Source organism: Mucilaginibacter sp. L3T2-6, from assembly GCF_030519355.1.
Lineage (GTDB): Bacteria > Bacteroidota > Bacteroidia > Sphingobacteriales > Sphingobacteriaceae > Mucilaginibacter.
This window is the reverse complement of record NZ_JAUMKC010000019.1, coordinates 1-57,671: the sequence shown is the minus strand read 5'-3', so window position 1 is coordinate 57,671 and position 57,671 is coordinate 1. Positions and strand designations below refer to the sequence as shown.

50 protein-coding genes, 1 tRNA gene and 1 other RNA gene (1 of these 52 running past the window's edge) are annotated in these 57,671 nt (G+C 43.4%); 30 read left to right on the top strand and 22 right to left on the bottom strand.

Annotation, left to right across the window (positions count from 1 at the left end; genetic code table 11):
- The 15 genes from Q3W13_RS19065 to Q3W13_RS18995 all read left to right on the top strand — a co-directional run.
- Positions 1-306, top strand: partial view of a sugar phosphate isomerase/epimerase gene (locus tag Q3W13_RS19065; protein ID WP_302866509.1) — the 3' portion only. 615 nt of this gene lie to the left of the window's left edge; 306 of the gene's 921 nt are visible here — the last part of the coding sequence; the start codon falls outside the window, past its left edge; it ends in the stop codon at positions 304-306.
- A 180-nt stretch (positions 307-486) separates the two neighbouring features.
- Positions 487-1,050, top strand: a complete 564-nt coding sequence (locus Q3W13_RS19060; protein WP_302866507.1) for a gluconate 2-dehydrogenase subunit 3 family protein — start codon at positions 487-489, stop codon at positions 1,048-1,050.
- A 1-nt stretch (position 1,051) separates the two neighbouring features.
- The gene (locus Q3W13_RS19055) at positions 1,052-2,767 is read left to right on the top strand and encodes a GMC oxidoreductase (RefSeq protein ID WP_302866505.1); all 1,716 of its coding nucleotides are present in this window, start codon (positions 1,052-1,054) and stop codon (positions 2,765-2,767) included.
- Between the two features lie 194 nt (positions 2,768-2,961).
- Positions 2,962-4,641 (top strand): GMC oxidoreductase, encoded by a 1,680-nt coding sequence (locus Q3W13_RS19050; protein WP_302866503.1) that lies wholly within the window; start codon positions 2,962-2,964, stop codon positions 4,639-4,641.
- A gap of 33 nt (positions 4,642-4,674) precedes the next feature.
- Entirely contained in the window at positions 4,675-6,102 is a 1,428-nt protein-coding gene (locus Q3W13_RS19045; RefSeq protein ID WP_302866502.1) for a Gfo/Idh/MocA family protein, read from the top strand.
- 112 nt (positions 6,103-6,214) lie between these two features.
- Positions 6,215-6,841 carry a gluconate 2-dehydrogenase subunit 3 family protein gene (locus Q3W13_RS19040; protein ID WP_302866500.1) on the top strand — a complete coding sequence of 209 codons (627 nt, stop codon included), beginning with the start codon at positions 6,215-6,217 and terminating at the stop codon, positions 6,839-6,841.
- Between the two features lie 141 nt (positions 6,842-6,982).
- Positions 6,983-8,152 carry a Gfo/Idh/MocA family protein gene (locus tag Q3W13_RS19035; protein ID WP_302866498.1) on the top strand — a complete coding sequence of 390 codons (1,170 nt, stop codon included), beginning with the start codon at positions 6,983-6,985 and terminating at the stop codon, positions 8,150-8,152.
- Between the two features lie 84 nt (positions 8,153-8,236).
- Entirely contained in the window at positions 8,237-9,289 is a 1,053-nt protein-coding gene (locus Q3W13_RS19030; protein ID WP_302866496.1) for a sugar phosphate isomerase/epimerase, read from the top strand.
- Between the two features lie 48 nt (positions 9,290-9,337).
- Positions 9,338-10,570, top strand: coding sequence for a sugar MFS transporter (locus tag Q3W13_RS19025; protein WP_302866494.1), 1,233 nt, complete (start codon positions 9,338-9,340; stop codon positions 10,568-10,570).
- 67 nt (positions 10,571-10,637) lie between these two features.
- Positions 10,638-11,075 (top strand): c-type cytochrome, encoded by a 438-nt coding sequence (locus Q3W13_RS19020; RefSeq protein ID WP_302866492.1) that lies wholly within the window; start codon positions 10,638-10,640, stop codon positions 11,073-11,075.
- 10 nt (positions 11,076-11,085) lie between these two features.
- On the top strand, positions 11,086-12,333 hold the full coding sequence (locus tag Q3W13_RS19015) for a nucleoside permease (RefSeq protein ID WP_302866491.1): 1,248 nt from the start codon (positions 11,086-11,088) through the stop codon (positions 12,331-12,333).
- 12 nt (positions 12,334-12,345) lie between these two features.
- Entirely contained in the window at positions 12,346-13,233 is an 888-nt protein-coding gene (locus tag Q3W13_RS19010; protein ID WP_302866489.1) for a hydroxypyruvate isomerase family protein, read from the top strand.
- 90 nt (positions 13,234-13,323) lie between these two features.
- Positions 13,324-14,202 (top strand): sugar phosphate isomerase/epimerase, encoded by an 879-nt coding sequence (locus Q3W13_RS19005; protein WP_302866487.1) that lies wholly within the window; start codon positions 13,324-13,326, stop codon positions 14,200-14,202.
- A gap of 98 nt (positions 14,203-14,300) precedes the next feature.
- Positions 14,301-15,065: a DUF1080 domain-containing protein gene (locus tag Q3W13_RS19000; RefSeq protein WP_302866485.1), complete on the top strand. Its 765-nt coding sequence runs from the start codon at positions 14,301-14,303 to the stop codon at positions 15,063-15,065.
- Positions 15,066-15,277: 212 nt separating this feature from the next.
- Complete coding sequence (locus Q3W13_RS18995; protein ID WP_302866483.1) at positions 15,278-17,728, top strand: glutaminase family protein; 2,451 nt, start codon at positions 15,278-15,280, stop codon at positions 17,726-17,728.
- Positions 17,729-17,831: 103 nt separating this feature from the next.
- On the opposite strand, the gene Q3W13_RS18990 is transcribed toward Q3W13_RS18995, so the two are convergent.
- The 3 genes from Q3W13_RS18990 to Q3W13_RS18980 form a co-directional block, all read right to left on the bottom strand.
- Entirely contained in the window at positions 17,832-18,341 is a 510-nt protein-coding gene (locus Q3W13_RS18990; RefSeq protein ID WP_302866482.1) for a hypothetical protein, read from the bottom strand.
- 36 nt (positions 18,342-18,377) lie between these two features.
- Entirely contained in the window at positions 18,378-19,772 is a 1,395-nt protein-coding gene (locus tag Q3W13_RS18985) for a dicarboxylate/amino acid:cation symporter (protein WP_302866481.1), read from the bottom strand.
- Between the two features lie 106 nt (positions 19,773-19,878).
- A complete protein-coding gene (locus tag Q3W13_RS18980; RefSeq protein WP_302866479.1) occupies positions 19,879-20,448 on the bottom strand; it encodes an NADPH-dependent FMN reductase in 570 nt (189 codons plus the stop codon).
- Between the two features lie 228 nt (positions 20,449-20,676).
- Here Q3W13_RS18980 and Q3W13_RS18975 point away from each other — a divergent pair, with 228 nt between their 5' ends.
- Together Q3W13_RS18975 and Q3W13_RS18970 are read left to right on the top strand one after the other, a co-directional pair.
- Entirely contained in the window at positions 20,677-22,350 is a 1,674-nt protein-coding gene (locus tag Q3W13_RS18975; protein ID WP_302866478.1) for a hypothetical protein, read from the top strand.
- Positions 22,351-22,436: 86 nt separating this feature from the next.
- On the top strand, positions 22,437-22,733 hold the full coding sequence (locus Q3W13_RS18970) for a hypothetical protein (protein WP_302866476.1): 297 nt from the start codon (positions 22,437-22,439) through the stop codon (positions 22,731-22,733).
- Between the two features lie 255 nt (positions 22,734-22,988).
- Here Q3W13_RS18970 and Q3W13_RS18965 read toward each other — a convergent pair whose 3' ends face one another.
- Positions 22,989-23,852: a fructosamine kinase family protein gene (locus tag Q3W13_RS18965; RefSeq protein WP_302866474.1), complete on the bottom strand. Its 864-nt coding sequence runs from the start codon at positions 23,850-23,852 to the stop codon at positions 22,989-22,991.
- Positions 23,853-23,937: 85 nt separating this feature from the next.
- Here Q3W13_RS18965 and lepA point away from each other — a divergent pair, with 85 nt between their 5' ends.
- Entirely contained in the window at positions 23,938-25,725 is a 1,788-nt protein-coding gene (gene lepA / locus Q3W13_RS18960) for a translation elongation factor 4 (protein WP_302866473.1), read from the top strand.
- 78 nt (positions 25,726-25,803) lie between these two features.
- Positions 25,804-26,685, top strand: coding sequence for a bifunctional 5,10-methylenetetrahydrofolate dehydrogenase/5,10-methenyltetrahydrofolate cyclohydrolase (locus Q3W13_RS18955; protein ID WP_302866471.1), 882 nt, complete (start codon positions 25,804-25,806; stop codon positions 26,683-26,685).
- Between the two features lie 106 nt (positions 26,686-26,791).
- On the opposite strand, the gene Q3W13_RS18950 is transcribed toward Q3W13_RS18955, so the two are convergent.
- The 3 genes from Q3W13_RS18950 to Q3W13_RS18940 are packed head-to-tail and all read right to left on the bottom strand — an operon-like array spanning position 26,792 to position 28,107.
- Positions 26,792-27,229 (bottom strand): DUF3052 family protein, encoded by a 438-nt coding sequence (locus Q3W13_RS18950; RefSeq protein ID WP_302866469.1) that lies wholly within the window; start codon positions 27,227-27,229, stop codon positions 26,792-26,794.
- The gene (locus Q3W13_RS18945) at positions 27,208-27,663 is read right to left on the bottom strand and encodes a DinB family protein (RefSeq protein WP_302866467.1); all 456 of its coding nucleotides are present in this window, start codon (positions 27,661-27,663) and stop codon (positions 27,208-27,210) included. Before Q3W13_RS18945 ends, Q3W13_RS18950 begins: the two co-directional genes overlap by 22 nt.
- 6 nt (positions 27,664-27,669) lie before the next feature.
- Complete coding sequence (locus Q3W13_RS18940) at positions 27,670-28,107, bottom strand: DinB family protein (RefSeq protein ID WP_302866465.1); 438 nt, start codon at positions 28,105-28,107, stop codon at positions 27,670-27,672.
- Positions 28,108-28,263: 156 nt separating this feature from the next.
- On the opposite strand from Q3W13_RS18940, the gene Q3W13_RS18935 reads away from it, so the two are divergent.
- The gene (locus tag Q3W13_RS18935; RefSeq protein ID WP_302866462.1) at positions 28,264-29,502 is read left to right on the top strand and encodes a nucleoside recognition domain-containing protein; all 1,239 of its coding nucleotides are present in this window, start codon (positions 28,264-28,266) and stop codon (positions 29,500-29,502) included.
- Between the two features lie 589 nt (positions 29,503-30,091).
- Here the strand turns inward: Q3W13_RS18935 and ffs are convergent.
- The 4 genes from ffs to dnaB form a co-directional block, all read right to left on the bottom strand.
- Positions 30,092-30,190, bottom strand: an RNA gene (ffs, locus tag Q3W13_RS18930) — signal recognition particle sRNA small type.
- Between the two features lie 130 nt (positions 30,191-30,320).
- The gene (locus tag Q3W13_RS18925) at positions 30,321-30,947 is read right to left on the bottom strand and encodes a 2'-5' RNA ligase family protein (protein WP_302866461.1); all 627 of its coding nucleotides are present in this window, start codon (positions 30,945-30,947) and stop codon (positions 30,321-30,323) included.
- Positions 30,948-31,096: 149 nt separating this feature from the next.
- Entirely contained in the window at positions 31,097-31,654 is a 558-nt protein-coding gene (locus Q3W13_RS18920) for a 2'-5' RNA ligase family protein (RefSeq protein ID WP_302866459.1), read from the bottom strand.
- An 83-nt stretch (positions 31,655-31,737) separates the two neighbouring features.
- Entirely contained in the window at positions 31,738-33,306 is a 1,569-nt protein-coding gene (dnaB, locus tag Q3W13_RS18915) for a replicative DNA helicase (RefSeq protein ID WP_302866458.1), read from the bottom strand.
- A 300-nt stretch (positions 33,307-33,606) separates the two neighbouring features.
- Between dnaB and rlmB the strand changes: the two genes are divergently transcribed.
- Complete coding sequence (gene rlmB, locus Q3W13_RS18910; RefSeq protein WP_302866456.1) at positions 33,607-34,368, top strand: 23S rRNA (guanosine(2251)-2'-O)-methyltransferase RlmB; 762 nt, start codon at positions 33,607-33,609, stop codon at positions 34,366-34,368.
- 71 nt (positions 34,369-34,439) lie between these two features.
- Here the strand turns inward: rlmB and Q3W13_RS18905 are convergent, their stop codons facing one another.
- Positions 34,440-35,525 carry a mannose-1-phosphate guanylyltransferase gene (locus tag Q3W13_RS18905; protein WP_302866454.1) on the bottom strand — a complete coding sequence of 362 codons (1,086 nt, stop codon included), beginning with the start codon at positions 35,523-35,525 and terminating at the stop codon, positions 34,440-34,442.
- 329 nt (positions 35,526-35,854) lie between these two features.
- On the opposite strand from Q3W13_RS18905, the gene recQ reads away from it, so the two are divergent.
- Entirely contained in the window at positions 35,855-38,047 is a 2,193-nt protein-coding gene (gene recQ, locus Q3W13_RS18900; protein ID WP_302866576.1) for a DNA helicase RecQ, read from the top strand.
- A gap of 132 nt (positions 38,048-38,179) precedes the next feature.
- Here the strand turns inward: recQ and Q3W13_RS18895 are convergent, their stop codons facing one another.
- Together Q3W13_RS18895 and Q3W13_RS18890 are read right to left on the bottom strand one after the other, a co-directional pair.
- The gene (locus Q3W13_RS18895) at positions 38,180-40,081 is read right to left on the bottom strand and encodes an OmpA family protein (RefSeq protein ID WP_302866453.1); all 1,902 of its coding nucleotides are present in this window, start codon (positions 40,079-40,081) and stop codon (positions 38,180-38,182) included.
- A 136-nt stretch (positions 40,082-40,217) separates the two neighbouring features.
- The gene (locus tag Q3W13_RS18890) at positions 40,218-40,841 is read right to left on the bottom strand and encodes a 7-carboxy-7-deazaguanine synthase QueE (RefSeq protein WP_302866452.1); all 624 of its coding nucleotides are present in this window, start codon (positions 40,839-40,841) and stop codon (positions 40,218-40,220) included.
- A gap of 333 nt (positions 40,842-41,174) precedes the next feature.
- Here Q3W13_RS18890 and Q3W13_RS18885 point away from each other — a divergent pair, with 333 nt between their 5' ends.
- Positions 41,175-41,909: a hypothetical protein gene (locus tag Q3W13_RS18885; protein ID WP_302866449.1), complete on the top strand. Its 735-nt coding sequence runs from the start codon at positions 41,175-41,177 to the stop codon at positions 41,907-41,909.
- A 70-nt stretch (positions 41,910-41,979) separates the two neighbouring features.
- Here the strand turns inward: Q3W13_RS18885 and Q3W13_RS18880 are convergent, their stop codons facing one another.
- Positions 41,980-42,936, bottom strand: a complete 957-nt coding sequence (locus Q3W13_RS18880) for an aldo/keto reductase (protein ID WP_302866448.1) — start codon at positions 42,934-42,936, stop codon at positions 41,980-41,982.
- Between the two features lie 12 nt (positions 42,937-42,948).
- Positions 42,949-43,176: a hypothetical protein gene (locus Q3W13_RS18875; protein ID WP_302866445.1), complete on the bottom strand. Its 228-nt coding sequence runs from the start codon at positions 43,174-43,176 to the stop codon at positions 42,949-42,951.
- A 131-nt stretch (positions 43,177-43,307) separates the two neighbouring features.
- Here Q3W13_RS18875 and Q3W13_RS18870 point away from each other — a divergent pair, with 131 nt between their 5' ends.
- Together Q3W13_RS18870 and msrA are read left to right on the top strand one after the other, a co-directional pair.
- Positions 43,308-43,544: a DUF3820 family protein gene (locus tag Q3W13_RS18870; protein ID WP_302866443.1), complete on the top strand. Its 237-nt coding sequence runs from the start codon at positions 43,308-43,310 to the stop codon at positions 43,542-43,544.
- 142 nt (positions 43,545-43,686) lie between these two features.
- The gene (gene msrA / locus Q3W13_RS18865) at positions 43,687-44,340 is read left to right on the top strand and encodes a peptide-methionine (S)-S-oxide reductase MsrA (protein ID WP_302866440.1); all 654 of its coding nucleotides are present in this window, start codon (positions 43,687-43,689) and stop codon (positions 44,338-44,340) included.
- Between the two features lie 65 nt (positions 44,341-44,405).
- Here the strand turns inward: msrA and Q3W13_RS18860 are convergent, their stop codons facing one another.
- From Q3W13_RS18860 to Q3W13_RS18835, 6 genes are all read right to left on the bottom strand, one after another.
- Complete coding sequence (locus Q3W13_RS18860) at positions 44,406-45,659, bottom strand: sulfate adenylyltransferase subunit 1 (RefSeq protein ID WP_302866436.1); 1,254 nt, start codon at positions 45,657-45,659, stop codon at positions 44,406-44,408.
- 129 nt (positions 45,660-45,788) lie between these two features.
- Positions 45,789-46,694 carry a sulfate adenylyltransferase subunit CysD gene (gene cysD, locus Q3W13_RS18855; RefSeq protein WP_302866434.1) on the bottom strand — a complete coding sequence of 302 codons (906 nt, stop codon included), beginning with the start codon at positions 46,692-46,694 and terminating at the stop codon, positions 45,789-45,791.
- Positions 46,691-47,410, bottom strand: a complete 720-nt coding sequence (locus Q3W13_RS18850; protein WP_302866431.1) for a phosphoadenylyl-sulfate reductase — start codon at positions 47,408-47,410, stop codon at positions 46,691-46,693. The genes cysD and Q3W13_RS18850 overlap by 4 nt, the downstream gene beginning before the upstream one ends.
- A 1-nt stretch (position 47,411) precedes the next feature.
- Complete coding sequence (locus Q3W13_RS18845; protein ID WP_302866429.1) at positions 47,412-48,917, bottom strand: TSUP family transporter; 1,506 nt, start codon at positions 48,915-48,917, stop codon at positions 47,412-47,414.
- The gene (gene cobA, locus Q3W13_RS18840; RefSeq protein WP_302866427.1) at positions 48,895-49,683 is read right to left on the bottom strand and encodes a uroporphyrinogen-III C-methyltransferase; all 789 of its coding nucleotides are present in this window, start codon (positions 49,681-49,683) and stop codon (positions 48,895-48,897) included. Before cobA ends, Q3W13_RS18845 begins: the two co-directional genes overlap by 23 nt.
- Positions 49,680-51,776: a nitrite reductase gene (locus tag Q3W13_RS18835; RefSeq protein WP_302866425.1), complete on the bottom strand. Its 2,097-nt coding sequence runs from the start codon at positions 51,774-51,776 to the stop codon at positions 49,680-49,682. The genes cobA and Q3W13_RS18835 overlap by 4 nt, the downstream gene beginning before the upstream one ends.
- Before the next feature lie 580 nt (positions 51,777-52,356).
- On the opposite strand from Q3W13_RS18835, the gene Q3W13_RS18830 reads away from it, so the two are divergent.
- From Q3W13_RS18830 to Q3W13_RS18810, 5 genes are all read left to right on the top strand, one after another.
- Complete coding sequence (locus Q3W13_RS18830; RefSeq protein WP_302866421.1) at positions 52,357-54,270, top strand: nucleoside-diphosphate sugar epimerase/dehydratase; 1,914 nt, start codon at positions 52,357-52,359, stop codon at positions 54,268-54,270.
- A 172-nt stretch (positions 54,271-54,442) separates the two neighbouring features.
- A complete protein-coding gene (locus Q3W13_RS18825; protein WP_302866419.1) occupies positions 54,443-54,796 on the top strand; it encodes a YciI family protein in 354 nt (117 codons plus the stop codon).
- A gap of 58 nt (positions 54,797-54,854) precedes the next feature.
- Positions 54,855-56,087, top strand: coding sequence for an RNA polymerase sigma factor (locus Q3W13_RS18820; protein WP_302866417.1), 1,233 nt, complete (start codon positions 54,855-54,857; stop codon positions 56,085-56,087).
- A 468-nt stretch (positions 56,088-56,555) separates the two neighbouring features.
- A tRNA-Pro gene (locus Q3W13_RS18815) sits at positions 56,556-56,629 on the top strand.
- A gap of 310 nt (positions 56,630-56,939) precedes the next feature.
- Positions 56,940-57,671, top strand: a 732-nt coding sequence (locus Q3W13_RS18810; RefSeq protein WP_302866415.1) for a phage integrase SAM-like domain and Arm DNA-binding domain-containing protein, incomplete at its 3' end; no start/stop codon positions are given.

Here is a 57,671-nt window from a genome sequence, read left to right as displayed (position 1 = left end):
GATACCGGCAACATGGCAGGTGTACCTGGTGGCGATCCTCTTGAGCTGCTTGCCAAATACCCCGGCCGTTTTGAGCTTATGCACGTAAAGGATGAAATTAAGGCTACGGGCAACGGCGAAATGGGCCACGGTTACGAGAGTACCATTATTGGGCAAGGGATAATGCCTATGAAAGAAATATTGAAAACTGCCCGCAAAACCGGCGGAACCTCGCAATTTATCATAGAGCAGGAGTCGTACCAGGGTAAAGACCCGGTGGATTGTGTAATAATTGATTTACAAACGATGAAAAAGTGGGGATATTAACTTTTGATTTATATCTTCCCCATTCATTTAGACAAAAATATACAAGATAATGATAAAAGCTTCGTTTTAAATTTAACCAATAGGCAACCCTGGGTTAAATTTAAAGCGAAGTTATTTTGCATTTGACAGGAATAAATGTTAATTATACAGGATTTTTTTGCGCAACCAATTTTAGCTTAAATGAACAGGCGTACCATACTCAAAAATCTGGCTTTGGTAATAGGTGGCTCAGTGTTATTGCCTTCGTGCCTGCATAGCGATGGTACTAGCTATGTGCAGCTAAAACACGTGCAGATTAATGAAGATCAGCAAAAACTCATGGCCGATGTTGCGGAGACCATCATCCCAAAAACAAATACACCCGGTGCGAAGGAATTAGGCCTGCCTGCTTTTACCTTAAAAATGATTGATGACTGCTTTAATAAAAAGGAGCAGGAGGCTTTTGTTGCAGGTTTAGTAGCTTTTCAAAACAAAATTAAAAAGGAACACGGCAAGGATTTTGGCTGGTTGGACGTCAAACAGCGTGAAGCAATATTACTAGCTATTGAAAAGGCTGCGCAGAATGCAAAGCCAGGCGCCCATCCCGACCCAGTAACTAATTTTTTCTCGATTATTAAGGGACAGACCACATTTGGCTATACTACTTCGCAGTATTTCATGACGAAGGAGATTCCTTACGAATTAGTTCCCGGAAGATATATCGTTCATCATCCCGTTAGCAAACTAAAACTGAAGACTGCATAGCATGGCTAACTTAAATACCGACAGCGTTAAACAATGTACTTTTGATGCCATAGTTATCGGCTCGGGCATAAGCGGGGGATGGGCAGCTAAGGAATTGACTGGTCATGGTTTAAAGACACTGGTATTGGAGCGCGGCCGTGATGTGAAACACGTTAAAGACTATCCAACCACCAACATGATGCCCTGGGAATTTGAGCATCATGGACAATTGCCATCGTCAGTTATGGAGGCAAATCCGATAGTGGGGCGATGCTATGCCTTCGGCGAAGATTCCCAGCATTTTTTTGTTAAGGATAAGGAGCATCCATATATCCAGAAAAAACCTTTTGACTGGATAAGGGGATACCAGGTTGGAGGTAAATCGTTACTTTGGGCCAGGCAAACCCAGCGATGGAGCGACTTTGATTTTGAAGGTCCTGCACGAGACGGTTTTGCTGTAGACTGGCCTATCCGCTACAAAGATATAGCGCCATGGTATAGCTATGTAGAAAAGTTCGCAGGTATCGCCGGTAATAAAGATGGTATCCCGCAATTGCCTGACGGCGAATTTTTGCCTGGCTTCCCGTTAAACGATGTTGAGCGATATTTTAGCGACCACCTGAAGAAAAACTACAAAGATCGCCATGTAATAAGTGCCCGCTGTGCACATCTGTCAAAGCCCAATCAAATACATATAGACCAGGGCCGCACCCAATGTCAGAACCGTGACCTTTGCCAGCGGGGCTGTCCGTTCGGTGGCTATTTCAGCAGTAATGCATCCACTATTCCATGGGCGGAAAAATCGGGCAACATGACATTGAGGCCGCATTCGGTAGTGCAGTCTATCATTTACGACGAAAATAAGGGTAAGGCTACTGGTGTGCGCATAGTTGATACCAATACTAAGGAAAGCAAAGAATATTTTGCAAAAATCATATTCGTAAACGCCTCTGCGTTAAATACTAGCCTGGTTTTATTGAACTCCACTTCGCACCGCTTCCCCAACGGATTTGGTAATGACAGTGGCGTGCTGGGCAAGTTTGTAGCTTTCCATAATTATTCAGCCAACATTGGCGCTGAATATGATGGTTTCAAAGAATGGACTACCGATGGCCGTTCGCCTACAAGCGGCTATATACCACGTTTCAGAAACCTGTATAAACAGGAAACCGACTTTTTGCGCGGGTATGCCTGTACTTTTGGTGGCTACCGGTATCAGCAGCATAAATATGAGGGTGTCGGCGCAAGTCTTAAAGAAGGTTTGGTAAAGGGCGACCTTAGTCCATGGTACGTAGGTGCACAGTTTATGGGCGAAACCATACCGAAGGCTACTAATCAGGTAAGCCTTGACACTAAATTGAAAGACGATTGGGGTGTGCCACTGTTAAATGTCTCGGTAGATTATGACGATAACGATAATAAAATGCGAAAGGATTTTATAGAGCAGCTGACGGAAATGCTTACTTCGGCGGGCTTTAAAAATATTCGTCCCTCAACCGATCACCGTGCACCGGGGCTCGACATACATGAAATGGGTGGCGCCCGTATGGGTAAAGATCCCAAAACGTCGATACTTAATGAATGGAATCAGGTACATGCCTGTAAGAACGTTTTTGTTACAGATGGAGCGTGCATGACATCGACATCGTGTCAGAATCCGTCGCTTACTTACATGGCTATAACCGCCCGTGCGGCAAACCATGCGGTTGATGAATTAAAGAGAGGAAATTTAGGCTGATTTGACGAGTTTTCAGGCTGTTTTTGTTATCCAAACGCTTAAACAAATTCGCTGAAAAACGGCTTTTTTGATGGGTTTTACCCATTATTGTGTTAAAAAAACACATTGAAATATTTGTAAGGCCATATTTTGTTTATACATTTAGCCATTGACCAATTTAAACGAATTTATTTCACCTTTTATTAACTAAATATATGTCTGAAAACACTTATGACGCCATTGTCATTGGTTCGGGAATCTCGGGCGGATGGGCTGCTAAGGAACTAACTGAAAAAGGCCTTAAGACCATCATGCTTGAGCGTGGACGCGACATTGTGCATGTGAAGGATTATGTGAACGCGAATAAGGACCCATGGGATTTCCCGCACAGGGGCGGCCGTACACAGCAAATGATTAAGGATTACCCCGTTTTAAAACGTGATTATCCGCTTAACGAAACGAACCTCGACTACTGGGCGAGCGATAAGGATAGTCCGTACACGGAAATAAAACGATTTGACTGGTTCAGAGGATACCACGTGGGGGGGCGTTCTCTTATGTGGGGCAGGCAATCATACCGGTGGGCAGACGTGGATTTTGAAGCTAATTTAAAAGACGGTATCGCCGTTGACTGGCCGATCCGTTATAAAGATATAGCGCCGTGGTATAGTTATGTAGAGAAGTTCGCAGGTATATCAGGCAACAGAGATCATTTAGCCATACTGCCCGACGGCGAATTTATGCCTCCGATGCAGATGAATGTTGTTGAAAAGGATGTGGCTAAACGCATGATGGAACATTATAAAAATCAGCGTGCAATGATTATCGGGCGTACTGCGAATATAACCGAGCCTTTGCAGGCGCGCACCAATTGCCAATACCGCAATAAATGCTGGTTAGGCTGTCCGTTTGGAGCGTATTTCAGCACGCAGTCTTCTACTTTGCCTGCCGCGACAGCTACCGGAAACCTAACGGTAAGACCGTGGTCGATTGTGACACGCATTCTTTATGATAAAGACACCAAAAAGGCCAAAGGAGTAGAAGTGCTCGACGCACAGAATATGAAGACTTACGAGTATTACGCCAAGATAATCTTCCTGAATGCATCTGCATTAAACAGTGCCTGGATTTTGATGAACTCGGCAACAGATATTTGGCCTGACGGCTTAGGCAGCAGCAGTGGTGAATTGGGTCATAACGTGATGGACCATCATCTTGGCGTTGGTGCAGGCGGAACGGTTGAAGGCTACGAGGATAAATACTACTTCGGCCGCAGGGCTAACGGTATTTATATACCACGCTATCGCAATCTTAATGGTGAAAAACGCGATTATATCCGTGGCTTTGGCTACCAGGGCGCAGCTGGTCGCGAAAACTGGAGCCGTGATATTGCAGAGATGAATATCGGCGGTGCATTTAAGGATGCGCTGACGGAACCCGGCGCATGGACCATGGGTATTGGCGGTTTCGGTGAGACATTGCCTTATCATGAAAACAAGATCACTCTTGACAAGACACGCAAAGACAAGTGGGGATTGAACATATTGGCATTTGACGTTGAGGTAAAAGATAACGAAAGAAAAATGCGCAAAGATATGGCTGAAGATGCGAAGGAAATGCTGGAAGCTGCCGGTGTGAAAAATGTACATACCTTCGACAGTGAACCGGTACTTGGTCGCGGCATTCACGAGATGGGAACTGCTCGTATGGGACGCGACCCTAAGACTTCAGTATTGAACGAGTGGAACCAGGTTTGGGATGCTAAGAACGTATTTGTAACTGATGGAGCCTGCATGACCTCGACTGCATGTCAGAACCCGTCATTAACTTATATGGCATTGACTGCACGTGCGGCAAATCACGCTGTAGAGGAACTGAAAAAAGGTAATGTATAACGTCTATTTTTAATTTATAAAGAACAAAACAAAATGGCTGAAGAAAAACAAACCGGGCAGAAAAATAATACTTCCAGAAGAGATTTTCTGAAAACGGGAACTATGGCTGCTGCAAGCTTTATGATTGTGCCAAGACACGTACTTGGCGGGAAAGGCTTTTTAGCGCCAAGCGATACGCTGTTGGTTGCCGGATGCGGCGCAGGTGGCAAAGGTCAGAGCGATATTGCCATGTTTGCCAAGAGCGGCAAAGCAGAAATTGCATTTTTATGCGATGTTGACGACAGAAGATCGGCTACTACAAGAAAGAACTTTCCTAAAGCAAAATATTATAAGGACTGGCGCGAGTTATTGGATAAAGAACACAAGCATTTTGATGCAATGTCGGTATCCACCCCTGACCACAACCACGCCATCATAGCTTACCACGGAATGCAATTGGGCAAGCACGTTTATGTACAAAAACCGATGACGCATGATTTGTACGAAGCCCGGTTGCTTACCGAAGCAGCAAAGAAATATAAAGTGGTTACGCAAATGGGGAACCAGGGCGCATCAAACGACGGTACACGTTTACTTTCAGAATGGTATGACGCCGGCCTGATTGGCGACGTGCATACTGTTTACTGCTGGACAAACCGCCCTGTTTGGCCGCAGGGTATTGCATGGCCTCCGCCACAACCTAACATCCCGAAAGAACTGGACTGGGATCTGTGGTTGGGTACTGCGCCTAAAAAAGACTATGTAGATAAACTGGTGCCATTTAACTGGCGCGGCTGGTGGGATTACGGCACAGGCGCCCTGGGAGATATGGGATGCCACCTGGTGGAAGCGCCGTTCCGTGTGCTGGACATCCGCTACGCAAAAGACGTACAGGCAAGCGTGGGTAGTGTTTATGTTGATGAGTTTAAAGAGGGACACTTCCCTGAAAGCTGCCCTCCGTCAAGTCACATTACTTTAACGTTCCCTAAAACTGCAAAAACACAGGGTGATGTAACCTTACACTGGATGGATGGTGGTATACAGCCCGAAAGACCGGTTGAGTTAGGTCCGAACGAAGATTGGGGTGGCGAACAAGGTAACGGTACGCTGTTTATCGGTACTAAAGGCAAGATGTTTGCCAGCACTTATTCCGACGCGCCAACCTTGCTGCCAAAATCACTTACAAAAGATGCAAAGGCGCCTCAAAAATGGGCACGTGTACCGGGCGGCGCCGAAGGCCATTATGCACAATGGGTTGAAGGCTGTATTGCTGGTTACGGTAAGACAGAACTGAGCTCGTCTTTTGATAAAGCTGGTCCGCTTACGGAAGCGCTGCTGATGGCTAACCTTGCGGTACGTGGCCATTCATTACGTGGCGGCAGGATTAAATATCTTTGGGATAACGAAAACCAGAAGGTTACCAACTTTGATGCTGCCAACCAGTTTGTTAAGCGCCAGTACCGCGAAGGATGGACATTATAGTTGAGTGAATGTAGAGGAGGAGAGTGGTGATTGTTAAAAAATAACCACTTTCCACCCGTCATTATCCACTCACAATTTACTAATTTAACCAATCAATAAATCATTAAATAAGATGAATAGAAGAGACGCCATAGGAAGAGTAGCCCTGCTGATGGGCGGCGCTGTTATTGGGGCTGAGTTCTTTGTTTCGGGCTGTAAGTCTGGTGGGAGTGCGCCAAAAGTGGCGGACTTATTTCTGCCCGACAATGTTGCCTTTCTGGATGAGGTAGCCGATACTATTTTGCCTACTACCAGCTCACCAGGTGCAAAAGCTGCACAGGTTGGCCATTTTATGGCCGTAATGGTGCAGGATTGCTATACTACCGGTGACCAGGAAACATTTTTGGAAGGCATTGGTAAACTGAATGATGCATCTGATAAAAAATTCAGCAAGAAGTTCATGGAACTTACGCCACAGCAGCGGACAGACTTGCTGGTTGACCTGGACAAAGAGCAAAAAGAATACACTGCTAAAAAGAATAAGGATGCGGAAGCTGACGCTGCTAAGCACAAAGGCGAAAAGGATTATAAGGCGCCGGAAGTACCCAACCATTATTTTAAGATGATGAAGGAGCTTACATTATTAGGCTACTTTACGTCAGAGATCGGCGCGACCAAGGCACTGCGTTATATCGCTGTTCCGGGACACTATGACGGAAATGTGCCTTATAAAAAAGGCGACAAAGCCTGGGCGACCTGATTTTTGTTTGAACAGTCGATTAGATTAAATAAGTTGATTAGGCTGGAAAACCATCCTATTCAACTTTTTGCATCTTAACTGACTATTCAAACAATCAACTAATCAATACAATCAAACTCAATCAACTCAAAAAAGAAAAACATGGCTCACAGAAAACTCCGCATGGGAATGATTGGCGGGGGCAAAGATGCGTTTATAGGCGCTATTCACCGGATCGCCGCTAATATGGATGGCTTAATTGAACTGGTGTGTGGTGCGCTCAGCATTCATCATGATACGGCAATTGAAAGCGGTAAAATGCTTTTTTTACCTGAAGACCGCACTTATACTAATTACGAAGAAATGATATTGGCAGAGAGCAAACTGCCCGAAGATAAACGCATGGACTTTGTGACCATCGTTACCCCAAATTTTGCTCACTTTGGCCCGGCTATGATGGCGCTTGACCATGGTTTCCACGTGGTTATTGAAAAACCAATCACTTTTACACTCGATGAAGCAAAGCAACTCAAGCAAAAGCTGGATGAAACCGGCCTTACCTTGTTGCTTACGCATACCTACTCGGGCTATCCGATGGTGAAAGAAGCAAAACAAATTGTTAAAAGCGGTTCATTGGGTAAGGTCAGAAAGATTTATGTAGAGTATATTCAGGGCTGGTTAAGTAAGCTTTCTGAAAGGGAAGGTAACGCACAGGCCGCCTGGAGAACGGACCCTAAGCGCTCAGGTAAGAGTGGCTGCATGGGCGATATAGGCACTCATGCCGCACACTTGGCTGAATATATTTCTGGACTGAAAATCAAACAATTAAACGCCTCATTGAACGTAGTGGTTGAAGGCCGCATGCTTGACGATGATGGCGCTGTATTGTTGCGTTTTGAAGATAATGCTACGGGCGTGCTCACGGCGTCTCAAATTGCCGTGGGTGAGGAGAATGCTTTGAAAATACGTGTTTACGGCGAGCACGGCAGCCTGGAATGGGCGCAACAGGAGCCAAATACCCTTACTGTTAAGTGGGGAGACAAAGCTGCACAAACCTACCGTGCCGGCGGAAACTACGGCGACAGGGAATCGAGCTATGCAGTACATAATACCCGTACTCCGGGCGGTCATCCTGAAGGATACCTTGAAGCATTCGGCAACCTGTATCGCAACTTTGCTTTGACTTTACAGGCAAAAATGAACGGTGAGGATCCTAAAGATGAATGGCTGGATTTCCCGGGCATTGAAGACGGCATCAGGGGCATGGCATTTATTGAAAATGTCGTTGCGTCAAACAACAGTAACGAAAAGTGGACAGACTACGTGGTTTGATATGCATATTCCGAATGTGTGAAGATCGGTTTCTCTGATCGACCATGTGGCTAATGACTAATGACCACTGACTAATGACCAAAAATGAAGACAATTAAAGGACCAGCAATATTTATAGCTCAATTTATAGGCGACACTGCGCCGTTTAATAGCCTTGGCAGTATCTGCCAGTGGGCGGCCGACCTTGGTTACAAGGGTATTCAGCTTCCAACGCTCGACCCGCGCTTTATCGATCTGCAAAAGGCTGCAGAGAGCAAAACTTACGCCGAAGATTTAAAAGGAGAGGTTAACTCCTATGGAATAGAAATTACAGAACTATCAACTCACCTGCAGGGACAATTAGTCGCTGTAAATCCGGCCTATGATGATCTGTTTGATGGCTTTGCGCCTGAACAATATCGTAAAAATCCGAAATCAAGACAGGATTGGGCGGTACAGCAATTGAAATATGCAGCAAAGGCCTCGCAGAATCTGAGTCTTAACGCATCTGTAACATTCAGCGGTGCATTGCTTTGGCCGATGGTTTACCCCTGGCCGCAACGCCCTGCCGGTATTGTTGAAACTGGTTTTACCGAACTGGCCAAAAGATGGAAACCAATTTTGGATGTTTATGAAGATTGCGGCATAGACCTTTGCTACGAAATACATCCTGGCGAAGACCTGCATGATGGCATTACTTACGAAATGTTTTTGGAAAAGGTGGATAATCATAAACGCGCATGCTTGCTTTATGACCCATCACACTTTGTACTGCAATGCCTGGACTACCTGGAATATATAGATAACTACCATGAAAGGATAAAGATGTTCCATGTAAAGGATGCCGAGTTTAACCCAACCGGGAAACAGGGGGTTTATGGCGGTTATCAGAATTGGGTTGATCGCGCGGGGCGTTTCCGTTCGTTAGGCGACGGCCAGGTTGATTTTAAAGGAATTTTTAGTAAACTTACCCAGTATGATTATTCAGGCTGGGCGGTGCTGGAGTGGGAGTGTGCGTTAAAGCATCCTGAAGATGGCGCACGGGAAGGCGCGGAGTTTATAAAGAACCACATTATACGCGTAACAGAAAAGGCGTTTGACGATTTTGCTGCTTCGGGAGGAGACGAAGCTTTTAACCGTAAAACGCTGGGCATTTAACTAAATCAAACCAATTAATTCAAACCATACAAACCTAAAATTATTAAAATGCAATCCATTAACCGTACTCAACTGTTCAGGGCAAGCTGCTTGTCACTGTTGGTTACATCGCTCTCGTTCGGCATTAGGGCGGGCCTGCTAGATAAATTCGGCACAGAATTTCACCTCGACAAAGCCGCATTAGCATCCATTACAGCAACAGCTTTTTATGGTTTCCCAATCGCAGTTGTTATAGGCGGGATGATTGTAGATATCATCGGCATGAAGCGCCTGCTTTCAATTGCGTTTCTTTTTCATCTGGTCGGTATTTTACTAACCATTTTTGCTCAGGGATTTTGGACATTATACATTTCAACATTCCTTATCGGTTTGGCAAACGGTACAGTTGAAGCGGCCTGTAATCCTTTGGTTACATCGCTCTACACAGATAACAAGACTATCAAGCTAAACCACTTCCACTTATGGTTTCCGGGAGGTATTGTTATAGGTACGTTGGTAGTATCCTTATTTGATCATCTTTTAGGCGGGCATGTGGCTGGAAAGCTGATCTGGCAAATAGAGGTTGGTGTTATGCTGATACCAACTCTTATCTATGGATACCTTTTCTCAAAGCTTGACTTTCCTGTTACAGAACGCGTATCTTCAGGTATAACGACCGGCGGAATGTATAAAGCGCTGGTTAACCCATTGTTTTTATTCATGTTTATCTTGATGTTTGGTACAGCGATCACCGAATTATTCACTGGTCAATGGATTGACGTTCTGCTTAAAAATGTAACAAAAAACGCTATTTTGCTACTGGCGCTCGAAAATGGCGTAGTAGCTATGGGGCGTGGCTTTGCGAAGCCCATATTAAAGATGGTTTCTCCGCAGGTATTACTCTTATGTTCAGCTATACTTGCAGCATTAGGTATTTACCTGTTAAGTACAGTAAGTGGCGATATGCTGATAGTGGCGGCAATCATCTTCGGAATGGGTGTGTGCTTTTTCTGGCCGACTATGCTTGGATTTGTTAATACCAATCTTCCCAACACAGGTGCTGTCGGCCTCAACCTTATGGGCGGTGCTGGTATGTTTGCAGTGTCAATATACACAATTTTTATGGGTCGGCACTATGACGAGATTGTAGCTCAGGCAGGCGGCAGCAATGCAACGGCAGGTCAGCAAATACTGCAGGCAACGCTTGTTATTCCGTTGGTTTTAATAGTGGCGTTTATCGGCCTTATAGTGTATATGCGCTCAAAAAACAAAACTGCACCGATGAAAACGGCTGCTGTTTAGAACAATAAAATATTTGAATTGTAACTTAATTAAAACCCCAAATATCAATTAAAACACATCAACACAAATGAAAAAAGTTTTCGCAATTTTATTAATAAGCGCAGTGATCAGTTCGTGCGGCGGTAGTGGTTCTAAATCGGGCGAAAATGCCGACAGCACTAAAGCTGCTGACCAGACTGCCAAGGCACAATCATCAGAGGCAGATACCAGTGCAACAAAAACCGGCTCAAGTACCACTACGGCAGAGTTAGCCCCTGGCGCCAAACTGATGGCCGGCAGCGATTGCAATACCTGCCACAAGGAAGACGTGAAGGTTGTAGGACCTGCGCTTAAAGATATCGCAGCCAAGTATCCTCCAACCGATGCCAACATCGCAATGTTGACCGAAAAGGTGATTAAAGGTGGCAGCGGCCACTGGGGTGATATCCCTATGGCAGCACATCCGCAGCTAAAGAAAGAAGATGTAACGGAAATGGTGAAATATGTTCTTTCATTAAAGAAATAAATTATAAAGCATGACCGCAGGTATCAGGATAAAGCTGTCGTTAATGATGTTCCTCGAATTTTTTATTTGGGGCGCCTGGTTCGTAACGATGGGTACTTACTTATTCAAAAATTTAAACGCGACCGGCACGCAAAACGCAGCAGCTTATGCAACGCAGGCGTTTGGCGCAATTATAGCACCGTTTATTATAGGGCTCATTGCCGACAAGTATTTCTCGGCGCAGAAAATACTTGGGGTTTTACATCTCCTGGGTGCAGCTTTGTTGTACTATGTAACTACAACACCAACATTCGATGGTTTTTATCCTGGTATTTTAGCATACATGATAATTTACATGCCGACCCTGGCCTTAGTAAATTCCGTTTCGTTTAAACAAATGTTAAACCCCAGCAAAGAGTTTCCATGGATACGGGTATGGGGAACTATCGGTTGGATAGTGGCTGGTTTTATCATCGGCTGGCTGGAGTGGGAACAGAAGGGCGCTCTGGCTTTAACCTTTAAAATGGCAGCCATTGCCTCAGGTATATTGGGATTGCTAAGTTTTAGCTTGCCTGATACCCCTCCGGCAAAGAAAGGTATGAAAACATCATTTGGTGATATTATCGGCCTCGATTCGATTGGTTTATTAAAGAATCGTTCGTACCTGGTATTTTTCCTGGCTTCAGTAGCTATCTGTATCCCGCTTGCATTTTATTACAATTTCACAAATCCGTTTTTAAATGAGGTTGGCGTGAAAGGTGCAGCAGGCATACAAGCTTTCGGACAGGTATCTGAATTAGCATTTATGGTAGCTATGCCGCTGTTCTTTGTCCGACTGGGCGTAAAGCGGATGCTGGCTATGGGTATGATTGCCTGGGCACTGCGCTATGTATGTTTTGCCTACGGCGATGCTGGTGCAAATTACTGGATGCTGATTGCAGGTATTGTGATACATGGCGTGTGTTATGATTTCTTCTTCGTTACCGGTCAGATCTATACCGACAACCTTGCCGGTGAGCGCTTTAAGAGTGCGGCGCAAGGATTCATAACCCTTGCAACTTACGGGGTAGGTATGTTGATAGGTTTTTACTTGTCGGGACCGATTGTTGATAGCCATAAAACAGGGACAACACATGATTGGCAGTCTATCTGGCTGGTACCGGGTGGAATTGCTGTCGCGGTCTTGGTGCTATTCCTGTTATTTTTCAGAGACTCTAACCAATTACCAACCAAACCAGGCCTGGATATTGAGGAACCATCGCCCGAAGTACAAATTTAACCTAATAACTCTATGCCAAACACACAAAACAGAAGGTCTGCAATAAAAAACATAGTTGCCGGAACTGCAGCTATTACCGCAACAGGTATGTTATCATCATTTACCAAAGAAGAAAAAGAAGAATTAAAATTTAAGCTGAAAGGCAATATCAACCATTCGGTTTCTCCATGGTGCTATAGCGAGCTTACACTCGACCAGCTTTGCATAACATCAAAGGAGATTGGGATTACCGGCATAGACTTATGCGGCCCTAAAGATTGGCCGACTTTGCAGAAACACGGCATGTATTCGCCAATGTGTAATGGTGCAGAGATAAACCTCACCGATGGCTTCGGAGACACCGAATTTCATGACAGGCTGATAAAGCAATATACCGAGATGATCCCGCTGGTAGCAAAGAATGGCTACACCAACCTGATCTGTTTTAGTGGCAGCCGCAGGGGTAAGGATGATGAAACCGGCTGGAAGAATTGTGAAGCAGGCTTGAAAAAAATACTGGGCCTGGCCGAAAAGCATAAAGTAGTGCTGTGCATGGAGTTGCTGAACAGTAAGATTGATCACAAAGATTATCAATGTAACAAATCCTCATGGGGCGCAGAATTGGCTAAAAGATTAAGCTCTGATAACTTTAAGTTGCTATATGATATCTACCATATGCAGATTGACGAGGGCGACATTATTCGCAATATAACCGACCATCATCAGTACATCGCCCATTTCCACACCGGCGGCATTCCAGGCAGACATGAGATTGATGATACTCAGGAACTTTATTATCCGGCCGTGATGCGAGCTATTGTAGCAACAGGTTTTAAAGGCTACGTAGGGCAGGAGTTTGTTCCGAAAAATGCAGATAAGATAGCCTCGTTAAGAAAAGCGATCCAGATTTGCGACGTATAGTTGACGAAAAATCAATCAAGAGCCAGGAATCAAGAAGGCTTCGGGATTGATAGGCGCAGCGGCAAATAACCATTAACTATGAACTAATAAATGACTACAAGAAGAAAATTTTTAGCGCAGGCGGGTATGTTAACGGCAGGGGCCTTAGCAGCGCCACGCCTTTTATCGGCGATGCCGGAAGGTAAGGTAGTGGGCTTACAGCTGTACACCTTGCGCGATCAGTTACCAAAAGACCCTAAGGGCGTAATTGCAAAAGTGGCTGCAGCAGGCTACAAAGAGGTGGAGACTTTCGGGTATTCAAAGAAGGGGGGCTTTTGGGGCCTCGACGCAAAAAGCTTCAGTGACCTTTTGAAAGCACACGGTTTGAAAACACCCAGCGGCCATTTTGGAATGGATGAATTTTTGTTGCAGGGCAAAACTACCGAGCTGGAAAATAATATAGCTGCTGCCAACGCGACGGGCATGACCTATGTTGTCATCCCTTCGGTAAACGGCGAAGCTCTGAAAAGTGCAGATGCATTTAAAAAAATTGCGGAAAAGATGAACAAGGCCGCTGAAATTTGCGGTAAGGCAGGTTTAAAGCTTGGCTACCATAACCACAATTTCGAATGGAAGCCTGTTGACGGAACTACATTCTATGATACCATTCTGAAAAACACAGACCCTAAGCTGGTAAATATGGAAATGGATATCTTCTGGGTTGTACGCGCAGGGCAAGACCCGGTAAAATTATTCAATCAGCATCCGGGCAGGTTTGCCCTTTGCCACATTAAAGACAGGGACAAAAAACAAACCGACCTTAACACCGAAATAGGCAAAGGCAGCATCGACTTCAAGACGATAATGAGCCACGCAAAAGAAGCCGGCTTAAAGCATTTTATTGTTGAACAGGAAAACTTTATCAATATTGACCCATACGTAAGTATTGCTGAAAGCGCTGCTTATGTAAAGAATGTGTTGCATGTTTAGTTGCTATTAGTTTTAAAAGTTATAGTGGTTGTAAGGTTGGAATTGTTAAGCAACTGCAATCGGTACAATCAATTTTTAATCATTAAATCAGAAAAAAAATGAAATATTCTCTAATACTTACCGCTGCGTTAACCGGCAGCTTTTTTATGGCCAATGCCCAGCAGGCAAAGCCCGAAGACACTGAAGTTTGGGAACCGGTACCGAAGGTAGTAACCCCCGGTAAAAATTTGGGCGATGCCCCATCGGATGCCATAATTTTATTTGATGGAAAGAACCTGGACGAATGGGTACAAAACAATGATAAGTCGCCCGCCAAATGGGACGTAAAAAACGGTATTTTAACTGTAAACAAACATTATGGCAACATAGAGACCAAGCGCAAGTTTAACAACTATCAGCTGCATATTGAATGGAAGGAACCTGCTAAACTTGAAGGCAGCGGACAAGGCCGTGGTAACAGCGGTGTATTCCTGGCTTCGATTGGCGATGGTGATGCAGGATATGAGCTACAGGTTTTGGACTCATATAATAATAAAACCTATGTGAACGGTATGGCAGGCAGCATCTACAAACAGGCTATTCCGCTGGCCAACCCTGCCCGGAAAAATAATGAGTGGCAGACCTATGATGTGATTTGGACTGCTCCAACTTTTAATGAAGACGGCAGTGTAAAAACAAAGGCACGCGTTACGGTTATCTATAACGGCGTACTGGTTGAAAATAATTTCGAGCTTTGGGGACCGACCCTGTACATTGGCAAACCTGAATACAAAGCGCATGGCCCGTCGCCAATTAAGCTACAGGCGCATGGTGATAAGAGCGAGCCGCTAAGCTTCCGTAATATTTGGGTACGCGAGCTTTAGCCTTTTAGCATACAGAATCAAAGAGCCAGGAATCAGGATGGGAGGGGGGAAATTCACCTGTTCCATCCTGATTCCTGGCTTTTATTCTAAATTTAGTTTCTGTGTTATAATTTTAAGAACAGGAAGTAATGAACTGAGATTAGCGGGAAGTTATTATATTCGTTTAATCTTGGTTCCCGGCTGTTAAATCTTGAATCCATACCGTATACACTATGATAAAAAAATCGATAGCACTATCGCTGCTTGTGTTTGCTTATAATCTGGTTAACGGGCAAGCTACAAAGGCTCCTGCTTATCCATTAATTACACATAACACTTATTTCAGCATCTGGTCGATGACGGATAGCTTAAATGCTCACCCTACGCGGCACTGGACGGGCAAAGATCAGTCGCTGATCGGCATGATAAAGGTTGACAATAGCATCTATCGTTTCTTGGGCAAGGATGTGCCGGTTTATAATACTATACTCCCTGCGTCGGATGAACTGGCTTACAGATGCCAATATACAGAAGTGGAGCCAGCTAAGGATTGGCAAGAACCCAGGTTTGATGATAGCCAGTGGAAAACTGGTGCAGCGCCTTTCAGCGATGATAAATCGACTGCCAAAACTATTTGGACAAGTAAGGATTTATGGATGCGCCGCACATTTATGCTGAATGATATGGATATTGACCGGTTGGTTTTAAAGCTTTACCATGATGATAATGTGGAGGTTTATCTGAACGGCGAAAAGATTTATCATGCCAACGGCTGGACCAGCGACTTTAAGTTGATCCCTTTGAAAGACAAGCTTAGAGAAAAACTTGTTAAAGGCCGGAATGTACTGGCTATTCATGTAAAAAACACCGCGGGGGGCGCTTACCTGGATGCCGGCTTGCTAAACGAAGTAAAAGCTAAGCCTACCGGCGTGTTGCTTGCCAAACAAAAAAGCGTTGTAATAAACGCTACACAAACCATTTATGATTTTGACTGTGTCGGCATTAATCTGAAGGTTACTTTTACCTCTCCGCTATTAATGAATGATTTGAATTTGTTCTCGAGACCTGTATCATACATCACGTACCAGGTAAAATCTAACGACGGGAGAGCGCATAAAGTGAAACTATTCTTTGGCGCATCAACTTCGGTGGCCGTTAATACGCCATCGCAGGAAGTGACCACGCAAAAATATGCCACTCGGGGTTTAGCAATTTTAAAAGCGGGTACAGTTGCACAACCTGTATTAAAGAAAAAAGGCGACGATTTACGCATCGACTGGGGTTACATGTACGTGGCTGCGCGTGTTGGTGGATGCCTGCAATACATCACTTCGCAGAGCGATGCGGTTAGTTCTTTTGTAAACAATAGTACGACCAGTACAGCAAGCAAAGGCAGACAATTATCTTTAAATACGGTGCTTGACTTTGGAAATATAGGAGCCGCCGCGAAAGATAAATTTGTGGAAGTGGGTTATGATGATCTGTATTCTGTTCAATATTTTAATCAAAACTTAAAACCCTGGTGGAAAACCGCCGGCAATACTATCGAAAAAGAACTGGCCAATGCAAACACCGATTACAGCCTGGTGATGCAGAAGTGTAATGCCTTTAATAAGGCTACGTATGCCACTGCGTTTAAAGCCGGTGGTAAAAACTATGCTGATTTATGTGTGATGGCGTATCGCCAAAGTATTGCAGCCCACCAACTGTTGAAGAGCCCGCAGGGAACGATTTTGTTCCTGTCTAAAGAAAACTTTAGTAACGGATCGATCAATACGGTAGATGTTACTTATCCATCGGCACCCTTGTATTTGTATTATAATCCGGGCCTGCTGGAAGGCATGCTGAACGGGATTTTTTATTATTGCGATAGTAAGGCCTGGGGCCATAATTTTGCCGCACATGATTTAGGTACCTACCCGCTGGCCAACGGCCAGACTTACGGAGAAAATATGCCGGTTGAGGAATCCGGTAATATGATAATTCTTACTGCAGCAATTGCGAAAGCAGAGGGCAACATAAATTATGCTAAAAAACACTGGAAAACCATCAGTACTTGGGCCAATTACCTGAGTGAAAATGGCTTTGACCCGGGTAATCAGCTATGTACCGATGATTTTGCCGGTCATCTTGCGCGCAACGCTAACTTATCAGTAAAGGCAATCGTTGCGTTAGGCGCTTATGCGGACTTAGCGGGCAAACTTGGCCTGAAGCCGGTCGCTCAAAAATACAGGGCAATTGCTGCTGATATGGCTAACCGTTGGCAGAAACTGGCTGACGCGGGCGATCACTACTCGCTGGTTTTCGAAAAAAAAGACACCTGGAGCCAAAAATACAACCTGATCTGGGATAAGGTGCTCGGATTAAAGCTCTTCCCGGATTCTGTTTATCAGAAGGAGATGAAATATTATCTGACCAAACAAAAAACCTACGGCCTTCCATTGGATAGTCGGAAGACTTATACAAAGTCTGATTGGATTGTTTGGACCGCTTCATTGGCTGATAATCAGGAGGATTTTAAAGCCTTAACCGATCCGGTTTATAAATTCGCCACAGAAACACCCAACCGTGTACCACTTAGTGACTGGCACGAGACCGTCAACGGCAGAATGGTCGGTTTCCAGGCCAGGAGCGTGGTTGGTGGATACTTTATGAAGATCCTGGCGAATAGTTGGGTGAAATGAAATTAGAAAATTATTGCAATGAGGCTGAATGCATAATCCAACCCTTTTTATTAACTAATAACAGGGGGCTTACAACCGCCCTGTTATTAGTTTTTCTTATTATTTATCTTTTGGTTTTCTCCTCCACATCATTGAGCATTTTCGTTATTTCTTTTATTAGTTGCTCATTAGCGTCTTTAAGCCGGGAATCACCGTTAAACGACTCATCAAACAAGACCTTTTTACTTTTACGCTCATAATTGAATTCGATATAATATCTAAGCGATTTTTGGCCTTTAAATTTTGCAGAGTCTGTATTCAGTTCTACCGACGGGAAATCCCAAAAACCAAGATCGGCAGCTTTGCGATGAAGATATAGCAGGTTATTGTTGCCAAGCGGCATATTCAATTTTACCAATGAGTCATGCCGGTTTAAATACTGATATGCGCCCGTAGCGGAATTGTAAACATTGACCATGCTATCCGGCGTGCCATATTTAAAGGTAAACGATTTAAACTCGCTGAATTTGTATGGCGCATTCTTAATCATGTGGCTATAGTAATACACACAATACAACAGGAACGGCACACCGACGGTTAGAATTACGAATATCTTTTTTGCTTTATCAGACATATGGTGTTGGTTAATTAGAGTTCAGTTAATCAGAGATTAGTTAATATTGGGTACAGGCACTTCTTTCAATTCATTTTCCCATTTGCTTACTGCGGCTGTTGCCATTGCGTTGCCGAGGACGTTTGTGGCTGACCGGCCCATATCAAGCAGCGGGTCGATACCTATAATAAGGGCCAGGCCCGCTTCAGGAATATTAAACATTGGCAATACGCCGGCAATTACTACCAGCGATGCACGGGGAACGCCCGCTATCCCTTTGCTGGTGAGCATTAAAATTAGCAGCATAATTACCTGTTGGCCAAATGCCAGATGCATGTTGTAGGCTTGTGCCAAAAACAGTGATGCAAAAGTCATATACATCATAGAGCCGTCCAGGTTAAATGAATAACCGAGCGGCAGTACAAAGCTCACGATCTTATTGGCGCAGCCGAAGCGTTCCAGTTCTTCCAGCACTTTTGGGTAAGCTGCCTCGCTGGTAGAGGTACTGAAGGCAATCAGCATGGCATCTTTAATCCGGCCGACAAGGGTAAACACACGCTTACGCAACACCAGGAAGCCGGCTAAAACTATAACAAGCCAAAGCGTTGTAAGCGAAAAATAAAATTCACCGATAAATAAGGCATAGGTGGATAACACGCCCAGCCCCTGCTTAGCCACTACTGCGGTTAATCCGCCAAACACGGCCAGTGGTGCTAATTGCATCACATAACCGGTCATCTTCATGATGACATGTGCAACGGCATCCATTGCTTTAATGACTACTTCACCCTTCTCGCCAATCGCGGCAGTGCCAATGCCAAAAAATATCGAAAATACTACAATTTGGAGTATTTCATTATTGGCCATCGCCTCGAAAAAGCTTTTAGGAAATACGTGGTCTATAAAGTCTTTAAATGATATCCCGCTTTTTTTAATCCCTGTTGCCAGGTGGCTGTCCGGCAACGGCAAGTGCATCTCGGTACCTGGCTGAAAAATATTTACCAGCAACATACCAAGCAACAGCGAAACTAATGTGGCGCTTAAAAACCATAGCAGTGTTTTTCCGCCTATCCGGCCGACTGCTTTTATGTCGCCAACCTTGGCTACGCCAACCACTAATGTAGAAAACACCAATGGCCCGACGATCATTTTTATAAGGTTGAGGAAAATTTTAGTTAATATAGAGAAGCCTTCCAACTTGTCTTCCCGCAGGCCGTCAGCGGCTTTCCGGATATCGGTTTGTATAACACGTTCGGCCTTCAGACTTTTAAAAGCCGCGCTGCCTGTATCCTTTACGGAGGATAATTGTAAATCTATTTTTTTAACAGATGCTTCGGCGACGCTTATTTTATCATTGATAGAATTGATAACGTACACGTTATACAAGTACCCTGCAATTATACCTAATACAAGGGCGATAAAAATGTAGAGCGTGAGCTTATTTTTTTGCATAGCACTGTTTGAGCCTGCAAAAGTAATAATTTGAGCGGATTAAGTATGGAGTGGGTTAAGTTCATTGAGGGGGTGGCATTTTTACCTGGTCAAGTTCATTAATTTATTATCCCTCTTTTACCACTTTCAGACCCTTCGTCCAGCGCACCAGTTGACTAAGCATTAAATTGGCGGCTTTCTCCAGTTTTTCGTCAGCTACAAACTGGTTTTCCTCATTGATGAATTGATGAACCAGGGGAATGTTTACCATTTCGCCAAGTCCGATGGTTTTTAGTGAAAGTAAATCTGACTTCAAGCTCATTACTCCCCTCACGCCGGCAAAGGCTCCGGCAGAATAGCTCACTATACCGGCCGCTTTGTAGGCCCATTCGTGCACCAGGTATTCCAAAGCATTTTTTAGAGAGGCGGGATAGCTGTAATCATACTCAGCAGTTACGAATATAAAAGCATCCGCTTCTTCGATTTTAGCGCTCCATCGTTTGGTGTGTTCATGCTCGTATTGTTTCATTATCGGGTGAACAGCTTCGTTCATTAAGGGAAGGTTAATCTCTCCGAGGTCCAAAATCTCCACCTCGAAATTTCCGCTTGCCCCGGCTATTCCCGCTATCCATTGTGCTACTATAGGCCCTTTCCTGCCGGGCCGTACTGTTGATGATATTATTTTAAGCTTATACATGTTTTTTATTTAATGAGGCAAAGATATTATATGTTTAAACATGCATTTATTGACCTAATCAATAATTACTGTTAGGAGACATTGTCAGGTAATTCTTACACAATTATTACAACCAGTTGGGCAATAAAATAATTTAAAACCACTCATACTGAAAATGCGTATAAGCTTGCAAACTGTGAAATTCGCCACCTGCCGGGGAGGCACTATTCAACCGGTAAAATAAAATTGATGACAAAACACTTTTACAAACTAACCATATTCTTTATCGCTCTTAATTTTACCAATATCAATTGCCATTCAGGCTCTCAATCAGCCGCCAAAAGCGTTGCTATTTTAAATGAAGCTTCCAAAGGACCGGATACTAACAAAGTTGCGGCAAACTTGCAGCCGGAACTGAATGTCGCCCGTAGCAGCAATACAGTCCCATTAAAAAACATGTTCGGTATAAATGCGTATGAATGGAATTTTCTGGAGAATCCAGGCAGTCCTAACGACAGGAAACATATTTACGAGGACAATATGAAACTGGTAGATGTATTTTCATCCGTGAGGCACTACCTTAACTGGAACAGACTGGAAACTACCAAAAGGAACTATACTTTTAATCCCACCGACAACGGCGGCTGGAACGAGGATATAATTTACCAGCGCTGCAAGCAAGACGGTATACTGGTGTTGGCAGATTTAAAAAATATTCCGGAATGGCTGCAAAACACCTATCCGGCCAGTTCCCGCGATAATGACAATGCGCCCACACCTTATGGTCAAAGCCTTAATGATCCGGCATCCTATACCGATCAGGCAGCTATGGCCTTCCAGTTAGCGGCACGGTATGGCTACAATAAAAATATCGATAAAAACCTGGTAAAGGTTGACGGGCGCAAGCGCTATCCGGGCGATATTCCAAACAAGCCGGTAATTGGCATGGGCGTATTAAAATACGTCGAATGCGGCAATGAGCGCGACAAATGGTGGGGCGGCGACGAAACACATCAAACGCCCGAACAATACGCGGCAAACCTCTCTGCTTTTTACGATGGGAATATGGGTAAGCTTGGCCCGGGCGTAGGAGTTAAAGCGGCTGATCCTAATATGCAGGTAGTGATGGGCGGACTGGCAACCGCCGATTATCACGTGGTTCAAAAAATTATCAACTGGTGCAAAACAAATCGCGGTTTAAAAAAAGACGGCAGCATTAATCTTTGTTTTGACGTGCTGAACTTTCACTTGTATTCAAACAACGGCGATGTGCGTGTGCAAAAGAAGCCGACCACCGGTATAGCGCCCGAACTGTCGGTTTCGGCGGCTGTTGCAAAGGAGTTTGTGAACCTCGCTAACAGTTTACCGCAAAAGCCTGAGGTGTGGGTTACCGAAACAGGTTACGACATTAACCCGGAAAGCTACCAGCGCGCGGAATCTATCGGATCCAAAACAGTATTGGCCAGCCAGGCAGACTGGATTTTGCGGACATCGTTGCTGTACATTCGCTATGGCATTAAACGCGTTTTTTATTACCAGCTATTCGATGACCATCCCGGAGGGAAGACTCAATATGCTACATCCGGCCTTGCTGAAGGTATTAAACGCCGCCCCGCTGCGGATTATATCCTGCAAACTACCAGGCTTATGGGCAATTATAACTACATTAAAACCCTAAGTTCCGACCCGCTTGTCGACGAATACAAACTCGCTGATAAAACCATGTACGTGCTTACCATTCCCGACGAAACAGGCCGCAAGGCCAATTACACCCTTGATTTGGGTAATGCAGAAAAGGCTATTATCCATACCTTAAAAATAGGTGCTGATATAATGAGCAGCCGGGAGGTCAATGCTGTGAACGGGAAAATACAAGTCGAGGTTACTGAAACACCTGTGTTTGTGGAGGGCGTAAACCGGTAGAACCATCTTTTATTTTTTTAGTTGATCTGGCTGGTTATTGCGGCGATATCATTATATTTAAAAAACTTAACCACACAATTACTTAAATGAATCTGAACGAATCGATTGAGAACACGGCATCTGTTAAATGCCCGTCGTGCGCAAACCTTGCATTTGATAGTGAAGTTGTTTGCTCGCAATGCAATTACCCGCTTAAAGGCACCGAGCAAGATCAGAAGGATTTTCTGTTTGACCAGGATATGCGGAGCGTAGACGTAGATACTGCTGACAAGCAATTGAAAAAAGCCCGCAATATGCTGTACTATATTGCGGTTATATACGTATTGAGTGGCTTTGTTACTTATGCTAAAAATCAGCATTTGGCAGGTGTGTCACTTGGCTAAGGATTAGACGCGCTTCTTTCTCTCTTCTTTGTAATATTAGCAGTTTTAGCCAGCAAATGGCCAACCCTCTGCATTATCACCGGTCTCACTGTATTTACTATGGTTATTATAGCAAATGCGATAGTGAATCCCTTAACACTGATACAAGGTATTGTAATGAAGATCGCCGCCTATATATTATTATTCAATGGTCTAAAATCAGCCAGGGAAGCAGAAAAGATAAGGAGCCAGTATCCGTTGTTGTAAGGAGCTGCGTTAAACATATTGTAACAGACAATCACGCACCTGCCCTGCATATCCGGCGCCAAACAAATTTAAATGCACAAGCAGCGGATAGAGATTCCATAAATCCATCCGTTGCTGCCACCCTTTTATCAGTGGATAAGCTTCGTTGTAAGCAACATAAAACTCATTGCTAAATCCGCCGAATAGGGTAGTCATCGCCAAATCAAATTCGCGGTTACCATAACTAACGGCCGGGTCTATTAGATAAGGCTGTTCGTCCAAATCGATAATGTAATTACCTCCCCATAAATCACCATGAATAAGCGTAGGTAGTTCTTCATCAAATAATCCCGGCAGTTTTTTGTAAAGATGTTCAAAGGCGACCAGGTCGTTAGTCGTCAGCAAGCCCTTATCGATCGCCATCTTCACCATCGGCTGCAAACGTTGCTCGCTAAAAAATTCAGCCCATGTGTTATGCTTTTTATTGGATTGATGTAACGAACCCATATAATTATCAGTATCCAGCCCAAACTTATCTGCAAAGTTACGATGCATAGCCGCCAGTTGCTCACCCAATTTAGCCGAAGCTTTAGCAGTCGGTCGCCGGGTCTTAATCCATTCCAGCAGAAAAAAACTTTCGTCACCAACGCTATCCTGTAAGATGATCTCAGGTGTTTTGATGGTGTTTGTCTGCGCGATTAAGTTTAAACCACGAGCTTCTGCCTCAAACATTTCAGGGTAACGTGTTTTATTATTTAATTTGATGAAATACTTATGATCTAACGTTTCAATTAAGTAAGTTCGGTTAATACTTCCACCGCTAACAGGCTTAACATCAGTTATATCTGAATTAAGTCTTCTCTTTATATAATTTGCCAGTATAGAATTCAGCATAGCAACAAAAATCGGTGAAATCATCCTTAAACTGGTGAAATGCCTCTCAAAAAAACTCAAATAAAAACAGTACTTTTGCGGCTCAATGGAGCACATTCGTAATTTTTGTATTATAGCGCATATCGACCACGGCAAAAGTACTCTTGCCGACAGGTTGCTTGAATATACCAATACCATAACCCAGCGCGAATCGCAGGCACAACTGCTTGACGATATGGATCTTGAGCGTGAGCGCGGTATCACCATAAAAAGCCACGCCATACAAATGGACTATGTGCTCGAAGGTCAGAAATATACACTGAACCTAATCGATACTCCCGGGCACGTGGATTTTTCTTACGAGGTATCCCGGTCTATTGCAGCCTGCGAAGGTGCTTTGCTGATTGTTGACGCGGCTCAGGGTATACAGGCGCAAACCATATCCAACCTCTATCTGGCACTGGAGAATGATTTGGAAATCATCCCCATCCTTAATAAAATGGATCTTCCGGGCGCTATGCCAGAAGAGGTGAAAGACCAGATTGTAGACCTGATCGGTTGTAAGCGCGAAGAGATCATCCCTGCATCCGGCAAAACCGGCATGGGCGTTCATGATATTTTAAAGGCGATAGTTGAGCGCATTCCTGCTCCTGTTGGCGATCCGAAAGCGCCGTTACAGGCTTTAATCTTCGACAGCGTTTTCAATTCTTTTCGGGGTATTATAGCTTATTTTAAGGTTGTAAATGGCGAAATCCGCAAGGGCGATAAAGTAAAGTTCGTTGCCACAGAGAAGGAGTACCTGGCTGATGAGGTGGGTACATTAAAGCTGCGTCCTGTTGCCAAAGATGTTATAAAGACAGGTGATGTGGGGTATATCATTTCTGGTATAAAAGAAGCGCGTGAGGTTAAAGTAGGGGACACCATTACCCATGTTGAGCGCCCTTGTGCAGAAGGTATACAAGGTTTTGAAGAAGTAAAACCAATGGTATTTGCCGGTATTTACCCGGTTGATACGGAAGACTACGAAGAATTGCGGGAATCTATGGCCAAACTGCAGTTAAATGATGCTTCCCTGGTGTTTGAGCCTGAATCATCCGCGGCTTTGGGCTTTGGCTTCCGCTGTGGTTTCCTGGGCATGCTGCACATGGAGATTATCCAGGAGCGTTTGGAGCGAGAATTCAACATGACGGTTATTACTACCGTCCCTAACGTTTCATATAAGGCGTATACTACGAAAGGTCAGGAACTGTTGGTAAACAACCCATCGGATCTGCCTGACCCAAGCAAGATTGACTATGTGGAGGAACCATTCATCAAGGCTACCGTTATTACGAAGGCTGAATTCGTGGGTCCTGTAATGTCGCTTTGTATACAAAAACGCGGCATGATTGTCAACCAGTCTTACCTTACCTCAGACCGGGTGGAACTGGTATTTGAAATGCCGATGGGAGAAATCGTCTTCGACTTTTACGATAAGCTGAAAACTATTTCAAAAGGCTATGCTTCGTTTGACTATCACCAGATAGGCTACCGCCAGTCGGACCTGGTAAAGCTGGATATTCGTTTAAACAGTGAACCGGTTGATGCGCTTTCATCGCTTATTCACCGTAGCAACTCCTACGATTTTGGTAAAAAGATCTGCGAAAAGCTAAAGGAGCTATTGCCCCGCCAACAATTCGAAATTATTATCCAGGCTTCTATAGGCGCAAAAATTATTGCCCGTGAAACAGTTAAAGCCATGCGTAAAGACGTTACCGCCAAGTGTTACGGCGGTGATATCTCGCGTAAACGTAAGCTGTTAGAAAAACAAAAGGCCGGTAAAAAACGCATGCGCCAGGTTGGCAATGTAGAGATACCGCAAAGCGCATTTATGGCTGTGCTGAAACTGGATTAATTCAGACTTGAGATTTGAGACTGGAATTGTTTTATTCTCTTCGTCTCACATCTTAAAGTATCATATCTCATATATAAAATGGAATTACTCGACGGAAAATACGTATCAGGAAAACTTAAAGGCGAAATCGCAGAAGCCGCGGCCAAAATACTGGCCGAAACCGGTCGCAAGCCGCACCTGGTAGCGGTGCTGGTTGGTCATGATGGTGGCAGCGAAACTTATGTAGCCAGCAAGATAAAAAACTGCGAGCAGGTTGGCTTTAAATCTACTTTGGTTAGATATGAGGCGGATGTTACCGAAGAAGAACTCCTGAAAAAAGTAGAAGAGCTGAACGCTGATGCTGATATAGATGGCATTATTGTGCAACTTCCCCTGCCTAAACACATCGACCCTGAAAAAGTAACAGAGCGTATTGACCATCGCAAGGATGTAGATGGCTTCCACCCGGTTAATCTTGGCCGCATGCAGCGTAATTTACCGTCGTTTATTCCTGCAACACCTTACGGCATCACCCTAATGTTAAAGGAATATGGTATAGAAACAGCCGGAAAACACTGCGTAGTTGTGGGCCGCAGCAATATTGTAGGCTCTCCTATGAGCATCCTGATGGCCCGAAATACCTACCCCGGCAACTGCACCGTTACCGTATGCCACAGCCGCACGCCTGATATCAAAAAATTCACACTGGATGCCGATATTTTGATCGTCGCAATTGGCAGAAAGAATTTTATTACCGCAGATATGGTGAAGGATGGTGTTGTAGTAATTGACGTAGGCATGAATCGTGAAACTTCGACCTTAACCAAATCAGGGTTTAAGCTTTACGGCGATGTGGATTTTGAAGAGGTCTCTAAAAAAGCCTCCTGGATAACGCCTGTACCCGGCGGCGTAGGATTAATGACGATTATCGGCTTGCTAAAAAATACCCTATCTTCAGCCAATAAGGAAGTCTATCCATAATTTGCCCGGCTGAATTAAGTAATAACCCATTTGGTAAGACTGCCAATAATTGGCTTGATGTTATTATCTGTAATTATAATAGCTTATAAAGCCAGGATCATCTCAATCAGATTCTATCCTTTACCGGTATAACCAGTTTTAATCCCGACCAAACCTCGTCAACGGCGCATACCTTGATGTCCACAAGACCGTTTTGAAGGGCAAAATCGCGGATGACATCTTCGCTTATATCAGTTTTTACTTTTGACGATTTTTTTGGCCAGGATATCCATATCATACCGCCTGGCTTGAGTTGGCTCCTTAAACCAGTAAGCATGCTAAAGTACTCGTCTTTTTCCCTGGTGAAGAAATGAATAAGATCCTTTGGCTCAAAAGTTTCATTGTTTACGCGCAAGTCTTCGGGCAAATCGGCAAACAACTTGAAATAATTTTCGGGCGCATTAATCAGCCGGATATTAAAGCCAGGCTTTATGCCAAGCTTTTTAGCCAGCGGTGTACCAGAATATCCTGCAGTTTGCGCAGTTACCTTGCTCCCCATTCCCATATCCCAAATTGTATTTTCTTGTCAACCGGGTGACCCGATTGTTTTAAAGTTAACATGATCTGCCAGCGGTGATGCGACTCATGGGAAATCAAATAACCAAGAAATGCTGTCGCGTGTGGTTTAACCCCCTTTACTTTACCTTCAGGCGTCACTTTTTCGAAGAATTGCTGCAAAGCGATTCCACTGCCGGTTAATGCGTCGTCAAGGCCTTTTTTGGTAATCTGTCCTTTTTCAAGCTTTTCTAATCCATCAAGCAGTGCAGGCTCCGAAACCTTCAGCCACATCAACCGGACGTTATGCATATGCGCAAACTGTTCCCCTACAGTACGGCCCTTCGATGCAGACACATCGCCGAGATAAATTTCGCCGATACCATCCAATAAATACAGATTGATCCGGTTATGAATTTGCCAGGTTTCAGTAAGCGGGTTCATCGTAATCTAATTAAATTGTTTTAAGTGATGTTGCATATGGGCCACGTAATCTGCTGCCAGCCACTCTACGGTATGGAGGCTTGGATCGGTTTTACTGTTATCACATTGGGCCTGCAGCCGGTCAGCAGGATAATTAATCAACACGCGGGCAATCTGCAGGTTCAGCAACTTCCAGAGGCCGAGTAATTCACTAATGTCAGCTTCCTGGTAGTGTGCGGCCTCAACCCATTCATCCTGCTCGTAAGTAAGCTTAAAATTTTCTTCATAAGTGCAGCGAACAAATCGTTGCAGGTTAGCTTGCGCACTGTCAATTAAATGCCCGATGATTTGCTTTTTACTCCATTTATCAGGCGCAGGCTTCGTCGCCCAGTCGATGGTGTTGACATCCCGGTTTAAAATATCGTTAATGGTTTCATTCAGGTTTCGGACAGTATCTGCAATCATAAAAGAATTATTGCCTAAGCGGCTAGAGGATTAAATCAATTTAAAGATGGTTATTAGTATTTAATTATCAAAAACTTTATCTTCAAAGCCTGATCTGTAATTGTAATTAAGCGCTTTGAATTTTTTACCTGGCTCAAGACCTCAGACTTATAAATAATGGCATTAAACTATATCTGGATTGCATTTTTTCTCATCGCTTTTGTAGTTGCGCTTATCCGGCTGATATTTTTCGGCGATACGGAGATATTTATGCACCTGGTTAGTGGTATGTTCGATTCGTCCAAAGCTTCGGTAATGGATATTGCTTTGCCGCTTGCAGGCAATATGGCGTTGTGGCTCGGTATCATGAATATCGGGGAAAAAGCAGGCGCCATTAACTTCCTTTCGCGCATTGTAGGGCCTTTCTTTAATCGCCTGTTCCCTGAAGTTCCAAAAAACCACCCGGCTACCGGCCAGGTACTGATGAGCTTTTCAGCAAACTTGCTTGGTCTTGATAATGCTGCTACACCTCTTGGGCTTAAGGCTATTGACAGCCTGCAAGATTTAAATAAGGACAAAGACACGGCGTCCAACGCGCAAATTATGTACCTGGTGCTGCTTACTTCCGGTTTACAGTTATTGCCGGTGAGTATTATTGCCCAGCGTTCAATATTACATGCTAAAGACCCGACCGATATTTTTATTCCCTGTATTATCGCAACTTTTGTAGCCGCGGTATCCGGGATGCTTTTCGTTGCCTTAAAACAGAAAATTAATTTATTTGACCGTGTGATCATCGGGTGGATTGGCGGTATAGCCTGTTTTATCGTATTACTGGTTTGGTTTTTTACCAATTATCTTACCAAAGAACAAATCGGCCTGGTTTCGAAAGTAGCCAGTAACCTCATGCTGTTTCTTATACCGGTAATATTTATTTCGGGCGCCCTTTATAAAAAAGTAAATGTTTTTGAGGCTTTTATAGACGGCGCTAAGCGAGGTTTCGAAACTTCGGTTAAAATTATTCCCTACCTGGTGGCTATGCTGGTCGGCATCGCGGTTTTCCGCGCTTGCGGGGCATTGGGATATATGAACGATGGTTTGCGCTGGCTTATTACACAAACCGGCCTTGATACGCGCTTTGTGGACGCTATGCCGGTGGCCTACATGAAACCCCTTAGTGGTTCCGGTTCGAAAGCAATGATGATCAATGTTATGACCACCTACGGCCCCGACAGCTTTTCCGGTCGGTTAGGCAGTGTTTTTAACGGTTCAGCCGACACTACTTTTTACATTGTGGCGTTATATTTTGGCTCGGTTGGCATCAAGAAATCACGTTACGCTATACCGGCCGGTTTATTCGCCGACCTTGCTGGTATTATCGCAGCCATTTTTGTGTCGTATTTGTTTTTTGGTTAAGCTTTTTTAAACCAATAATTCATTATCCATCTTTTTTGCTTGTTGTTTTACACATAATTTGATTTTCCTTCGGGCTTGTGCTACATTCAACCTCCGAATTTATTTAACGCATATGGCCAAAGATTACGCGGAAGAAAAAGAAGCGAAGGTTAAAACGACTAATAAGGGGATTGTTTTGTTATGGATTTTTATAATACTATTTATATCGATAATCGTTAGATGCGCCCGATACTAAAATAAAACCTTCTCGTAAATTAAATCCCCGGTCTTTCTTTCTAAGGCACGGATAAACAAAAAAATAACTGTTCAAATTATTCGCCTTTCTATGGCAGGGCCGGCGGTGTTCGTATTGCTGAAAACTCCGGCTAACAAATAGCTCCTGCAAATTTTACAATTTCTAAAAGGCAGCTGCCGTTCCGCTTTTGCAAATGGATTAATTTAAATTAATCAGATACTAAGTCAATTTGCAAATTTGTGGCTATAGCACTATGGCCCCTTTATAATGTCGCCTAAAACTGAAGTATATAAAGGAAATCCAACATTTGTAATTGGCAGAATACATGTCCTGGCAAACATTAAAGCAAAAAAAAATGGGTAAGCTACTTCTATCGCGCCGCTCAACTCTCTACCCTTGCTGCGTTCCCACCCTGGGGGAGTTCAAGAGGAGCTGGCCGTAGAAGACTTACCCGCCGCAAAGATATAAAAACCTTCGATTTCGGTTAATAAATTGTTAAAAAAGCGGCTTTTTGTGAACAGGTTTAGGTATTTAGATATCGTAATCGCTGTATAACAGTTAGTTATACGTCCATATTATTTGATCAAAACAAGCTGAATTGCATAGAATTTGCAGGCTTCTCTGTCACTTCCGGAACTTTAAGTTTCGATTCCGTGAATTTATCAAAGTCAAGCCGCCGGTTAAAGGGTAATTCTTTGTAGACACGATACATTTTATCATGCCCGATCATCTCGCGCCGCAGAATGGTTAGCTTATCAACTTTAAACTCTTCATGCCATTCCTGCCTGCTAATATACGGCCATAATCTTTTAAAGGCCGGAGCAGGCAAGCTGCGCGCAACAGTAATATGTGGTATGAAAGCCCCTCCGCTGAAAAACCTTTTCAAGTGTTTAAACCAAATGTCAGTCGCCGAGGTTTTATCCAGCCGGGCATAGATGGTTGGGTTTTCCTCATGATGAAAAAAGTCGAACCCGGTAACAGAAGTTACCAGCGGTGGTAACGTTAACAGCTCACGTTCAAGTTTTGGCATCAGCGTTTCAATCCATACCGGCTTTTTACGTGGCCATTGCTGGATGCTAATGTGCGCTTTGGAATGCCGGCCCTCATAGTTTCCTATCATAGCAGCACTATCTTCCTTAATCCGCTTAATGCGCCGGCAAACACTTTCAGACGGCGTAAGCACTATCAAGTAATCCTGGTAACCTGTCATAACCTGTTGTTTTTGATAAAACGAAGATTACTAATATTTTTAGTATTTGCAAATCTTTTTTGTTTTTTATTTCCTTTTTATCTTACAGGTTGAGGAGATTTTATATTCACTTATAATCGGTACGATCATTTAGATGAGCGAATTCCCAATTAAAAAGCAAGTAATTTATTCCCAAAATGCAATTCTTTATAAATTTTCCATTCAGGGTGTTCAGCGAAAGTTTCTCGCTTCAGAACTGTAAGATTGCTTACTGTAAAGGCACGCTTAAAGTCGCGGTTTTCGAAATTTGGCCATAGTTTATTAAATGTCGCCACCGGTATGTTACGGATAACAGGAATGTGCGGGACGAAATCCTTAACCTTTATCCCCATCTGCATAAAAAGCAATTTAAACCAGTTTTGGCTTCGTTGGCCGGAGGTAAAGGAGAGGTATATGGTTTTGCTTGTGACATTATCAAAATACCTGAAACCGTCCATGTACAACTCCAGCGGCGGCATTGTGCTCAATCGTTCTCCCATTCGTTCGATGGCGGGCCGGGCGAGGAATGGCTTGCACCGTACCTGGTGAGTAATGGTTATATACGCCCCGCTGTGCATACCCTCGAAATGGCCGATCAGATTTACTGATGCACGTTTATACTTACTGATTTTTTTTACCAAGTCTGTCGGCAGAGAAATTATCATCAGGTAATCAGCGTAGGCAATCATCAAAGCATCATGGTTAGTAGGATGCTAAAATGCTAATTATTTTAGTATTTTTATGTCGTGTTTAGAAATAATTAAATTTTTAATCAGAACGGCGGAATATCATCATCATCCATCTGATCCATTTTTGATGGACGGATGATAAAATTGTTTGGCTTTTCAAAGTCCTGTGAAGGCGCTAAGCCTGCAAATGCGTTAGGCATTGCAAAATCGTTGCCTATTCCCTGGTCAAGGTCGGCGAACTTAACAAACTTACCAACGAATTTGAGCCTTACCCGGCCTGTTTCTCCGTTACGGTGCTTAGCTATGATCACTTCACCCACTCCCTGGGTTGGCATATTATCTTCGTCAACTTCTAGTCCGTAGTATTCAGGACGATATAAAAACAGTACCATGTCAGCGTCCTGCTCGATAGAACCGGATTCACGTAAGTCTGACAGCATTGGCCGTTTTGACCCGCCCGGGCGGCTCTCAACTGCGCGGCTTAACTGAGATAAAGCGATCACCGGGACGTTCAATTCTTTCGCTACAGATTTTAACGCCCTGGAAATACTGCCGATTTCCTGCTCACGGTTGCCGCCACCCTTGCCATCGGCGCCTTTTCCGTGCATCAGCTGCAGATAGTCGATAATAATAAGCTGTACGTCATGCTGTGACTTTAAGCGCCGGCATTTAGCCCTGAACTCAAATATATTCAATGCCGGCGTATCATCTATTATAATTGGCGCCTGTTCAAGCCTTCCGATTTTAGAGTGTATTTGTGCCCATTCCCATTCTTCCAGGTTGCCTTTCCTGATTTTTTCCTGCTCAATTTCAGTTTCACCCGAAATAAGACGGTTAACCAATTGAACAGACGACATTTCGAGCGAGAATACCACCACCGGTTTATTAAAATCAACGGCGGCATTCCTGGCGCATGATAACACAAAAGCTGTTTTACCCATCGCCGGGCGGGCCGCAATAATTACCAGGTCGGATTTTTGCCACCCGGAGGTCATACGGTCCAGTTCAGTAAAGCCGGAGGCCACACCGGTCAAGCCATCTTTTTTATCCTTCAGTGCCTCAATTCCTTTCAGCGCTTCATGCATCAGATCGTCCATCTTGCGGGAATCACGGCGCAGGTTATTTTGCGCGATCTCGAAGAGGTTCTTTTCAGCCCTATCCAGCAGTTCGAGGACATCTGAAGTATCCTCATAGGCACTTTGAACAATGTCAGTTGATATTCTGATCAGCTCACGCTGTATAAACTTTTGAATAATTATACGCGAATGATATTCGATATTGGCCGCAGAAGCCACACGGTTGGTAAGTTCGGTAATATAATAGGCGCCGCCAATCATCTCCAGTTCGCCGGATTGGCGAAGTTGAGCTGTAACAGTTAAAATATCTACCGGCGACGATTTTTCGAACAACTGGCGTATCGCCTCGAATATCTTTTGGTGGCTGTCTTTGTAAAATACTTCTGCTTTCAGAATGTCGATAACGGATGACAGGGCATCTTTTTCGAGCATTAATGCTCCAAGTACTGCCTCTTCCAGATCCACCGCCTGGGGCGGCAGCTTACCCAACCCGCTGTACGGGGTAGGGTTAGTGATTCTGTTTCTCCTGTCAGTTGTATACGGCTTGTTGCTGGGTGTATCGTTCTCAAAATTCATCGGACAACAAACATAAAACAAAGTTGTTAACGCGCTAAGTTACTAATATTATTAGTAATATTAAAACACTTAAGAAACAGGCAGATTATTTTGTTTTTGGATAGAATTAATGTGGATAAAATTGTTAGTAAAATTAATTTTTGTTTGACACTCAAATAATTGTATAAATGTGGATAATGTTTAGCTGTTAAAATCCGTTTTTTGCAAGACTAAAAATTTAAGTAAAAACCGGTAAGGTCTTCCGGTTCATTAATTGGCATATTGATTAATATGGCTACTTTTGCATCTTATTTAATTTAAATGTTCAACCATACAAACAGGCAGCCGCGGGAAAGTAATCAATTAGTTTTTGGTACCCGTGCTGTCATCGAAGCCATTCGCTCTGGCAAAGAAATTGAGTCCCTGTATATTCAGCGAGGCATCGGTGGCGAGCTTCTTAATGAGCTGAAAATGCTGCTTCATGAATACAATATCGCCGCACAGCAGGTCCCGGTTGAAAAGCTGAACCGCATCACCATGAAAAACCACCAGGGGGTGATAGCTTTTATTTCACCTATTGTATACCAGCGGGTCGAGGATATTATTCCGGCGGTGTACGAAAGGGGAGAGGTGCCGCTGATCCTGGTTCTGGATTCTATTACCGACGTGCGCAACATGGGCGCAATAGCCCGCACTGCGGAATGCAGCGGCGTACATGCTATTGTGATACCCGCGAAAGGCTCAGCCCAAATAAACCCGGATGCGATAAAAACATCAGCCGGGGCGTTATACAAAATACCAGTTTGCCGTCATAACGATTTCATGCATACCATCCGTTTTATCCAGGAATCGGGCCTGCAGATAGTTTGCTGTACAGAAAAAACTGAGGAGTTTATCTATAAACCAGATTATTCAATGCCGACAGCCATTGTAATGGGCTCTGAAGAAGATGGAGTTCGAAACGAAATTATCCGTATGGCGGATCACCTGGCTAAAATTCCGATGTATGGCGATATAGAATCGCTGAATGTGTCGGTAGCGACAGGGATAATCCTTTACGAAGCGGTACGGCAGCGGTTATAAATCAGAGATTAGCGATTAGTCTTGAATTTTAAAAACCTATCTCTAATCTCTGATTAAATAATCTTGGCTACTTAAATATACTTTGAGCCAAATTTCTGCTTCACATCAGCGACAACCTGTTTTACATTTTGTTCCTGGTCGCGTGGGCAGATAAGGAGCGTGTTATTTGATTCCACCACGATAAAATCATGCAGGCCCTGCAGTATCACCAGCTTTTCATCGGGAACGTTTACCATGCAGTTTGAGGAATCGTACATGATCACTTTATCTGCAGGAATAACGGCGTTTCCAACATAATCCTTTTCTGCAAGATCATAAATAGAAGCCCAGGTACCCAAATCACTCCACCCGAACTCAGAAGGCAATACGTACACGTTGTCGGCTTTTTCCATAATGCCGTAGTCGATAGAGATGTTGGTGCATTGCAAATAAGACTTGTGGATGTGATTTTTTTCGCCGTCGGTATTGTAAACCGGGCGGGCTTCGGCAAAAATCTCGTGCATATCAGGCAGGTGATTGCCATATGCATTTACAATAGCCTTTGCCGACCATACGAAAATGCCTGCATTCCATAAAAAGTCCCCGCTTTGCAAAAACGTTTTTGCTATTTCGAGAGTCGGCTTTTCGGTGAAGGTCTTAACCTTGTGGAAATCTTCGTTAAGGACTTGGTCGGTATATTGAATATAGCCATAGCCGGTGTCGGGGCGCGATGGTTTTATGCCGAGGGTTATCAGGCAATCATTTTTTGAAGCCGTTTCAAGCGACTTTTCAATAGTGCTGATAAATGCGGATTCGTCAAGTATCAGGTGGTCTGACGGCGCGACGACAATAGCTGCGTCAGGGTTAAGGCTTTCTATCTTGAAGGAGCCGTAAGCTACGCACGGCGCCGTATTTCGCATTACCGGTTCGGTGAGTATCTGGCCATCGGTCATGTCGGGCAATTGTTGTTTCACCAGGCCGGTATATATCTCATTTGTTACAACGTAAATGTTCTCTTTAGGGCAAATTTTCAGGAAACGTTCATAGGTGTTTTGTATCAGTGTTTTTCCGGTTCCCAGTATATCAATAAACTGTTTTGGATGGGATGTACGGCTAATGGGCCAAAAACGGCTGCCTATTCCGCCTGCCATTATAATGGCGTAATAATTTTTATTCATGTTTATTAAACAATTTGCATTTTTGCGGGTCTTTTTTGCCAGGTATTAAAATATTAAATGTAATTTTTTAAGGATTTGGCAAATTGAACATTCACTATGCTTTAGTTTGGTTTTCGGGGGTAAAATTGAACAATAATTTGTAATTTCTAAACAAAATAAAACTTAACAAAAGTGGTGACTGTACACCCGATGTTAAACGGACTGAATAAACAAATTGTTTTTAACAGAATAATCATTTCTATATAAAATTTTAAAGTAATTCCATCGTTTATTGAGAAAAATTTGTTACTTTAAACTTTTAAATAAATACAACGAAATCTATATAAATGATAGAAACTAAGAAGTCGCTTTTTGACAATCTGCAAACTTTTTTTGGATTCGACAACTTTAAAGGAGAGCAGGAAGCGATTATAACAAATATCCTTTCGGGTAACGATACATTTGTGATTATGCCAACCGGCGGCGGCAAATCGATGTGTTATCAGCTACCCGCATTAATGAGCGAAGGAACTGCGATAGTTATTTCGCCACTAATTGCCTTAATGAAAAACCAGGTCGATCAGTTGAGAGCTTTTGGTGGTTCCGACAGTATCGCCCACTTCCTTAATTCATCACTTACAAAGTCAGAAATTACCCGTGTTAAAGAAGACGTATTAGCCGGAAAAACTAAGTTGCTATACGTTGCCCCCGAGTCGTTAACCAAACAAGAGAATATCGATTTTTTACGCCTCAACCAGGTATCGTTCGTAGCCGTTGATGAAGCGCACTGTATTTCTGAGTGGGGACACGACTTTCGCCCTGAATACCGCAAAATACGCCAGGTTATCAGTAATATCGGCGAGAACATCCCCATTATAGCATTAACGGCAACCGCAACACCGAAAGTTCAGCAGGATATTCAGAAAAACCTGCAGATGAACAATGCGACGGTATTCAAATCGTCATTCAACAGGGCTAACCTGTTTTACGAAGTGCGTGCAAAACGGAACGTGCTGAAAGAAATAGTGAAGTTTGTTAAGCAAAATCCGGGTAAATCCGGCATCGTGTACTGCCTTAGCCGTAAAAAGGTTGAGGAGGTTGCCGAAGCGCTTAACCTGAACGGCATTAAAGCGCTGCCGTACCACGCAGGGTTGGACCCGAAAGTGCGTGCCGAAACACAGGATAAATTCCTGATGGAAGATGTAGATGTTATTGTAGCTACCATCGCCTTCGGTATGGGTATTGATAAACCGGATGTGCGCTACGTAATTCACCACGATGTGCCGAAGAGTATGGAAGGTTACTACCAGGAAACCGGCCGCGCAGGCCGTGACGGCGGGGAAGGCGTGTGCGTGGCGTTTTATTCAGAGAAGGATATTGATAAGCTTCAGAAGTTTATGAAGGATAAACCTGTTTCTGAACGTGAGATCGGTACCCAAATATTGAAAGAAGTTATCGACTATGCAGAGTCATCGGTTTGTCGCCGCAAACAGCTGCTGCATTATTTTGGCGAGAACTTTAACGAGGCTGGTTGTAACAATATGTGCGATAACTGCTGTGGACCTAAAGAGCACTTTGACGGTGAATTGCACCTGCACAAAGCATTAAGCCTGATCAAGCAGATTGGCGAGAAATTTGACGACCATCATATCATCAGCATCCTGATGGGAGAAGAGAATGCCCAGGTAAAAAGCTACGAACATGACCAGCTACCTTATTTTGGTTCTGGTAAAGAAGACGGAAAAAACCTTTGGAATTCGTTGCTGCGCCAGGCTTTGCTAAATAATTTTCTGTCGAAGGACATTGACCAATACGGCCTGCTTCATCTGACCAAGCTAGGCAATTCGTTCATTGATAATCCTTACAGCATCAGGTTTGTGATGAATAAGCCAATGGGTGCTACTGATGATGATGATGCAGAAGACGGCCCTAAACAAGCCGGCGGAGCATTGGATACTGAATTGCTGCAGATGTTGAAGGACCTGCGCAAGAAGCTGGCTAAACAAAAGGGCTTGCCACCATTTGTTATATTCCAGGATCCATCATTGGAGGAGATGTGTACGCATTATCCGATTACTAATGATGAACTGAAGCAGATATCCGGCGTTGGCGCCGGTAAGGCCCTTAAATTTGGTAAGCCGTTCACCGACCTTATTCAGAAATATGTAGAGGATAATGATATTGACCGCCCGGTTGATATGGTAATAAAGAGCGCCGCTAATAAGTCGGCATTAAAGGTTTTTATTATTCAGAATATCGACCGCCATCTGAACCTAGAAGATATTGCCGCTTCAAAAGGCTTATCCTACGACGAAATCTTAAAGGAAATAGAAACTATTGTTAATTCCGGTACCAAGCTTAATCTGAATTATTATATTGACGAGGTTATTGATGAGGATAAGCAGGAAGAAATATTCGACTATTTCAGAACTGCCGAGGTAGACTCTATAGACGACGCCCTTGCGGAGCTGGGCAGCGATGAATATACCATGGAAGAGATACAGCTGATGCGTATTAAGTTCCTCTCGGAAATGGGGAATTGATATTTAGATTTCTGATGTCCGGACGCTCGGATAAAAAGCCTTTGAAAATTATTCAGAGGCTTTTTGCTCATAAACTAAATTTCTTATCCCCAACATCCCTGATCACTAATCAATAAATGTATAATCTGTTCTCTACTTAGCGATTATCTTGAACTCTGTCCTCCGGTTTTGTTTACGCCCGTCATCGGTAGTATTCGGGGCTATCGGCTGAGTTTTTCCATATCCCATATATACTAGTCGGTCGGCGGCTATTTTATTAGCGATCAGGTATTGATAAACTGCCTTGGCGCGGTTTTCGGAAAGCGTTTGATTTAACGCATCATTACCAACATCATCGGTATGACCCGAGATCTCGATATGCAGCGTAGGATTAAGTGTAAGGAAATCCACTAATTGCTGCAACTCGGTAATCGATTCGGGCTTCAGATCGAATTTATTTGTGTCGAAGAAGATATTGTTTAAGATTACCTTGTTGCCAACCTCAATCGGTTCAAGCAATACAGAAATATTGAAGGGATTTTTGGGCTCATGGCCTATCAGTGAGAAATTAGCTGAATAAAACAAATACCCGCTTTTCGAAATATTCAATCCATAGTTTTTTCCGGATGTTAGCGTCGCCAGGAAATCACCAAGCGTGGCATCGCTGTAATCCTGATATACTGACTCTTTCTTTTCCAGGTCGATGATCTCTACTGCCGCTTCCAGCGGGGCCTTTGTCTTTGCGTCCCGCACAATGCCTTTAACGTACGTAACCAACTGCGGCCGTATATTTTGCGGCATCTCGAAGGTATAAACATCATAGCCCCCAAAGCCGTTCAGTTTGTTGGATGAGAAAAATGCGTAAGCTCCGGTCGCAGTCAAGGTTAAGCCGTTTTCATCGCCGCTGGAGTTGATAGGGTAGCCTAGATTTTCCGGTTTTTGCCATTTTCCGTCTTTTCCTAGGCGGCTTACAAACAAATCCTTGCCTCCGAGACCGGGCCAGCCATTCGAGCAAAAATAAAAGGTGCTGTCATCAGCATGAATAAAAGGCGATTGTTCGTCATACATGGTATTTATATTTGGCCCCATGTTTTCTGGTTCGCCCCAACCTTTGTCGGTAAGACGCGACTTCCAGATATCATATCCGCCATATCCGCCTTTACGGTTGCTAACGAAGTAAAGTGTTTTGCCATCAGCACTTATAGAAGGCTGCGATTCCCAGCCGGTAGTATTCACCGGCGGATTCAAATCAAACGGCTTACTCCAGTCTTCTCCCTTTTTTTGAGCGATATAAATGTCGCAGCGGCCAAGCCCGTCCGGCCGGTTACAGCCGGTAAAGAAAAGGTATTTCCCATCCTGGGATATAGATTCAGCACCCTCATTGTAACGGGGCGTATTGATTTGGTCGCTCAGATAAACAGCTGTTTGCCATTTGTCGCCTTGCTTGTTGCTTTTATAAAAGTCTTCGTTATTGTTTATTTTACGAGTAAAAATAAGCGTGGCCTCGTCGGCTGTCGCCACCGGCAGATACTCATCGGCCCCGGTATTTATTTCGGGCCCCAGGTTAACCGGCTTAAAAGGAACGGGATGTGTAAGGGCTGTTATACTGAACTTACAGTCTTCAACCAGCTTTTGAGCATAGTAAGAATCTTTTGCAACTAAATTGGGATAGGTGAGGTATTTCTCCAGGTGCTCCCGGGCAATACTATATTGCCCCATATTTATTTCAAGCTCCCCAATCCGTAAATATACCGCGCGGCTAAACTCCGGATTCAACTTGATAACTTTTTGAAATTGATCCAGTGCGCCTTTGTAGTTGAGCATCTGCCTGTACAAATCACCAAGTACAGCGTGCGCTTCGATAAACTTGTCGTCTTCGGCAATGGCCTTTTGCAAATTACTAACTGCCTCGTCATACATATGATCGTCAAGGTTGCTGTTAGCAATCGCAAAATATTTTATGGCTCCCTTATCAGTTGTGGAATACTGTCTCTGTTGAGCGAATAAATAAACAGGTGTAAAAAATAACAGAACCGAGAGGTAAATCAATCTCATTGGTTTTGATACGTGTTTTTGTATTCTAAGTTACATTTTTTATCAGAATGCAGAGCTAAGAGCCAAGAATCAAGACAAAATATCAATCGCAATACATTTCTGCCTTGGCTCTTGAAGCTTGACTTTTGACCATTCCTCAGGGGATATTTAGATACTTATGTGTCTGCAATGATATTTCCCACTTAGGGTTATTCATTACATAATCGACAATAAGCGGGGTCATTTCCTTTGATTTGGACCATTCCGGCTGTAAAAATAACTTGCAACCTGGCGAAACAAGTTTTGCATTCTCTTCGGCGTAGGCAAAATCAGATCTATTAAACACAATTACTTTTAGTTCGTCGGCACTGGCCGCAACCATGCGTGTAGGCCCTTTAAATTTTTTGGGGGATAGACAAATCCAGTCCCAGTTGCCGGAAAGGGGATAAGCGCCCGAGGTTTCTATAAAAGTTTTGATGCCGCGTTTTTGCAGCCCGGCGGTAAGGTAGTCGAGGTTATAGATCAAAGGTTCGCCGCCGGTTACCACTACTGCTTTGGCCGGATGTTGGGCAGCATTCTCAATAATCTGATCGGCCGATGTCAGGGCATGCAGTTCGGCATCCCAGCTTTCCTTTACGTCGCACCAATGACAGCCAACATCGCAGCCGCCCAGACGTATGAAATAAGCAGCTTTACCCGTATTGAACCCTTCGCCCTGTATCGTGTAAAACTCTTCCATTAATGGAAGCAATGTGCCGTCGTCCGGTATCTGGTGTGCCATATTTTGAATTGGCAAAGGTACGGGTTAATGGCGAAACGATAAAGATAAAACGCGAAACGGACATATTTCAGCCATTTATTGACATTTTGGAGATAAAATTCATAGGGAGGCGAATTTAAGAATGAAATTGATTCCATTATAAAATATATAAAGAGCATTTCAGTATTTAATTCTAATACTTAAGTAAGTCTATTCTGAAAATAATATTTAATTCTATTTATGTTGCAATACGTGAAATTAAATTTTGCTATTGAATTATAACATAAAACGAAAGTAAGTATAGGTTAAACCTTCAGTATTTGCTATCGTCATAGATATATAACACTTAAGGATATGAAAAAGATAGCGATATTATCAGCAATAGCATTGAGCGGGTTAATTTTTAGCACCGCCGATGCACAGGTAAGAATACATGTAGGTTTGAATCTGGGCCCCGCTCGTGCGGTTTACACTCAAAGGCCGGTGGTTGTTGAAGAACCGGTTTACCAGGAGCCTGTGGCCGCTCCGGTTTATGACGATGGTGATGATGACGATTACTATTACTTGCCGGAGGTGGACGCATATTACAGTGTTAACGCCGGCTGCTATTATTACAATAATGGTTACAGCTGGATACGTGCCGCATATTTGCCCGGCGTATATCGTGACTATGATTGGAGAAGAGCCCGCAGATACGAAATTCATGAGCACCGTCCCTTTCTGCGAGCCGATGTTTACAGGACACGGTATAATGGTCGTGTGATAAATGAATGGAGGCATGGAAACTACAATCGGGGTTACGATAACCATTATGGGAACCGGGGCTACAACAATTGGGGCGATCGTCGCGAAGATAATCACGGCTGGAACAGGGGCAACGGTGGCTTTGGCGGGTCATCAAGCCACTACCGGAATTGGGGCGACCGGCATGACGATAACCGTAACTGGAACAATAATCGCGACCATGGGCAAAGAGGCTTCGGGCAGCCGGGCCGGAACAATGGCCGGGGCAATGAAAGGGGCGGTGAGCATTTTGCCGGTAACCGTCCTGCCGCTATGGGCATGTCTCACAGACCCGCTACCTTCTGATTAGAATATTAAATTTTATTGTCGATTATTTATAATACGTTAAAGGCCTCCGCGAGGGAGGCCTTTAACTTTAATTGCTATAACTGCTGGCGGCGTTCAGCGCATCAATAGCATCGCTATTTAACTTTATCGAAACTGCTTTTGTCAATTCATACAGCTGCTTAACACTGGTAGCACTGGCAATAGGGGCCGTTATACCTTTACGGGCTATTATCCACGCCAAAGCGATTGCGGCTGGAGTAGCACTGTATTCGCTCGCAACTTTGTCCAGAGCACTCAATATTTTATAACCGTGCGGGTTAAGAAACTTTTTTACACCTTGCCCCCGGCTGCTTTTCGAAAGGTCATTTTCGGAACGGTACTTGCCGGTTAAGAAGCCGCTGGCCAGGGAATAGTACGATATTACACCTATATTTCTTTCCCGGCAAATAGGCTCTAATGTCGTCTCATAAACTTGACGTTCGTAGAGGTTATATTCAGGCTGCATACATTCATATGAAGCCAATCCATTGTCGCCACTTACTTTCAGAGCTTCCTTAAATCGCCCGGCTTCAAAATTCGATGCACCGATTGCCCTAACTTTTCCTTGCCTGATCAGGTCCGTAAAAGTTTCAAGAGTTTCTAATAACGGAGTTTCCTTATCATCCTCATGTGACTGATAGAGGTCGATATAGTCAGTACTGAGCCTTTTTAATGAATCTTCCACGGCCTGAATAATATATTTACGGGATAATCCCTTTTTGTTTTCGCCCATCGGTTTGCCCACTTTTGTGGCAATAACAACTTTATCCCGCTTGCCTGAATGTTTCAGCCAATTGCCAATAATCTCTTCTGATTCTCCGCCCTTATTACCCGGCACCCACTTAGAATATACGTCGGCAGTGTCGATACAATTGAGGCCCGCATCCATAAAGGCGTCCAGTAGTTTAAATGATTCGTTTTCATCAACCGTCCAGCCAAAAACGTTGCCTCCAAATACAAACGGCGCTATCTTTATGCCTGAATTTCCAATTTTCCTTTTTTCCATAGCATTAAATAATTAGGCGATCTGCTCCGCTAGTTCATCGATCCAACTGCTCAAAAAAGGTTCTGTGCCTGCCAGGCGCACCCAATTGCCGTCTTCATCCTTAGCAATTATCAGGTGAAGATCGTTATCAATAGATTTAAATTCGTAAGCATTTCCGTATCCCCTGAAATTGATTTTGCTTACTGTTCCTTTAACAGGATACTCTGATCCCGTAAGTGTTGCTTCGAATGGTCGTGTCATAGGTAATGGTGTGAATGTGTTTTCTATAACCTTTATTAGCGAAAATTGTGTGTCATATTTTGGTTTTATAAATTACATCGAGTAAACAACTAAGCAAAAATCCAGCCGTGTATTATGCCTATATTTACAATGTGGAAAATTTAGGCCCAGATCAGAAAATACTAATAGACGCTGTACAAACCAGGATGCCTTTTGGTAAATATAAAGATACTTTAATTAGCGATATACCGGTTTCTTACCTGGCGTGGATGCACAATAAAGGTTTCCCGCCGGGCAAGCTAGGTATGATGCTGGCGACAGTTTACGAGATAAAAACTAATGGACTGGGTGACATATTATTTAGGGTAAAGCGGATGGCCGCAAAGTAACCGGAGCATTAGAAACCTAACCGCCCGAAAGATATTTTGTCAAAACTACGCCTGGCTGTAAGGCTATTCATTATTGTACGACAAAAAGGGTAAATGAAGATATACAACATCCACACTCATCAATACTAACGTACATACAAATATGAAACAGATTTTTCTATATGCTGCCGTGATATTATTAATTGCCGGCTGCGTTAACGGACAACCCGGCAGCCGGGCCGATTTTGCCAAATTACCTAAACCCACTCCTGGTGAACAGGTAGCCACCTTTGGCGGCGGATGTTTCTGGAGCATGAGTGAAGCCATGTCGGAACTGAAGGGCGTGAATAAAGTTATCTCCGGTTATGCGGGCGGCAACAAAGTCAATCCAACATACGAGGACGTTTGCACGAGGACCACAGGGCATGCTGAATGCGTGCAGGTTTACTACGACCCTAAAATTATCAGCTATGCTGAATTGGCAAACGCCTTCTTTTTTGCACATGACCCTACTGAGCTTAACCGCCAGGGCCCCGACGAAGGTACTGACTACCGCTCTATCGCTTTTTATCGAAACCCCGAAGAAAGGGCTATTTTAGAGGCTACGATCAAAAAAATTAATCAAAGCAGGCACTACCCGGAACCGATTGTCACAGAGATTGTGCCTTATAAAGCATTTTATCCTGCTGAGAAATATCACCAGGGCTATTATAGACTGAATATGGATAATCCTTATATAACAAGTGTATCGGTGCCAAAAGTGATCAAGTTTCGAAAAGCAGAAAAAGCGTTGCTAAAGCCCGAGTTTGAAAAATAGACATTGGTGATTGATTGAATAGAGATTGGTTGATGTCGCAAAAACTAATCTCTATTCTCTGGCCTCTAATCAGTGGCGCTTGAGCGCAACATTAACGCTCCAACTGTGACATTTGTCCGGCTATCGATAAGAATAGCGCCGCCGTTTGCTTTGATTGTTTGATAAGGGTCGAAAGGCAAAGGCTCGGCAGTTTTGATGATAATACGGCCAATGTCGTTGAGCTTGAATTCTTCACCAAATTCCTTTTCAAGGGTATTGATGTTCACCTTATAAAGCACTTCCTGTATTTTGCAGCGTGTCAGCTTACTGTTATGCTGTATAAAATAAGTTAAAGAGGTGTCTAATGCACGGGTGTCCATCCAGCATAAATCAGCTTCAATTTGCTGTGCAGTTTGGGGTTGATATTCGGTGTTAACCAAGACGTCGCCCCGGCTGATATCGATCTCATCTTTTAAATGGATAGTGACCGACATACCGGCAACTGCTTCTTCGGGCTCAGCATCCAGCACTTCAATTTTTTCGATAGTTGAATGAAAGCCTGATGGCAGCACAGTTACCTTATCGTTTACCTTAAACGAACCGCTGGATACACGACCGGCATAGCCTCGATAATCATGCAGTTCCTCTGTTTGCGGACGAACCACCCACTGTACCGGGAAGCGGGCATGTGCAGTGCTTTCATCCCGTTTCAACTCAACGGTTTCTAAAAAATGAAGCAGGCTTTTGCCCTCATACCAATGCATTTTCAACGATTCGTTCACAATGTTATCGCCTTTTAACGCACTGACAGGTATATATTTTACATTCTGCAAACCTACTTTGTAAGCCAACGCCTTGTAGTCGTTTACAATGGTCTCGAAAATAGCTTCGCTATAATCCACCATATCCATCTTATTTATACAAACCACAACCTGCTGTATGCCCAATAATGACACCAGGTAGGAGTGGCGTATAGTTTGCTCGATGACGCCTTTGCGGGCGTCAACCAAAATAATGGCCAGATTGGCGTTTGACGCCCCTGTAACCATGTTGCGGGTATATTGTATATGCCCCGGGGTATCGGCAATGATGAACTTGCGTTTATCAGTTTGAAAGTATTTATATGCAACATCTATTGTGATGCCCTGCTCGCGTTCAGCTTTGAGGCCGTCGGTTAATATGGCCAGGTCTATGGTGCCATCGTCATTTTTACGGTTCGATCGGTGTAAAGCCTCTAGTTGATCTGCAAGTATCGATTCGCTGTCGTATAATAAGCGGCCTATTAAAGTGCTTTTGCCATCATCTACGCTGCCTGCGGTTATAAATTTAAGAATGTCCATTAGTATTATTTCGGATTTCGAATGTTCGGTTTCGGATCTATTTAATGTGGATGCCGGATGCGGATGCGGAATGATCGCTTGAAGTTGAGGACTAGTCAATTCCGAAGTCGTGATTCCGATTCCGCAATCCTAAAAATATCCTCCCTTTTTTCTGTCTTCCATTGCGGCTTCGCTCACCTTATCGTCCATGCGGGCTCCGCGTTCGCTTATTTTCGATTCGCTTATTTCGTTGATGATGTCATCGATCTGATAAGCATAGGATTCTACTGCCGCGGTACAGGTCATATCGCCGACGGTGCGGAAGCGCACTGTACGACGCTCTATAATATCTTCGTCATCCATATTTAAAAACGGTGATGCAGCCATGTACTGGCCATTGCGGGTGATCACCTCCCGTTCGTGAGCGAAATAGATTGACGGTAATTCAATTTTTTCCCGGCGAATGTAATTCCAAACATCAAGCTCGGTCCAATTGCTGATTGGGAACACCCGCACATTTTCACCTTTATGGATTTTTCCATTAAAGATGTTCCAAAGTTCCGGGCGCTGGCGTTTTGGATCCCATTGACCAAATTCGTCGCGAACTGAAAATATACGCTCCTTTGCACGCGCTTTTTCTTCGTCGCGCCTGGCACCGCCGATACAGGCGTCAAAACCATGCCTGGCTATTGTGTCCAACAGGGTTACCGTCTGCAGCGTGTTACGACTGGCATTTTTGCCTTTTTGCTCAACAACCTTGCCCTCGTCGATTGAGTCCTGCACAAGACCTACAATTAGCTTTTCCCCGATCCGGCTGATCATCTTATCGCGATATTCAATTGTCTCTTTAAAATTGTGGCCGGTATCGATATGAACCAGTGGGAAAGGAAACTTGCCCGGTCTGAATGCTTTTTCAGCCAATCGCACCAGCGTTATTGAGTCCTTTCCCCCGGAAAATAACAAGGCAGGTTTTTCAAATTGTCCGGCAACCTCCCGGAGTATGTAAATGGCTTCTGCCTCTAACTCGTCTAAATAATCTAATGTATGTTTGCTCATTTTTCAGTCACTTCGTGAACACCATGTAATCCACACTCTTTTTTACTTTGATCTTCCCACCACCAGCGTCCGGCTCTGAAATCTTCGCCTGGTTGTACCGCGCGGGTACATGGGGCACAGCCGATGCTTGGGAATCCCTTGTCGTGCAAAGTATTATAGGGTATGTTATATTCTTTGATGTAATTCTTTACTTCGTCAAGTCCCCAGCTATAAATCGGGTGGAACTTAACGAGGTTGTTTTGTTCGTCCCACTCAACGTTGTCCATAGACTGGCGATTTGCAGATTGTTCCGCACGTATGCCCGTTATCCAGCATTTGTTACCGGCTAATGCCCGTTTCAATGGTTCAATTTTGCGTATCCCGCAGCATTCTTTCCTATTCTCTACGGACTCGTAAAAACTGCTTGGCCCCTTGGCGCTTACCATTTGTTCAACCAGTTCCGTTTTAGGATAGTAGGCATGTATGGGTTTACCATAAATTTCCATAGTGCGGTTCCACACATAATAAGTTTCGGGGAACAAACGGCCAGTTTCAAGAGTAAATACTTTTATTGGCAAGTTGTTGGTAAATATCATATGAGCTATTACCTGGTCTTCCCAGCCAAAACTGGTCGAGAACACAATTTCGTCGTGAAATATATCCGACAAAAGCGTCAGGACCTCGACCGGCTCAAGTCCTGCGGTTTCCTTTTTTATATATGCTGCCAGCTCACTCATTTTATATTATTTTAATTAAAAACGACGCTATGCTTCGTATGCTTATTAAGATCACTATAACTGCTACCGAAACCATTATTGCTTTAGCAGATATTTTGTTAGATATTCTCGCTGCTATTGGTGATGCAATTGCACTGCCGATAACCAACCCTGCTACAGCTCCCCAATGATTGCTGTTTAGCATAGCGATAAATGTTATCGAGCTCATCAGCGCGATGAAAAACCTCGACAGTTTTACCGTACCCAGAGAAAAACGGGGATGACGGCCGCCGGCAATTAATGTCGACAGAACGATTGAGCCCCATCCGCCGCCCCCAACCGCATCTATAAAACCGCCACCCAGGCCAAGCAAAGGGATTTTTTTGATTTTATCGCCCGGCTTTTTAACGCGGCTTTTAAAAGCTTTTGACAGGATAACTAAACCCAATATCAAAGTATACAACGACACAAACGGCTTGGTATACTGGCTGTAATGTTCAAGCGAAGACAGGATGTAAGCCCCGGTTACAGCGCCAATAATACCCGGAAGCAGCAGCATTTTAAATAGTTTCCAGTTAATATTACCCATGCGGTAATGCATCCAGCCGGCAATGCCATTGCTCATAATTTCTGAAAGGTGTACACCCATGCTCGCCGAGCCGGGCGGAACGCCCATCGATAATGAAAAAGACGTAGATGTAACCCCATACGACATGCCAATTGCGCCGTCAATCATAGCAAATACAAACCCTGCCGCCAGGAAGTAATAAAACTCTGGTTTGATGGCTTGTGCATATGTCCTGAATCCTGGCTCATTATACCATAATGCCGTAACGGCAATCAATATAGATACGATAATAGCACCCCAAATCAGCCATATTAAATTCTTTTTTTCAATAGCTTTAGGTTCAACCAAAACTGAGGTTACCGCATTCAATTTGCGGACCTTTTCTGTAAAATCTCCATTCAATGAATTTCGTAACAAGCTCATTTGTTGTAAGGTATCATCTAATTCATTGGGTAAACCTTCATTTAATACTTCTTTAATCCTTTTAGCGATAGTAGGCGATTTGCCGTTTGTTGATATTGCTATTTTCAGATCTCCTTTTTGCACGATCGAACCCAAATAAAAATCGCATAGGTCGGGTTTGTCCGCGACATTGATCAACAGCTTGCGCTCATGGGCAGATTGCCTGATGAAGTTATTAAGCTCGCTGTTGTTTGTCGCAGCGATAACTACGTCCGCATTGTCCAAATCACTGTCGATAAAAGTTTTCTGAACAATAACCAGCTTTTGATATTTGGCAGCCAGCAAATGAACTTCAGGCAGAATCTCAAGGGCAATAACAGTCACTTTAGCCTCCGGGCTGTTATGCAGGATGGCCATTAGCTTTTCTAAACCAACCTTCCCCGCGCCGACAAGCACCGTATGTAAATTATTCAGCTTCAAAAAAACAGGGAACAGTTGATTTCCGCCTGTTTTTTTATCCTGAATTATCAAGCTGCTATTCTTCTGCGACGATGGCATAAAATTCTTTTATGGGTGCAAATTGAGGGTGTAAAGACACTACTTCGCCGAATACGATAAGGGCAGGCGACGTTATTTTCTTTTCCTCTACAATTTCAGCAATTGTATCAACAATACCAATAGCAACTTTTTCTTCGTTAGTTGTACCACTCTGAATTACGGCTACAGGCAGCTTGTGTTTGCCTTCGTTTTTAAATATTTCTGCAATCTCACCCAGTTTCTGAATCCCCATCAATACCACAATTGTGGCGTTTGTTTTAGCGGCCTGGTATACATCCGGCGAAATTTGATGACTGGCTGTAGTGCCTGTAACCACCCAAAAACTTTCGCTCAGTCCGCGGTGCGTAACAGGGATATGCTGCATCCCCGGAACACCGATAGAACTGGAAATTCCCGGAATGACCTGCGCGGGTATGCTATAAGAGGCAGCATAATCTAACTCCTCGAAACCTCGGCCAAAAACAAAAGGGTCACCGCCTTTAAGGCGTACCACGTGGCCATAATTGATAGCATAGTCGATCATCAACTTGTTAACTGCATCCTGCGAGTAGCTGTGGTCGCCGGAGCGTTTACCCACATACACTTTTACAGCATTTTTGGGCGCCAGCTCGAGCAATTCGTCGTTTACAAGGGCATCATATAAAACTACATCGGCAGTCTGTAAAGCTTTAACGCCTTTTAGAGTAATCAGTTCTGCGTCACCGGGCCCGGCGCCAACAAGAGTAATACGCGGTTCCCTTATCAGTTTGTTTGTTGTATTTATCATTGTTGTACCAATTCCTCTCTTTTCGCTTTGACTGTGTTTAAAAACTCGCCAGCCTGCTTTAAATAAGCGACTGCAAATTCTTCGGACGGATCATGTTTATTTATCTTTAAAACGAGGTCGTTAAAACTACTGCCGTCAAGAGCTATTTCGCCTGTATTTACATAACTGTTATCGAATTCTTTAATCACTCCAGACTGTGTACTTACGTTAATATTTTTATCCAGCAATAGCGCTTTTGCTGAACTTATAAATGTATTATAAGCATGATATATTGCATCCGCCCATCTGCCGTCGGCAAAGGCCTCATTAGCCCAGCCAAATTTCTCATCGCTTTCATAAAGCAAGGTGGCGACAAGGTCTATAATCACCCCGGCGCATTCGCCGACACCGATCGCAGTAGCGTAAGTTTCCTGGTGGCCCCAGTCTACAAACTCATCATCGGTTAGGGTGGTCAGGTCGGCAAGGGGTTTTAATAGTTGGTAAAAGTAATCCTTGCCATTCCTGTCATAGTAAGCGTGGAATGTTTCTTCTTCAGCGCTATTGGCCTGGTAGTCATCCAGTATTTTCCTTAACACATCTGTCGCGCGTTTTGCAGGTACCTTAATAACCCTTTCGGCAGCGCGGCCGGTCCCATCCCCAACAGTGCCGCCGCCTAACAATACCTGTACTGATGGCAATACCTTCGCACCGGCTTTCAGCGAACCGCCATGGAAGCCGATGTGGGCCAACCCATGCTGCCCGCATGAATTCATACAGCCACTTATCTTTATCTTAATGTCTTTGTTATATACAAGTTCCTCGTACTCATTGTAAATGAGGTTTTCAAGGACGCGTGCCAGAGTCATGCTGTTGGAAATGCCCAGGTTGCAAGTATCAGTGCCGGGGCAGGTAGTTACATCGGCTATACTGTCGAATCCGGGCGATGATAAATTTAATGCCGTTAAACCGTTGTACAGAGCCGGTAAAGCTTCTTTGCGGATATACTTTAGCAGTAAACCTTGATTTTGTGTAACGCGTATTTCGTCGGCAGCCAACGGTTCAAGGGTCGCTACCAGTTTTCGGGCGTCATCAGAAGATATATCACCAACGGTTACCTTTACATATACCCCGTAAAAACCCTTTTGCTTTTGTTCGAACACGTTGGTGGCCAGCCATTGTTCATAACGGAAAGGGTTAGTTATTTCAACACCGGTAAATTTTTTTTCATCGGGTATTTCAGGAAGTGCTACCGCATCTCGATTTATTTTATATGACTTTACCTTTAAGGCTTTTCTTTCTGCTTTGGCAAGGGCTAATACTTCATCAATTCCAATTTTTTGGATTAAGTATTTGAGCCGGGCCTTATTCCGGTTGGTGCGCTCACCATAACGGTCGAACACACGGATTATAGCCTCTATATAAGGTATAAGTTCGTCTTCGTGTAAAAAATCTTCTACCGGGTACGCTAAAATCGGCTGGGCACCCAGACCGCCTCCCACAACCACTTTAAATCCGCGCTGGCCTGCTGAATTTATTTTGGGAATCAGGCCAATATCGTTTACATAAGAAAACGCGGTATCAGCTTCGCTTGACGAAAATGCGATTTTAAACTTTCTGCCCATTTCCTGGCAGATGGGGTTTCTTAAAAAGTATTCGAAAGTTGCCTGTGCGTAAGGCGAAACATCGAATGGTTCCGACGGATCGATGCCTGCGGCAGGAGAGGCGGTAACGTTTCTTACTGTATTGCCGCAAGCTTCGCGAATAGTAATATCATCCTGATCTAACTCGGCCCAAAGTTGGGGCGTACGGTCAAGGCTCACATAATGAATCTGTATATCCTGCCGGGTGGTCAGGTGCAGGTTGCTGCTCGCGTATTTATCAGATATATCGGCAATGCGCAGCAGCTGTTTAAAAGTAACCTTCCCAAACGGCAACTTAATGCGAACCATCTGTACACCCGGTTGACGTTGTCCATATATCCCACGCGCAAGGCGGAGGCTTCTGAATTTTTCATCGTGGATTTTACCCTCGCGAAAAGCCCTGATTTTTTTTTCAAGGTCAATTATATCTTTTTCAACCACCGGGTTTTCCAGTTCCGTGCGAAAACTTTGCATAACTTGGTTGTTAGTCTGTTTATATAAAAATGCCCCCTCGGCCTGGTGCTGAAGAGGCTTTAATTTTATAATAGTAAAGCCCCTGTTATTTACCAGTCATCAGGCAATTCATCGAGGGTTTACAAGAATTATAAAATGCTGTCTCCATCATTTAATGTGACAAATATATATATACTATACTGAATTAGTAGAATTAATTTAAAAAAAGAGAATTTTGACCATTAAATTATATTAAAACATTCCTGCAACTTGTGGGTTACTTACTTGCACAAAAAACTAAACCTTGTGATGTTGGGAAATAAAGGAAGAACTAATTTTATAAAGCATTTACGATTGTTAAATATTAATTCGTAATAGTTTATATCTTTGTCATTTATGTCAATATATTATGGTTGATTTAATTTTTGAGAAATAATACGATATGAATATTCGTACCTTAATAAATCTGCCGTTTATTAAGAGATATTGCAATTAATGTTATTTTTTAATCACCGGTAAGGGTGAAAACGGCTAGGTAAGCTTTTATATTGTATTATTAAAAATATTATTTCTACTTTAGTATGCCTGAAAAATCATCCGTATGAAAAAATACTTACCATTTAATAGGGTCGTTCCGCGTTGGGTAATAATATTGCTGGATTTTTTTATAGTTACTGCATCGTTTTCAACGTCTTATTTTATCGTTTACAGGTTCGAGTTTATAAATATCTTCAGAGGATACTTTCTTATTTATACTGGTCTGTATTGCCTAACCTCGCTGACGGTAATGTATGTTATGCGGATACACACCGGTTTGATCCGTTATTCGAATACCCGCGATGTATTACGGATTTTCAGTGCAGTATTCGCATCTACATTAATATACCTGGTAACCATTAATGTGTGGTTTCTGCCGCGGTGGCCGGTAAACCGGGTATTGATTAACATGATTATGCTGGTTAACTTTTCGGTATCCAGCACTTTGCTGATCCTACTGCGGACAGCTGTTAAAAATGCCTATTATTACATTAACAGTTATTCCAGCGCTACAAAAACCGTCGTACTTATTTATGGCTCTGACAATAATGCAGTATTGGTGAAACAAGCTTTAGAGAGTAGCGTAAAAACTAATTTTTCTGTGATTGGCTTTATTGATGATAATCCTAATAAGATTAACACCGAAATTCAGCAACTTAAGGTGTATGATATTGATAAACTTGGCAGTCTGCTAAAAAAACGCAAGGTGGATAAGATCATTGTAATGAATCATCACCTTGATGAGCAAGCTAAAAAGAACGCCCTCGAGAAATGCCTGGCTTTTGGTATACAGGTGCTTACTGTGCCGCCGTCAGATCAATGGATTTATGGTAAGCTTAATTTACAGCAGATTAAAGATCTGAAAATTGAAGACCTGCTGCAGCGAAAACAGATACAAATAGATACAACTAGAATTTCAGAAGATTTACATGGTAAGCGCGTGCTTGTAACGGGGGCGGCCGGCTCTATTGGATCCGAAATTGTTCGGCAGGTATTAAGTTACAACCCGGCTATGGTTATTTTATGTGACCAGGCAGAATCGCCTTTACATGAGCTCCGGTTGCAGGTTGAAGAGAGTTTTCCTGACGTACCTATAAAAATATTTATAGGCGACGTGCGGAATTACACCAGAATGCGCAAATTATTTATAGACTTTACCCCGGAGATAGTGTTTCATGCGGCTGCATATAAACATGTGCCGATGATGGAAGAGAATCCGACGGAGGGCGTATTGACCAATGTGCTGGGCACCAAATTTATTGCCGACCTTTCTGTGTCTTTTGGCGTTGATAAGTTTGTAATGATTTCTACTGACAAGGCGGTTAATCCGTCAAATATTATGGGCACCACCAAGCGTATAGCTGAAATTTATATCCAATCGCTTAAGAATGATCCTGATAATAATGGTACCACGCGTTTTATAACCACCAGGTTTGGCAATGTACTGGGCTCAAATGGCTCGGTGATCCCAAGGTTTAAGGCGCAGATAGAGAAGGGGGGACCTATCACGGTTACCCATCCGGAAATTACCCGTTATTTCATGACTATTCCGGAGGCTGTTCATCTTGTGCTTGAAGCCGGTACGATGGGTACTGGCGGAGAAATATTTATTTTTGACATGGGCGAACCTGTTAAAATTGCGGACCTTGCCAATAAAATGATCAAGTTAGCCGGACTACAACCGGAAAAAGATATCAAAGTTGTTTATTCGGGTTTGCGGCCAGGCGAAAAGCTTTATGAGGAGTTGCTTAACGATGGTGAAAACACCATGCCTACTTACCATGAGAAAATCAAAATCTCGAAAGTAATAGAATACTCTTATGCACAGGTAAATAATGACATTAATGAACTTCTTGCTCTTAACAAGCAGAACGACATTTTAGGTGTGGTTAATAAGATGAAAGAAATTGTACCTGAGTTCTTAAGCAAAAACTCGGAATTTGAAGTGCTTGACAATAAGAACGTGACGCTTGTTTAATCGCCTTTATATTTATACCGGCAATACTGCCGGCAGAAATACCTCCGGATTGTCCAGGAGGTTTTTTTTTATATTTATTATTCCATTATTTTTCTGAACCATTGTCCAAGTTATCCTATACTGATTGTTATGCTGTTAATTAATATATTTAAATAGCCAAAGTATTTAAGAAATGGATGAGTTTATTTTAATTTTCAGGCATGAGGATGGTTCAAAGATCGCTTCGCCTGAGCAAATGCAAATCTGGATGAAGCAGACCATGGACTGGATCGGTGGGATTGCCGCTCAAAACAAATTTGTTGCGGGCACCGGACTGCCGTTTGATACAGCAAAGGTAGTTCACTACAATAATATAGTTACCAACGGTCCTTTCGGAGAAATCAAAGAGACTATAGGCGGCTATATAATCATTAAGGCCGGGTCTGTAGATGAGGCAGTTGAATTTGCCAAAGGATGCCCCGTACTGCAGGGTAATGGCAATACTGTAGAGGTGCGAAAAATAGCGAGGGGAGATGGTACACACTGATCGTTAACCGGTGTATTTAGATTTTTTTGGTCGGAGAAGCCATATCTTAGGATTGACAGTGGAAAAGCAGGAGTTAATACCGCACCTTTTCAGGACAGAATATCGCAAAATTGTATCTGTGCTTTGCCGGCGTTTTGGGTTTGCATATGTCGAGACGGCCGAAGACATTGCCAGTGACACCTTTGCAGCGGCTGCGCAAACCTGGCCAATAAATGGTATACCGGACAATCCGGCGGCCTGGCTATATAACGTCGCCAAAAACAAAGCACGAAACTACCTGCACCGGGCAAACATCTTTGGCGAAAAGGTAGCGCCAACTGTTAAGAAAGCTGGAATTGAATGCGTTGAATTCGATATAGATTTATCGCCGCAAAGCATAAATGACAGTCAACTGCTAATGATGTTTGCGATATGTAATCCATCAATTTCTCCCGAGGCGCAAGTGGGTTTGTCCCTGCGTATACTGTGTGGTTTTGGTATTGACGAGATTGCAGAGGCATTTTTAACCAATAAGGAAACCATCAATAAGCGTTTATTCAGGGCTAAACAGCGACTGCGCGAAGAAAATACTAAAATAGATGTCCCGGGCTCAACTGAAATAGAAAAAAGGCTGGACGCAGTTTTAACTACGATTTACCTGTTATTTAGCGAAGGTTATTACTCGATAAACCCAAATTATGCCATCCGCAGGGAACTTTGCCTCGAAGCGATGCGTTTGTGTTATATGCTTATCGAGAACAAAAGCACAGACCAACCGCGGGTTAACGCGCTGCTTGCGTTGATGTGTTTCCATGCTTCCAGATTTGACGCCAGGCTAAGCGAGGAGGGGGATATTATTTTATACGATGAACAGGATTGCGCTCTTTGGAACGCAGAATTGATAAGCAGGGGAGTTTATTTTTTAAACCGCGGCTCAACCGGACCAACCATATCTAAATACCACCTGGAGGCAGCCATAGCGTACTGGAGCACGCAGCAGGCCGATACAAAAGAAAAGTGGGAAAACATACTACAGCTATATGATCAGTTACTCCAAATAGAATATTCTCCGGTAGCTGTCTTAAACCGTACGTTCGCCCTTTCAAAGGCAAATGGAAAAAAAGAAGCGATTATGGCTGCTGAAATGCTTAACCTTAGGGATAATCGTTTTTTCTTTGCACTGCTCGGCGAGCTTTACACCGGCGCCGACAGTAATAAAGCAGCCGAAAATTTCCAGACGGCCATGTCGATGGCAAAAAACGCCGCGGAGCGACATGCAATTCAGAAAAAACTCAGCAAGCTGAATTTTTAAACTTTGAGGGAATACCAGGCCATTGGTCATATTAATAAATGCATTTAATAAACCCTTGTATTTGAAATAAATACATATATTAGTCACTGATTTGATAAATGCCGGATTGAACAGCTGAGCATTTGCCCTGCTCATGTTAGTTGCGAGTAATATTTATTGAATGCGGAGCACACTTTTGTAAACCGTTACTTTGTTGCAATTAATACTGCATTTTTTAGTACCACATATGCCCCTAATGAAAAACTTTATTTACTGGATGTTGGTAGCATTGGGCCTGATTTGCGCCATATGTATTTCTTTTATTATAATTAACTGGTCTGTTACTACCAGGTTATAATTTTTTTAGAAACAGCATTAAAATAACTTATTGATTTATAGCGGGTAACCTGCTTTGTGTGATAATTGGCTAATTTATTTGAAAAAAATATTTGCAACGGTGAGCTAAAATCCTACCTTTGCGTTCCCTTTCGGGATGTAGCGTAGCCCGGTATCGCGCCACATTTGGGATGTGGAGGCCGCAGGTTCGAATCCTGCCATCCCGACAATTAGACTACTAAAAGTCGGTAAAACCCCTTAAATCGTATGATTTAAGGGGTTTTTTATTTTATTTCAAACCAAGTTATTCAAGTAAAACCAAAGAAAATGAGACCTATTCGGTTACCCATTTTTATTTCTTACGTTTGGGTCACCAACAGCATTGTAACATACTGATAGTCAATTAATTGATTGATTTATTTTGACTGTTTTTGATGCGTTTTAATACGTGTTTTTAACCAAGTTGGTGACCCTTTTTCAAAGGGTGTATCAAATCCAGTCAATCAATGCTTTTGTAAATTTTTTAATTGAATAGCTATGAGTACTGCAAACAACACCTTCGGCGCCAGCTTTTACCTTAAAAAGCAAAAGATTAACCAAGCGGGCAAATCACCAATTTATGCCCGTATTACCGTAAACGGTAAACGTATTGAAATTTCCGTTAAACGTTCCATCGAGGAAAGTAACTGGAACCCTGTTAAGGGAATGGCAAAAGGTAGCCGCGAAGAAATTACTAAACTCAATAAATACCTTGACCAATTTAAGGCGGGTATTGTAGAGGGTTACCAACAGCTTTTGTTACAAAAGAAATTTATTACCGCAGAACTTTTAAAGGAGAAAGTTACCGGGGCAGATCAGGCTGAATTTACGCTTTGTAAACTGATGGAGTATCACAATGCGGAGCAGGCTAACGTATTGGAGCCAGGCACGATGAAGAATTACTATACTACCCAAAAGTATATTAAGGAGTTTATCAAAGAGCGATTTAAGACAAGCGACAAATACCTGTCCGAGCTAAGCTATAAATTTATTACCGACTTCCAGTATTACCTGCTTAACAGAACGCCGGAAAAAGGCCAAAAGCCGCTAAATAACAACGGCCTGATGAAACATATCGAAAGATTTTGCAAGATGGTTAATCTTGCTGTTCGGTTGGAATGGATAGACCGCAATCCCTTTCAGGCTTACCAATTGAAATTTGATAAGGTTGAACGGGAATATTTGACCAAAGATGAACTGGCAAGGATAGAAAACAAGCATTTCAACATC

Bases quoted from the DNA above. Each gene is read 5' to 3' on its own strand.
- Q3W13_RS19060 (WP_302866507.1), top strand. From the start codon at position 487: ATGAACAGGCGTACCATACTCAAAAATCTGGCTTTGGTAATAGGTGGC.
- Q3W13_RS19055 (WP_302866505.1), top strand. From the start codon at position 1,052: ATGGCTAACTTAAATACCGACAGCGTTAAACAATGTACTTTTGATGCC.
- Q3W13_RS19050 (WP_302866503.1), top strand. From the start codon at position 2,962: ATGTCTGAAAACACTTATGACGCCATTGTCATTGGTTCGGGAATCTCG.
- Q3W13_RS19045 (WP_302866502.1), top strand. From the start codon at position 4,675: ATGGCTGAAGAAAAACAAACCGGGCAGAAAAATAATACTTCCAGAAGA.
- Q3W13_RS19040 (WP_302866500.1), top strand. From the start codon at position 6,215: ATGAATAGAAGAGACGCCATAGGAAGAGTAGCCCTGCTGATGGGCGGC.
- Q3W13_RS19035 (WP_302866498.1), top strand. From the start codon at position 6,983: ATGGCTCACAGAAAACTCCGCATGGGAATGATTGGCGGGGGCAAAGAT.
- Q3W13_RS19030 (WP_302866496.1), top strand. From the start codon at position 8,237: ATGAAGACAATTAAAGGACCAGCAATATTTATAGCTCAATTTATAGGC.
- Q3W13_RS19025 (WP_302866494.1), top strand. From the start codon at position 9,338: ATGCAATCCATTAACCGTACTCAACTGTTCAGGGCAAGCTGCTTGTCA.
- Q3W13_RS19020 (WP_302866492.1), top strand. From the start codon at position 10,638: ATGAAAAAAGTTTTCGCAATTTTATTAATAAGCGCAGTGATCAGTTCG.
- Q3W13_RS19015 (WP_302866491.1), top strand. From the start codon at position 11,086: ATGACCGCAGGTATCAGGATAAAGCTGTCGTTAATGATGTTCCTCGAA.
- Q3W13_RS19010 (WP_302866489.1), top strand. From the start codon at position 12,346: ATGCCAAACACACAAAACAGAAGGTCTGCAATAAAAAACATAGTTGCC.
- Q3W13_RS19005 (WP_302866487.1), top strand. From the start codon at position 13,324: ATGACTACAAGAAGAAAATTTTTAGCGCAGGCGGGTATGTTAACGGCA.
- Q3W13_RS19000 (WP_302866485.1), top strand. From the start codon at position 14,301: ATGAAATATTCTCTAATACTTACCGCTGCGTTAACCGGCAGCTTTTTT.
- Q3W13_RS18995 (WP_302866483.1), top strand. From the start codon at position 15,278: ATGATAAAAAAATCGATAGCACTATCGCTGCTTGTGTTTGCTTATAAT.
- Q3W13_RS18990 (WP_302866482.1), bottom strand. From the start codon at position 18,341: ATGTCTGATAAAGCAAAAAAGATATTCGTAATTCTAACCGTCGGTGTG.
- Q3W13_RS18985 (WP_302866481.1), bottom strand. From the start codon at position 19,772: ATGCAAAAAAATAAGCTCACGCTCTACATTTTTATCGCCCTTGTATTA.
- Q3W13_RS18980 (WP_302866479.1), bottom strand. From the start codon at position 20,448: ATGTATAAGCTTAAAATAATATCATCAACAGTACGGCCCGGCAGGAAA.
- Q3W13_RS18975 (WP_302866478.1), top strand. From the start codon at position 20,677: ATGACAAAACACTTTTACAAACTAACCATATTCTTTATCGCTCTTAAT.
- Q3W13_RS18970 (WP_302866476.1), top strand. From the start codon at position 22,437: ATGAATCTGAACGAATCGATTGAGAACACGGCATCTGTTAAATGCCCG.
- Q3W13_RS18965 (WP_302866474.1), bottom strand. From the start codon at position 23,852: ATGCTGAATTCTATACTGGCAAATTATATAAAGAGAAGACTTAATTCA.
- lepA (WP_302866473.1), top strand. From the start codon at position 23,938: ATGGAGCACATTCGTAATTTTTGTATTATAGCGCATATCGACCACGGC.
- Q3W13_RS18955 (WP_302866471.1), top strand. From the start codon at position 25,804: ATGGAATTACTCGACGGAAAATACGTATCAGGAAAACTTAAAGGCGAA.
- Q3W13_RS18950 (WP_302866469.1), bottom strand. From the start codon at position 27,229: ATGGGAATGGGGAGCAAGGTAACTGCGCAAACTGCAGGATATTCTGGT.
- Q3W13_RS18945 (WP_302866467.1), bottom strand. From the start codon at position 27,663: ATGAACCCGCTTACTGAAACCTGGCAAATTCATAACCGGATCAATCTG.
- Q3W13_RS18940 (WP_302866465.1), bottom strand. From the start codon at position 28,107: ATGATTGCAGATACTGTCCGAAACCTGAATGAAACCATTAACGATATT.
- Q3W13_RS18935 (WP_302866462.1), top strand. From the start codon at position 28,264: ATGGCATTAAACTATATCTGGATTGCATTTTTTCTCATCGCTTTTGTA.
- Q3W13_RS18925 (WP_302866461.1), bottom strand. From the start codon at position 30,947: ATGACAGGTTACCAGGATTACTTGATAGTGCTTACGCCGTCTGAAAGT.
- Q3W13_RS18920 (WP_302866459.1), bottom strand. From the start codon at position 31,654: ATGATTGCCTACGCTGATTACCTGATGATAATTTCTCTGCCGACAGAC.
- dnaB (WP_302866458.1), bottom strand. From the start codon at position 33,306: ATGAATTTTGAGAACGATACACCCAGCAACAAGCCGTATACAACTGAC.
- rlmB (WP_302866456.1), top strand. From the start codon at position 33,607: ATGTTCAACCATACAAACAGGCAGCCGCGGGAAAGTAATCAATTAGTT.
- Q3W13_RS18905 (WP_302866454.1), bottom strand. From the start codon at position 35,525: ATGAATAAAAATTATTACGCCATTATAATGGCAGGCGGAATAGGCAGC.
- Q3W13_RS18895 (WP_302866453.1), bottom strand. From the start codon at position 40,081: ATGAGATTGATTTACCTCTCGGTTCTGTTATTTTTTACACCTGTTTAT.
- Q3W13_RS18890 (WP_302866452.1), bottom strand. From the start codon at position 40,841: ATGGCACACCAGATACCGGACGACGGCACATTGCTTCCATTAATGGAA.
- Q3W13_RS18885 (WP_302866449.1), top strand. From the start codon at position 41,175: ATGAAAAAGATAGCGATATTATCAGCAATAGCATTGAGCGGGTTAATT.
- Q3W13_RS18880 (WP_302866448.1), bottom strand. From the start codon at position 42,936: ATGGAAAAAAGGAAAATTGGAAATTCAGGCATAAAGATAGCGCCGTTT.
- Q3W13_RS18875 (WP_302866445.1), bottom strand. From the start codon at position 43,176: ATGACACGACCATTCGAAGCAACACTTACGGGATCAGAGTATCCTGTT.
- msrA (WP_302866440.1), top strand. From the start codon at position 43,687: ATGAAACAGATTTTTCTATATGCTGCCGTGATATTATTAATTGCCGGC.
- Q3W13_RS18860 (WP_302866436.1), bottom strand. From the start codon at position 45,659: ATGGACATTCTTAAATTTATAACCGCAGGCAGCGTAGATGATGGCAAA.
- cysD (WP_302866434.1), bottom strand. From the start codon at position 46,694: ATGAGCAAACATACATTAGATTATTTAGACGAGTTAGAGGCAGAAGCC.
- Q3W13_RS18850 (WP_302866431.1), bottom strand. From the start codon at position 47,410: ATGAGTGAGCTGGCAGCATATATAAAAAAGGAAACCGCAGGACTTGAG.
- Q3W13_RS18845 (WP_302866429.1), bottom strand. From the start codon at position 48,917: ATGCCATCGTCGCAGAAGAATAGCAGCTTGATAATTCAGGATAAAAAA.
- cobA (WP_302866427.1), bottom strand. From the start codon at position 49,683: ATGATAAATACAACAAACAAACTGATAAGGGAACCGCGTATTACTCTT.
- Q3W13_RS18835 (WP_302866425.1), bottom strand. From the start codon at position 51,776: ATGCAAAGTTTTCGCACGGAACTGGAAAACCCGGTGGTTGAAAAAGAT.
- Q3W13_RS18830 (WP_302866421.1), top strand. From the start codon at position 52,357: ATGAAAAAATACTTACCATTTAATAGGGTCGTTCCGCGTTGGGTAATA.
- Q3W13_RS18825 (WP_302866419.1), top strand. From the start codon at position 54,443: ATGGATGAGTTTATTTTAATTTTCAGGCATGAGGATGGTTCAAAGATC.